The organism is Nitrospiraceae bacterium (assembly GCA_020632595.1).
Classification (GTDB): Bacteria; Nitrospirota; Nitrospiria; order Nitrospirales; family UBA8639; genus Nitrospira_E.
The window spans coordinates 1-57,671 of sequence record JACKFF010000019.1 but is presented as its reverse complement, the minus strand read 5'-3'; the positions used below and the strand labels follow the sequence as shown (position 1 = coordinate 57,671).

The window sequence follows — 57,671 nt, the reverse complement described above, 5'->3', positions numbered from 1 at the left end:
AGCGAAGCATGCCCCGTGTTTCAAACTTGTCCCCATTCTTGCCTTTCAGTACAAAATCCGAATGCCACGCATAGAAGGAATCGGCCAGCTTTTCTGGAAGCTGAAAGCTTAAATTCGAATAATCGATAGGAAGAGCTCCTTGGAAACCGGACCCGTCAGGCGACTGAAGCAATTTGGCCAAAAAGGTAGGCGACTGCACCCGAACGACATTCGAGACAACTCCCATATTTTGGAATGAGAGATCGAAGAAGCCTTTCATCGGTGCACTGGTAAAGGGAATCTGGAAAAATTTCTGGGGCGATATGAAATTCGAATGGTATTCAGATTGCTGAATCCCCATGGTGATTCGCATGGACGCCGGTTGCTCTGCCGACCCGACATCGACCTCGGGAAAGGCGATTTGACGAAGAAACCCTCCGGAAAATTGCATCTCACTTCCCTGACCGGACAACCGTTCTTTCACGATAATTGTCCCGCTGACTGCCTGGTTCGTTCCCTTCAGGCTGTTGGTCAACCAGGCATTGACCGGTGCACCGGGAACAGGAAGATAGTGAAACACGAGATCGCGATATTGCATCGCCTCAATTCGTTTGGCGATACGCCCATCGGTCCCCAGCATACCTTTTGACGGGCGTGCGATCGGTTCACCCCCTTCAAAACCGAAAACCTCCACAGGTTGAGCCCCTCCCAGGCTAAATCCATACGCGAAAGGCGACTGAAACAGGGAAGGCTGAAACGATCCGGGGGAAGTTGGTTGCTGAGGGGGTTGAACCGTCGTCGCATTGATATCCTCAATCGACACTGCGGCAATTGTCGGCTGAGCCCAACGACCGATCAACAGGGGAGCACTGACGGCCGCCAGTCCGACAGCACAGGTCCGCTTCATAAATTCCCGTCTGGAGAGATCAACTTTCGAAAACAGGGGATTGGGTGTTTTTGATTTCATGGCAAACCCTTGATATTGCCTGTGTCGTTAATGGGGGAGATTTAAAAAAACCACTTGTTATGACACCCCCCTTTTCATCATGCCCCCATAGGCAGGGGTTCATCCATAGACCAATGGTCTGCTTCCACCGCACCGTAATTCTTCTCATTCTCATAGCCATTTGAGTTTGGTTAAGGCGACACCCTGTTCGCGTGATCGGAATCCGAAACTCCTGGCCTGAACTCGTTGAGCATCACGTAGCGTCTCGCCGGGTACCCTCTACCTTTTAGTTCGTCTTATTTTTCCGGATGTTGTCCCGGATATACCGATAACGTGAGTCGGTCGTTTTCATTCCTCCTCCGCATGGACCATTTTGAAAGCAGAGGTTGGCCGGCATGAACCAGTGCTCCACAATGCTGGCCTGCTGTTCGACGTTATATTGCCCCCAGGACTTACCCACGGTGTAGGAATACGCAGATGCCACGTCACCCCCGTTATTGATGGCACTAAGCGTTTGGTGTGCGCCGGAATTGAGCATAAAAGGGACAAGGTGTTGACCTTGCCAGACGTGGGTCAGTTCATGAATGAGCAGAAGCTTTCGTTCGTCGTTGGTAGTCAGACTGGAGTAATTGCTGCCAACGTTAATCATGTACATTGGGGGGGTGTTGGTGGTCCAGGGTCTAGCTCCCGCACCAAGTGTATCAGTAATTTTCACCATATCGTAATTAATGGTGTTCTGGAACACTGACTTAGCCAAATTTTTCTCCGCAGTAGAGAGAGATCGAATTTTGGGTGCTTTGGGAGGAGGCGGCAGTTTTGGGAAAAATCCCCGCGATTGAACCCCTTGGTCATCAGAGCTAGCGGGACCAGTCTCAGGTCCAGTTTCCGAAGCAGTTGGGGGCAACGGCTCGTCCGCCAACCCCATGCCCGGAATCCCGAATGTTAGCAACAGCCCAGTGATGAGGTATCTTATCAATGCTTGCATAATGCCCTCCTTGAAACTCTGACGGGGTTTACAAGTCAACACAGTCACCTCTTTAAAACAAATCATGGACGCCAACTGTAGTCCTTAGCTCCTCTCAATAATGCGGGACACCTTTGGGGCCCTCGATTGTCAGCCAATAGACATATTCCAATTGATCCGGCCCCGGGCTGACTTCCCATTTAATAGATGGGTTCCAAGAAGACATTCCAGGAAGATCACGTCTGAGTTTTGCATAATCCGGAGGATTAATCTTTTCACTTCCTGAACTCTTCTTAAACGTATATTCAACCTTCTTGAACACCCATCCATTTTTGAGGGTCACTTCATATTTATCGGTACCATCATCCCAATCGACGGCTGAATCGCAATTGACGTGCTGCGCATAAATCGATCCTGTTTTAAAGACCGGAGGGATTGCGACAGAAAAACAGTTTCCGCCGGTACTCGTATTCAGGTCGTTGCAATAATTTCGATCTCCTCCGGTGGAACAATGGCCCACCTTCACTGCCGGATCATCATGCTTGAGCTGTTTGCTGGATCGGGCGGCATAAAATGGAACTTTCCACGCGATTCCTCCTATCCCTTTTGATGACAGAACTTGAAATTTTGCCTGATGATCCATGACGCCGGAAATATTTCCAGGAATTTTGGCTTTAAGATTGGTATCGCTCCATTCCTCCACGGACAAGGCCACAACCTGCGGAACTGGATGGCTCAGATGCAGATTGATCTTCCCCTTGGAGGTTCCAAAATGTTCCCCTTTGACATAGAGGGTTCCGTTCGGCGTCAGAGCCCCCAGCTTAGGAGTGGTAAAGATTCCAATGACTTTGGGAAGATACTTGAGCGCGTCCGGGCCAAGTTTAAAAGCCTTCACCCCCCGCGTTTGGATGCCGCTCGCAGATCCTACCGCCTGCATGGCTTTTCCATCAGGCAACAGCACCATCACGACGACCTGGTCATCCCCCTCCTTCATCGATACCACTTCAGCTGCTTTCACCGACCGATCATGCGTGGTTATCTCCGCCTGGACAATGATTGCTTCGGCTTCTTCGTTGTCAGCCGATTTCAATCGCAACCCATTTGAATCCGCATCCACATAATAACCACCGGCGGGAAAAACCTTATCCTGTCCTTCAGCGGTTAAAAAATGAAGATCACGGTCAAACTCCACTACCGGCTCAAATTCCAGTTGTTCAACCTCCCGCTCAATGTCTGTTGCCTGTACGCTGTCTGTTTGGGCCAGGCCCTTATCCACACCTGCCAAAACAGTCACCGCAAAGATCATAGCCAATGAAAAAGTTGTGGTTCTCATTGCTTACCTCCTTTGTGTTTTTTGTACCCGGTTCTCTCATACCCGGACCCTTTTGGCTTCCAATAAAGGCATTACCTATAGGACCCCGCCGGCCCCGAGAGATGAACATCAACCCGATACTCCAGCTATCAGAGTCCGCAACCTATGGTTTGTTCTATTGGCCGTGAACTGGGTCAGTTGCCTCAACCTGATACACGCCAAGCCCCACCTCGATATCATCTTCCGCAGGAGTGAGAAAATAAATAACGGCTGTGAACACCGGTGGCGCCGAAATAATCCCAATAATGGCTGATGTAAGCCCAGCCGCGATGGGAAGAATGGAAACAAGGCATGCCATGGAGGGCTGTCGGCACATACCTCACCTCTTCTGATTCTAATTTTCTTTACAAAAATTATCACCTTTAGTTCCTGTGTCGTTCATTCTCCTCAAATGGTTCAATGCCTCACACGCCATTTACCCACCCTGAAATATTTTTCTTGGAGGGTGAATGCAACGCCTATCCTGCCAATTCAACACAAATTAAGAAACCCCCATGTGAGGATTTCCAGGGAACTTGTTTTTAAAGCTTAGATGCGAGCATCAACCTATTGTGGGTGAAAGAGAGAAGGAGGCCATGAATCGGGTCTCCCAAAAGGGGTAGCTCGGCTCTCAGACTGAGAGCATAAGAATTTCCTGGGCATTGAGGTTGTTGCCCTCCTGTAAACCCGACAATATAGATGTGGGATCAGTTATGGCTCAAAAAAGGAATTCTACCCAGGCCTCAAATTCGTTGAGGCTGATTCATCAGGCCGAAAACCCTTCCGTTTGAAGCCCTAGCGATTCGAAAGAGTCATTCATTAAGATGGAGCATTCTCAATAGGGTTTCTCAATCATTCGGTTCTTCTATGAATGAACAGGCAGACAGGCCGGCCCCTTATCGTTTTCCCCCAAGAAACGAGTGTAAACAGATGAACCCTTGAGTCCTGAAATCCGACAGACCGAGCAACAACGGCGCACCAGGCTTTTTTTAACATGCGATCATGATTATCGTATCCCCAACTCTTCGCCATCTTTCCTCAGCATTCTTGTGGATCTCGCTCCTCGTAGTTAGTGGCATCTTTGGAGAAGGATGGGCGCCTAATTCCTATGGAGCCCCTACGCCTCCCCGCACTCTCAATGGACATCAAGGTGAAATATTCGGACTGGCCTTCGATCCCTCCGGTCAAATCATCGCCTCGGGAAGCGGAGATCAAAGTATTAGACTGTGGGACGTAGAAACCGGCCGTCTTCAAACCGTCTTGAAAGGACATACGGCTCCCGTCCGAACGTTAGCCTTCTCCCCGAAAGGGAATTTTCTCGCTTCCGGAGGAAGCGATAAGACCACCCGGATCTGGGATGTGCAGACAGGAAAAGAAACGGTCTCTTTCACTTCGGTTTTTGGAAATATTCGAGCGGTAGCCTTTTCTCCGGATGGAGAAATTTTGGCCAGTACAGGCGATGGAGGCAGCCTTCGTTTATTAAACTGGAAAGCCAAAAAAGAATTGAAAGCCATGAAAAGCGGGTTCGGCATTATCTATGCCGTAGCGTTTTCACCTTCGGGATCTACCTTAGCCACCGGCAGCAGCGATACTCATGTGCACATCTGGGATCCCTCAAGCGGTCAACAGCAAACCGTCTTTTCCGGACATACCAAAGCGGTGCTTTCCGTCGCGTTTTCTCCAGATGGATCCTTGCTGGCCAGTGGATCTGCCGATGGCACAATCAGACTCTGGGAAGTCCAAACTGGGCGGGAACGAGGGGTCCTTCTCGGCCATTCCGGGGACGTGAACGCGGTTGGATTTATGGCCAATGGGATACACGTAATTTCTGCCGGAAGCGATGGAACCGTCCGTTTTTGGGATAGCTCAACCAGTCGGTCCTTGGGCATTCTTTCCAATTTCAAAGGGCCGGTATGGGCCTTGGCTCTGACCCATAACGAAGCACTCATGGCCATTGGAGGCCGCGACCGGACCGTCCATCTTCAAACGGCCACCATCACTCCGGCGCAAACCTCCTCCGGAGCTTCACCAGTGATCCCCAGAGATGCCGATGTCGGCCCCCCCCCTGTCCCTCCTCCGCATGCGGAAGCGGATGTCCTGATTCAGCCTCATGAATTGAACCCCGGCGATGAACTCACCGTCGACCTCCGTGTCTCCAATACCGGCAAAGGTCCGCTGTACCGATTCCTGGCTAAAACCAGTAGCTCTCACCCTGTGCTGGACGGTCGGACTCTTTATTTTGGAAAGATTCCGGCAGGGCAATCGAAATCGGAAATATTGAAGGTGAATATTCCCAAAGACATGACCACTGATGAAATTCCGTTAGACATCCAGTTCGAGGAATATAACGGATTTGTGCCGCCCCCCCTCAAGGCCCTCATCACCCTCTCCGGACCTCCGCGGCCCCGCTTAGCCTATAATTACCAAATTCTTGATAACGGCACCGGGCAGTCGGTGGGGAATGGTGACGGGCGAATTCAAAAAGGTGAAGCGGTTGACCTGTTGTTAACCATCAAAAATGTGGGCGTGGTGCCCGCAATGGACACCTGGGTGGAATTGACCAATCAGGAGGGGCAGCATTTGGACATCCGGCCTCATGTCATTCGATTCGGTCAATTGGAGCCGAATGACACCAAACAGGCCCGCATTAGTTTTACCGTGTGGCCCGATTACCCCAAACAGGCACTCGGATTCGGGTTATTAATTAAAGAAAAAACTCAAAATGTGTTTTTGAATGAAAAAGTGGACCTGGTGGTGGATATCCTGCCCCCTCAACCGATCATCGCCACGAATAAAATCGTGATGGTGACGCAGGACCATGCCTCCTTGCTCAGCGGAGCAGGAGCGGAAAGTTCCGTGCTGGCCACCGTCGAAAAAGCGCAATCCCTCTCAGCTACCGGAGAGCTTGGCGACTGGTACCGGATCCAGCTGTCAGAAAAAGAGACAGGCTGGATTTCCAAGCAACAAGTCACCGTCCAAAGTTCAATAAAAGGCGAAATGCCCATACCCGCCATTCAGGGACTGGAAGCCAATAAGGCGGCTCAATTCATCAACCTGCCCGAACAACTTCAGCAAGCAGAACAGGAACGGGCTCGCATCGAACAGACCTTGAAACAGCGTGAACAGGAAATGGCTCTTCTTCAGACCAAACTGGAGCACATGACCAGTACGCAACAGTCCACCCTTTCCACCACGCAGGAAAAATTGGAACGGGAGCGGACCGAACGGGAACAGATCGAACTGGCGTTACAACATCGTGAGCGGGAAGCGCAGCAGCTCCGGGCCCAACTCGAAGATTCAGCCAATTTAAAATCTTCCGAGCTCTCTACCATGCGCGAACATCTCCAGCAGGAACAGGCACAGCGGGAACAGGCGGAGAAAGCCTTGCGAAAATTCAAACAGGAAATGGCCCAGTTAGAAGCCAAATTAAACAACATGAATCAGCCCCAGGTTTCCCCCAAAACACCTCCGGCCATTGCCGTAGCGACCCCGTATGATCAACAGATTCTGACAGTCGACCGGGTACACCTGGTGGGAGCAGCGGCCAGCGACCGGGGCATTGCCCGAATAGAAGTCCGCGTGAATAACGAACTGTTGGCCAGGCGTCAGGGCCGCGGGGTGGCCGTCGTTTCCTCCACAGACACGCCGCAATCGACACAGGAATTTTCTGAAACCATTCAACTTCGGGAGGGAGAAAATATTATCACCGTCATAGCCTATGACGGGGACCAATTGGAATCCAGTCGAACCCTTCGGGTGACCCGGGAAATAAACAGGGGACAAATCTGGGCTGTCGTTATCGGCATTTCACAATACAAGACCGTCAGATCGTTAAAGTACGCCGACAAAGACGCATCAGCATTTCGGGATTATCTCACCAAGAATGTAGGAGTCTTGCCCGATCATCTGACATTCTTAATCAATGAGGAAGCCACACTGTTCAATCTGAAACGATCGTTAGGAACGGAATTAAAACGAAAAGCCGGCCCGAAGGACACCGTTATTATCTATTATGCCGGGCATGGAGCACCTGAACCTGATGCTTCCAGCCCGGACGGGGATGGCCTGGAAAAGTACCTGATTCCCTATGATGCTGACCCGCAGGATTTGTATACCACCGGCCTGCCGATGCGGGAAGTCGAAACAATTTTCCATCGATTGTCCGCCGAACGGGTCATTTTCATTACAGATTCTTGTTATAGTGGCGCCACTGCCGGGCGGACTTTTTCCACTGCCGCCCGCAGGGCAACACTTTCAGATGGTTTTTTAACCCGATTGTCCAAAGGAAAAGGCCGGGTGGTGCTGACAGCCAGCAGAGCCGGAGAAGTCAGTGAAGAACGCGATGAACTGGGCCATGGCGTCTTTACCTACTATTTACTCGAAGGGCTGAATGGAAAAGCCGATGTGGATGGAGATAGCATCGTGACGGTTGATGAAGCGTATTCCTATCTTTCCACCCACGTCCCCCAGGCCACAGGCCAAAATCAACACCCCGTCAAAAAGGGTGAGGTGGAAGGACAGTTAATTCTCGGACGAATCCAATTTTAAAAGAAAAGCGTATTTTCACACCCTAATGTAGGAGGACCCGCTCATGATGCCATGTTCGCGTTCGACAATTCACCCCTCAGCCGGTCTGGTGCTTTTCCTGATCGCTCTCCTGACGGGTTGTTCCGTGTTTGCACCCCCCAAACCTGAAGGATTGAATACCCGGGTTTATACGGCAAATGAAAGCTCCAATACCGTTACAGTCCTTGATGGAGACACATATCAAGTTATCGGTGATATCGAAACGCTGAATTATGGGGCGCACGATCTGGCTCTCAGCCGTGACGGGAAACAACTCTGGGTGACGAATCTGGCTAATGGACGGGTCTCGGTTATTGATACCGAATCCCGTACAACAATTGCCTCGATTTATACCGGCACTCGCGCCCATGTCGTGGCTCTTACCAACAACAATAAACATGCATGGGTGGCCAATATTTCTGACAACACTATTTCGATCATTGATACCACGATCTTTCGCATTCTCGGGACAATTCCAGTCGGAAAAGGCCCGATGGGCATTGCTTTTTCCCGTGACGGAAAATTTGCGTATGTCAGTACACAGGACAAAATGGTTAATATTATCGACACATCCGCACACCAGGTGATCAAGCAAATCCCGGTCGGACCCAATCCCCATTTTCTCACGCTGGGGCCCGATGGCAATATATGGGGAACCAATACCGGCAGTAATGACATTTATGTCATCGACACGACAACCAATGAAATCGCCAAAACGATTGAGGTCGGCCCGGCTCCGCAACAAATCGCGTTTGCCTTAAAGGGAACTGCCGGCCCCAATGCCTATGTCACGGTCACCGGCATTAATAAGGTGGTCGTGGTTGATGCCACCTCCCCAACCCTTGCCATTCGCGAACAAATTGATGTGGGAGATGGCCCAAACGGAATCTGGGCCAATGCCGTCGGCACCAAAATCTATGTCGGTCACACACAATCAAACAATGTGATGGTCGTCGATACCGGAACAAGCCAGGTCCTCGCAACCCTTCCAGTCGGAAGAAAACCCATTCGGGTCGTCGCATCCCGGTGAACCACATCATGGGGGTAGGGATCATTCCTGCCTGATCATTCAATTGATGATTTTTCAAATGCCGAATAGGAGGCTCACATGAACGATACCAATGCATCCATTTTACTCAACGCACGACCACGTCTGACCCGCCACCTCATTTCCGGAATGTGTGGGATGGTGGTCTGTCTGGGATTTCTTTCCCTCTCTGCAGTTCAGGCAGCCGAGGAACTGGTAGGGAATGCCGTAAATGCTGTTGGAGATTTCACGGTATTTCGAACCGATGGTATTCAGGAACGACTTGAGGGCAAAGGGTCTCTCGCGTTATACGAAGGAGACAGAGTCAAAACCGGCTCAGGAAGCCAGGCATTAATGGAATTCACTAATGGCATCCAAGTGGCCCTTAACGAAGACACCGATCTTCTTATTCTCTCCCGCTGGGAAGACGGCAAGGGATTTACCAGAATCTTACGTCTGGCGAACGGAGAGGTTTGGGTGAAAACCATGGGAGGACCAAAACCCCTGGAAATTGAAACGCCCGTAGCCACTGCAGCCGTGAAGGAAACGGAATTTGACATCAAGGTCTTGCCGGATGGTCAAACGACTCTCACTGTGGTGGAGGGAATTGTGGAATTTGGCACTGCATTCGGAACCTGCCCGATCAAAACTTCCACAATCAGCTATGGAAATCGCGGGAAAAAATGCACGAAGCCGGCACCGGTCGACGTAGCCCCTAATGTCGCGTGGGTCCAGGGTATTCAACAGTAACAATTACCGTTACGGTATCGCCATATATTGGGCCCGTTCCGTCAGACATGAACGGGCCCGATTTTTTTTCGTGTTGGGATCCGGCCTGGGAGCCTGTCGGACTTCGGATGAATCGGCTGCAAAAGTGCCTAAGCGGCCAATATTTCGCCGCCTCCTTGGCCCATAGTCCCACTATGGGCCGGCAAAGTCGTCAAAATTTGCCCTCGCTCAGTCACATTTTCGCTATCGATTCCCAAAGTCCGACAGACTCCTAGTGGATTATCCCCGCCCTTTCTTTCTCTATCATTCCTTTCCACGATTGCCCTTGGAACGTAACCAACCTGGTTCCGGGGATATTAACCTTTCAACACTTTCGATAGGGGCAGGACATTTTCTCCAGAAGTTTTTTCCAAGCGCTCCTCTAAGCGCTTGAGGGCTATTTGTGTATCTTTTAAATCTTTGAGTATCTCTTTTTGTGTGACCGGCCCCTGAAGTTCAGCCAGGCGTTCGGCTTTGGCCTCATCGAGGTTATTGATCACCACGGCAATAAACAGATTAATCACGACAAACGTTCCTAAAACCACAAAACTCACAAAATAGATCCAAGACAGGTAATGAAAATCCATGGCGGTATACATCACATCAGTCCAATCTTCCAGGGTCACGACGCGAAATAGGGTCAACAGCGAGATCCCCAATGATCGCCAATGCGTCGGATCGTGCTCATGAAACAACTGATAGCCCATAATGGCATAGACATAAAAGATCACGCCCATGAGAGTCATGACGTGAATCATGCTGGGAATAGATCTCACGAGGGTTGAAACGATAAGGCGGAGCTCAGGAATGGTCGAGATGAGACGAACCACCCGCAACAATCGGGCCAACCGGGCAATCATGGCAAATTCACCGGTAGCCGGAATCAAAGAAAACACGATGACGGAAAAATCAAAGATGTTCCAGCCATCCCGAAAATACCGATCAATCTGAGGTGCCACGGCAATCATTTTGATAAGGGCTTCCAGAATGAAAATTCCAAGGATGAGGTGGTTTCCCCAGTGCATCAAGGCACCATAATGTTCCACCAGTGCCGGTGAGGTTTCCAGCCCCAGAATAACCCCGTTAATGAGAATACAGGCAATGATCCCATACTCAAACCATGGGGCGCGGACCATCTGATTCGCTTGATCTTTCATCGTCGTCAACTCACAGACTTATGGCGCATCCTCACCCTGGAACCAGGAGGAGCACGCGCGCCGATTCACTCATGTTGGAAAATGGGAGGGATGAACCCAGTGAAGGAAAGCCGTTGCTCAATTCCTCGGGGAGCTTCAACTCCCCGACATTTGCAAATAGCCCCGTAGTAAATCTCTTCGCGCAACGATCCCGATCAATTTCCCCTTCGAATCCACAACAGGCACCCGAATCAGATGATTATTTTGCAGGACATCGATCAGCGTCAGGACATTGGTATCTTGCGTAACCGATAGCGGATTGGCAGTCATGATATCACCTGCTGTCACGTCTTCCAGGTTTTTCCCTTTGCGCAAGGCCTTAAGTAAATCAAACTCGGAAACGATTCCCACCAATTTCGAAGTTTCATCGATGATGGGAACGGAACCAAATCCTTCCATCATATACGAGGCCAGTAATTTGGCTTCCGAATCCTTCATGCCCGATTGCACTTCTTTCTCCATGACACTGCCCACCGTTAACTGCCCGAATTTACTAGCCCGCAAAGCTGCCAGATCATCGCTCATATGGTTTTTCCCTTTTTTAGGTAAACGTTCCGTTCATGCCCACGTTATTGTTTGTTCAAATGATTCCAGTACTCCGGCTCACAATTCAGTAGAACGTGGGATTCATCTCCACATTTCCGGGCTATTGTACCTGATGAGTTACAACGGGAAAAGATGGTATTTCCCACATGCCACTTCCAACACGCCTTCAGGGTTCCAGTTCTTCAACTTAAGGTCGGCAGCCAAATCCGCATCCCATGCCTCCTGCGGAACCAGGCCCACAATTTCACTTTCCTGAATTTCCACACCCAACCGATGAGACTCCCGCTCCACCGCCTGAAATGCCGCTCGCAGGGAGGTTTGCCGGAAATCCGTCAGATTCATGGACACCTGCACAAGCCCTTTTGATGACAAGGGTACACCCATGGCCTTGAGCGCAGGGAAACCTCCACCTGATGACCGGATCGTGCCGGCAATACGACGAGCCACTTGAATGTCCTGACTTTTGAGGACCACGTTAAAGGCAATCAGGAAGAAACGGGCTCCGATTGCGACCGCCCCTGCCGTAGGATGCAATACGTTTGGGCCAAAATCAGGCTTCCAATCTGCCTCTTGATCCATCCGTTCCTGTAACCCCGAAAGCCCCCCTCGCCGTATAATGTCCAGCCGGGCCCGCAAAGACACCAAAGCCGCCTGTTCATAGAGAAAGACGGGAATGCCCAGTTCCTGTCCGACTCGCCTGCCCAAATCTTTGGCATAGTCCGCACACTCCTCCATCGTCACGCCTCGGAAGGGAATCCAGGGCACCACATCAACCGCCCCGATGCGTGGATGCTGCCCCTGATGCCTGCGGAGGTCGATGCTTTGCTGTGCTTCTCGAATAAACTGAAAAAGCGCAGTAGCCATGGCCTCAGGCTCCCCTGCAAGGGTAAAAACCGATCGATGATGATCGGGATCTACATGAAGATCGAGTAAGGCCACATCGGGCACCGACTGAATACGCTGGGTCAACACAGCGAGTACAGCCTTATCCACGCCCTCACTCACATTCGGCACACATTCCACCAACCGATCCATGGCCCCTTCCTTACATCTACCTGCACGGCTAAAACGCCTGCGATTCATACCTCATGCAGGCAACAATTCAGAACAGGCATTTGTTGACACCGAAAAAATTACCATATTATAGTCGAGAGAGCGGTAAGCCTCATCCTTGGACAATGCCTCCAAGCACAACCAACCCTATTAAAGGGCGGGATTTGTTATACTCCGTCACAATCCGTCTATATTGAGGACTCTTTAAGAGGCGACCCATCATTTTTCTGAGAAAGAAGGTGACATCATGAACGCCACCCACGTTGAACCAGCAACCGCCTTAGCCGAGCTCAAAGAAACCAAACCCGATAAAGTGACACTTGTCGTCCTGAGTGGAGACATGGACCGCGTCATGGCGGCCCTGATTATTGCGACGGGCGCCGCAGCCATGGGCATGAAGGTGACGATGTTTTTTACCTTTTGGGGGCTGAATGCCATCCGGAAGGAAAATGTGAGTAGCTCCCCGAAGGATTGGCTCCGTCGAGCCTTTGGATGGCTGAACAAAGGAGGAGCCAGTCGCCTGCCCCTTTCACGATTTCATTTTGGAGGTCTCGGAACCACCATGATGAAAAAGGTGATGAAAGATAATCGCATGCCCGGCATACCCGAACTTATGGAGACCGCCAAAGACCTGGATGTGAAGATGATTGCCTGCACTACGACCCTGGGACTCATGGGCATTTCAAAAGACACGCTCATTGATGGCATCGACCAACTCGCCGGAGTCAGCACTTATTTGGCGGAAGCCCGGCACGGGTCCGTAAACTTATTTATCTAACGACCACCACAAAAGGATGCACTATGATACCAGCCGACGTTAAACTGGACACATTGGGGTATTTTTGCCCGATGCCCATCATTCTGACCTCAAAAAAAATCAAAGAACTCGCCTCAGGGCAAGTCCTTGAAGTGATTTCGGATGACGAAGGGATTAAAAAAGATATGCCGGCCTGGTGCGAGACAACCGGACACGCCATGGTGGGCATGGAAGAAGAAGGTGCCGCCGACAAAAAAGTCTACAAAGCCTACGTCAAAAAGGCCTGAGATGCTGCTCTTGTAGAAAATCTCTTTCCCAGAGCCTCATAACTGATCCATCACCGGGGCGCTGAACGCTGGGGAAAATCCGTCAATCTTCGAAATTTCACAATAAATACCCTATCCAGATCCAGACGGCCCTACTTAACGGAGTGCTCCCCTTTCATCGTCCAGTCCTTTTTGGCGGGGAGGGAATATGAATGAATCCCCAATGACACGCCTCAGTTGAGTGTTATCATGTTCAGAGTATGGGACTGTTGAATATCGTAAAAATTTTGCCGTTTCATTCGCTTCTGAGTTACGGAGGCTTATTAGAGAAAAATAGTGAAGTGTTCAAAAAGGCCGGTGCAGACCTGAAGCTTCACGAAGGAAAGGCCGCAGCCGCTAGGACGAGCGGAGCGTACGGAGGAGTGCGTGAGCACGGCCTAGGGGCGAGAACGCCGCTGGCGGTATTTTTTTTCAACGCTCCCAGTATTGAAAGTCGAGCCGTTGCTACAGAAATTTGGCTCCATTACCCACTGACCATCTTGGTTCTTTTTATGAGCACAGCTTCTTCAGTATGGGCATTCATGTTTTTGACGAAGACAAAGGATTGGAGGAATCCCAGCGGGTGGGCTCTTCAACTAACCTTTAATACTACCCTGAACCTTGCTTCACCACTCATCATGCGCCCATAAGCCTCAGCCGCGCGTTCAAGAGGATACTCCTCTATCATCGGTTTTATATCCGTCATCACACTGAAGGCCAACGTATCCTGCGAATCCGACGACGTACCGGACGGCCAGCCTTGAACTGAATGTCGACCCATAATAAACTGCACGATGGGGACTTCCACCGGTTCTTCAGAGGCGCCAACCATAATCAATTTTCCGTCGATGGTTAATCCCCCGATAGTCGCACTCATGGCCTTTCCACTCGTGACGGTTGCGAGGATTATCTTCGCTCCGCCAAGGCGCTTAAGCGCTTCCGCTACATTTTGGTCCCTGCTGTCGATATAGTGCCGCGCGCCTAACTTCTTGGCCAGAGCCTCTTTGTCTTTTCCTCTGGCAATGGCGACCGTCTCGAATCCCATTTTGTTGGCATACTGTACCCCTAAATGTCCAAGGCCGCCGATGCCCAGAATAGCAACCACATCACCGGCGCCCGCGCCGCTTTTTCGAAGGGCATTGAAGGTCGTGATGCCGGCACAAAGTAGAGGGGCCGCTTCAACGTCGGAGAGATCCTCTGGTATGCGCGCCAAGGCTTCGACGGGAGCAATCATGTATTCGGCATAGCCTCCATCATAGCTAATCCCCGGAACCAACCCGCGTTGGCAAAGGACAAAATCGCCTCGGCGGCAAGGCTCACAACGGCCACAGTGTCCTCCATGCCACCCCACGCCAATCCGTTGGCCCTGCTTCCATCCCTCCACACCCGAACCCATCTCCTCGATGATACCGGCAATTTCATGTCCAGGAATACGCGGATACTCCAGACCGGGCCATAGACCTTCCTTCGTGAACACATCGCTATGACAGATCCCGCAGGCCTGAACCTTCACGAGAACCTGTCCTGAGCCAGGACTAGGCACTTCACGCTCCACGAGTTGCAAAGAGCCCTTTGCCTGACGGACTTCCACGGCTTTCATCTTTTTCATGTGTATACTCCTTATTTATTCATTATATAAATTCTCACGCCTTGGAGACGATCGAACCAGAAGCCTCAGGCGGGTACCGAACATTGCCATGCCATCTATCGTGACAGATTAGGAAATTCAAGGAAAGGGGATAGAGGCGGAACCGGGCAGTTGTGTATTCCCATTCATCGTATTACCGACACTGCCACAGGGGCTTCCGGTATAACTTTTTGTAAACCATACTGATGGTGAGCCAACAGTATTCACACGCGCCAGCTTAAACCAAGGGGTCTACAGAGGTTAATCTTCAATTCATCACTGATACCATCAAGGTTCAGCACAGGTTCCGGGCGACTGCATCTTCATCCTAATCCAACTTTCCTGTGCAATGAGATGGGGGATTGCGGAGAAGCATGAAAGAAAAGAGGTTCATGAAAGGAGAAATCTATGGCACGCTTTGTCATTGCCGGGAGTAAAGGGACGGATGATCCAACAATGGCCACTCTTCCGTTTATCGCCTCAGAGGCGGCTCACGAACAAGGGCATGAGGTCGTTCTATGGCTTCAGGCTGAGGCGGTTGTCTTAGCCAAAAAAGGCATGGTAGATGGCATACAGGGAGTCGGATTACCGGCGTTGAAGGTGTTAGCCAATACCATTCTGTCTCAGGGTATTCCTCTGTGGGAGTGTTGAATAATAATAGTTTCCAAGGCCATATTGACCCACAGGCACGTTGCATATTAGAGGCCTCGGGGCGGTTCAAAAAAGTTCGTCCAGCAAGGCCGCAGTCATTTTTGCGCGCAGAGCGTACTTCCAGTACGTGAGCACGGAAAAATGGCGAGAACGCCGCTGGCGGCTTTTTTCAACAGTCCCTTTGTGGGTCTGTTCAGCCTGTGCGGTAGCCCGACAAATACACGAACCCGATCTGGAAGTGGGAGCGGTAATGAAGGGCATGGAGGATTATGTCAAAGCCATTACCGAATGTGATCGCAATCTTTCATTTTAAATTCCCTCCCGGAAGGAGCCAGAAGGCGGCTGGGGACGTTCGGATTACTTTGGACGAATCATCTGTTCCGGACGAATCAAGGTGTTGAATTCTTCTTCAGTCACAAATCCGCTGGCGAGAGCTTCTTCTCGCAGGGTGCGTCCATTTTTTAAGGCCTCTTGAGCAATTTTAGCTGCCTTATCGTAACCAAGGTGAGGAACCAAAGCCGTGACCAGCATCAGGGATTGTTCCATCAGCTCGGAAATACGGGCAATATTCGGCTCAATGCCCACAATGCATTTATCGGTAAGGCTCCTTACGGCATCGCCGATGAGGCGAATGGACTGAAGCACATTGTATACAATGACGGGTTTGAACGCATTGAGTTCAAGGTGCCCTTGTGCGCCGGAAATCGTGATAGTCGTGTGATTCCCGATAACCTGCGCACAGACCATGGTCATGGCTTCACATTGGGTGGGATTCACCTTTCCCGGCATGATGGAGGAACCCGGCTCATTTTCCGGCAGGGAGAGCTCTCCAAGACCGGAGCGCGGGCCTGAACTTAACAGGCGAATATCATTGGCAATTTTATTCAGACTGACGGCGAGAACATTGAGCACGCCGGAGATTTCCACCATGGCGTCATGCGTGGCCAACGCTTCGAACTTATTGGAAGCCGAAAGAAATGGCAGCCCCGTATACCTCGCAACTTCTTCAGCAAACTTTTCACCAAAACCCGGCTTTGCGTTCAATCCCGTACCCACAGCGGTACCGCCTTGCGCAAGGGGATACAGCCGTTTAAGACCATCCTGAATCCGATCAATGCCCATCTGCACCTGGGTCGCATATCCTGAGAATTCCTGACCCAACGTGAGAGGAGTGGCGTCCTGCAAATGGGTTCGTCCGATTTTAATAATGCCTTCCCAGGCTTGCGACTTATCCAACAAGACTTGGTGGAGATGTGCCAAGGATGGAATCAGGACATGGTGCAGTTGCTCAACCGTCGCAATATGCATCGCCGTCGGGAAAACATCATTGGAAGACTGACTGCAATTGCAGTGATCATTCGGATGAACCGGCGTTTTTGATCCGAGCGTCCCGCCCAGACGTTCGATGGCCACATTGGCAATCACCTCATTGGCGTTCATGTTGGACTGCGTACCGGAACCGGTTTGCCAGACCACGAGGGGAAAGTGATCGTCCAACTTGCCATCGATAACATCCTCCGCCACATCAGCAATAGCCTTGCCGGTTGTTTCATCAATCGTGTTTAGCACCATGTTGGATAGAGCTGCACAACGTTTGACAATACCTAAGGCCCGGATGAGGGCTCGAGGTAAGCGTTCCTGGCCTATTTGGAAATTCGCCAAGGAACGTTGGGTCTGAGCCCCCCAATATTTATTCGCCGGCACAGGAATCGATCCAAAAGAGTCGGTTTCAATGCGAACGTCGCCTGGCTTTTTTTTCATTGCTGCCCTGTTAGCTTGTAAGCTGTTGGACAATAAATCCGTCTATCAGGCCATACAGACTGGCATCCGTTTGGGAATGACGGTGGGCCGATTCTTGGTTATTTCTGGAAATTAGTCAAGACACAAGTCAAGGTCGTGATGCAGTTGATTTAGCAGTTGGTTTAAATGTGATTACCCCAAAGGAATTAATCCCATGCGTTTAATAACCCTTCAGTCCGTTGCGTATTTCAATTGGAGGAAATGATGCACCACCATTTTATCCTCCCTAAGGTCCATCCAAGAGAGCGGACAACAGTGGTCTTCGAAAACAGATCAGAATTTCGGAGGGTGTTCGTTCGTGCGCACATGCTCACAACGAATGCCATAGCCGATCAAACGGGCAGGGATATTTCTTATGGGACGGAACCGTAACAACCATCGCAGAATCGCCGGAAATTTCGGTGAATCGCCCGATTTCTCCAGGGCCTTGGAGATTAGACGATTCTGAGCTTGCACCTGCAGAGCCTGGATGATTCTGGTCGGTAGCAGACGACGTTGCTGTACCTCGCGCAACAGTGTTTCTTGAATCGGATTTCCGTTCCGTAGGTTCGAAGCGAGAGCATTCGCCGCGGCGACAGCATCCTGAATGGCCAAATTGATCCCGACACCTCCGATGGGTGACATCGCGTGCGCGGCATCTCCGATCAGTAGCAGACCCGGCCGGTACCAGCGCTCCAGGCGATCGACACGCACAACCAATGTTTTCACCTCATCCCAGGTGGCCAAAGCTCGGACAGAGTTCTTGAGAAAAGGTGCCAGCCTGGCAACCGAATCGCGCAGGGTCTCGAACGGTTGGGCCCGCAGTGTTTCTTCACGACCCTTTTGCACCACATAAGCAGCTTGCCAATAATCGGTCCGATTGAGCAGCACCATCATATGGCCGGCGTCCACGATGGCGAAGGTATCTTCCGGGTCGCTATGCTTTCGTGGCACACGAAACCACAGTACATCCATTGGCGCTCCATAGTCCCGCCTTGGCATGTCAGCGGCTTCGCGCAAAGTCGAATGACGGCCGTCACAGGCGACGATAAGACCTGCCTGGACCGCCACCTCGCCTTCAGGCGAACGCACACGGACACCAGACACGCGTCCCTCTTCTTCAATCAGCCCAATGGCCTCGTGACGCATGCGCAAATCGAAATGCGGATAACGTTGGCCTTCATCGGCCAATAAATCAAGAAAATCCCATTGCGGCACCAATGACAAATAGGCAAAGGGCTTCAGTCCACGAAAATCGACCACCTGCTGCAACCGTCCCCCGATGCTCACACTCAAATGATCGACTTTGCGCTGAGACAGTCGATCAAATTTTTTCAGCAAACCGACTTCATAAAGGACCTGAAGTGTCGATGGATGCACGGTATCCCCGCGAAAGTCGCGCAGAAAATCGGCATGCTTTTCCAGAATGACGACGGAAACCCCTGACCGGGCCAGCAAATATCCGAGCATCATCCCGGCCGGACCACCACCCACAATACAGCAACGGGTGTCAGCAATCGACGGCATCATCATTTCCCCTACTCAGTGGTTGGGTTGGTTGCCTGGTGGATTTCGTGGCCTTCAACAAAATCAAGATCCAATGTCGCCCACTCACCAATAGCAGCAAGACTTTCATGGACTTGTCATTTGGGGGTCGCTCCTCCGTTCCAGAGAGGGGCGATCCCACTTTGCCAAACTGGCTGGGGCTTCATACGTCGTTTTCAGGAATTCAAGAAGGGTATCATCGGGCGATGACGCCTCTCGGACAATATCGTAGAGAAGAATACATTCTTGCAGATCGGGACTGTAGGATGCCCCGTCCGACTGCACGTATGACGCCGCAAAATCAGGCAGCTCCGGAAAGGCATATGAATAGAAAGCCGCATAAGGAATCGGCCCTCCACCGGGCCAGAACCCGCAACTCCTGACTTCCTCCGAGTAGGCTTCCCGCGTGCACCAATCCGGCAAATTAATGAAATTGTTCCATAAGCAAAAAATTGGAAAGATTCTTGGCTAGTTCTGACATTTAGTCAAGGTATAAATTTTGTAAACCCACTCTTTAGAAATACAAAAAAAAAGCAGGAAAGAGTATTTCGCCCAAACATTGTTCACGATAGGGTTGGAACGGTACACGTACCATTCTGCCCCCTGAACAATGCCCAGAACAAATCCATCCCTCACCTTTTCTATAAAGGACAGCCAACGTAGAATGAACATTCCTTCTTAAAAGTAATTGTGTGTAAATTTCCTACAAACTTTCGTTACCTACCCAATAATGCTCTCATGCTCTCTGTCAGTGAGATTGAACCCGCGACTACGAACCAGATGCACTCAACATGATTCCACACAAGCATAAGAGAACGACATCGACATATTTTCTCCGGGCAATGCTGTTTACGGTAAGCGCCTTCTGTGTTTCTTGCGATCTTTTGGGGGGCGCCTTCGACCATGAACCCAAGGATTTGGAGAAAGAGATCAGCGCCGAGGCACGCACACTGATCAACCGGGCATTGGACGGTATCCAGGGTCATGCGCTTCGCGACTATCACGTTCATATGTTAGGTATGAATGAGGACATCAATGGAACCTTTGTCAATGAGGAATGGCAATCCCCTTGGCATGGGCTGATTCATTTTTCCCAGTTTGAAATCTATAAGAGTGCCGCGTTGATTACGGACGAACAGCAAGCCGACACCCAGTACCTTGCCCGCTTGAAAGACCTCATTCAGTTCATGCCTGAACGGGGAAAATTCGGCATCATGGCGTTTGATTTTTTTCATGACGAGCAGGGACGTCCCGATCGAAAACTATCCACGTTTTATGTGCCCAACGAATATGTGATGACCATTGCCAAGAAGAATCCCGATATCTTCTTTCCTATCATCTCCATTCATCCTTATCGGGAGGATGCCACAACCGCGCTTCGTCACTATGCACAACAAGGGGTTCGGTTTGTGAAATGGCTGCCCAATGCCATGGGTATTCATCCGGCGTCAGAAGCCATGCAGGACAAACTCGTCCCGTATTATCGCATCATGCAAGAGTACGACATGGCCCTGATTTCCCATACCGGTGTGGAGATTGCCACGGAAGCGGCAGAATTTCAGCACTTTGGAAATCCCTTGTTATTGAAAAAGCCCCTGGACATGGGAGTGAAAGTCGTGATGGCGCATGTCGCCAGTTTGGGGGAATGCGAAAAAGAGGAGGAGGCCCGCTGTCCTCCTGGCACACCCTATATCGATCTGGCCATTCAGATGCTTGAAGACCCCAAGTATGCAGGCTTAGTGTTTGCTGATATTTCGGCCGTGACCCAATACAATCGGCATCACAACCTCGATAAGATCTTATCCAAGCCCTCCATTCACTCCAGACTCATCAATGGAAGCGATTATCCGCTGCCCGCAATCAATATCGTGATTCAGACCCGATCACTCGTGTCCTCAGGTCATATCAACGCTGAAGAACGCGCCGCTCTGAATGAAATCTATGACTACAATCCATTGCTGTTTGACTTCGTCCTGAAACGAACCTTGCGCCATTCTAAGACCGGCAAAAAGTTTCCACCCTCAGTTTTTGTCGAACACCCGGATTTGCCCACTGGGTAGAAACGGGACCACCGCCATGGCACGATAAGTCAACGCAACCCTGTATAGCCGGAAATGAAACTTGGTGGTTGTCTTCAGCTGACATCTTCCGTTTTCGGCAACGGGGAACGAGCTCTTCCAGGGTATTCAAGGACTCCCCGTCATCGTGCCAGACTTTATTTCAAAAAATTGAATCAAATGGTGATATTTCTCAGGCCAAAAGACAGAGTTTGGAGGGCCCGGGTGGACGGTAAGAGGGTATACGGCAACCTCCCATTCGAAATGCAGCTTTACCTTCCTGAGAGGAAGACCTTTCCGGAAATTTGTGTTAGTCTTTCCCTCAAGACGGTACTGCCGTGTTCCCATCTCAACAAAAAAAACCATTCGGCTTTAGTTTTCGCCATACGACGCCCGATATAATAGAAAAACGGCAATAGCTCGGATCCCCCTGTGCCCCTCTGCCGTTATCCTTGCAACAAAGAGGAGTCTTTCCACGATGCTTTGGTGGCATTGGTCGATAATGGGTTTGATCCTAATCGGGTTGGAAATCCTCACCCTGGGAGGTCTCGGCAACTTTTATTTTCTGTTTTTCGGGGTAGCGGCGTTGATGGTGAGTGCCCTCACCTGGGTAAGCTTGACCGAAGCCGCCTGGCTGCAATGGTTGTGTTTCGTGTTCTTCGGCATCATCTCGCTCTTTGCCATGAAGAAACCCCTTCAAGAAACGGGCTTCATCAGGGACAAGGATGAGGTTCCGGTGGATTCCATGGTTGGAGAGTTTGCCACTCTTCTGGAAAATCTTGATGCCCAACGAATAGGAAAGGTGGAACTCCATGGAACCAGCTGGACCGCCCGCAATGCCGGAACGTCAACCCTAGGCAAAGGTTCGCAAGCCAAAGTTATCAGAGTTGAAGGGTTGACACTCTGGATTCAGGCAGATCCGATTTCACAGGAGGAATCTCATGTCGGGTGAATTACTGGTTATGCTTGTACTCGCCTTACTGGCTTTTATTATCCTGTCAAAAACGGCCATCGTGGTTCCTCAACAAAGCGCCTATGTCGTTGAACGGTTAGGAAAATATTCGTCAACCTTAAACGCCGGACTTCACATCCTTATCCCATTTTTAGATGTGATTCGCTACAAACACACCTTAAAAGAAATGGCCCTGGACGTCCCCGAACAAATTTGCATTACCAGGGATAATGTGCAGGTCGGAGTGGACGGGGTCTTGTATATCAAAGTCCTGGATGCCGAACGGGCTTCCTATGGGATTACCGATTACCGGTTCGCCATTTCTCAGCTTGCCCAAACGACGCTTCGCAGTGAGATCGGAAAAATTGACCTGGATAAGACCTTCGAAGAACGGACCACGATCAACATTTCGGTCGTGAACGAGTTGGACAAAGCTTCCTCTCCCTGGGGTGCCAAAGTCCTTCGATACGAGATTCGTAATATCAACCCGCCCAAAGACGTGCTCAGCGCAATGGAAAAACAAATGCGGGCTGAACGGGAAAAACGCGCGGTGGTACTCGCGTCCGAAGGTCAACGGGATGCGGCCATTAACGAAGCTGAGGGAGACAAGCAGCAGGTCATCAAAGCATCTGAAGCGAAACGACAGCAACAAATCAACGAAGCCGAAGGAGAGGCCTCAGCCATTCTCGCGATTGCGACCGCCACATCCGAGGGTATTCGAAAAGTTGCCGAAGCGATTCAACTCCCCGGCGGATTTGAGGCGGTTCAGCTTCGTGTGGCCGAGCAATATATCGGGGAATTTGGGGAATTAGCGAAAGCCAGTAACACCCTTGTGCTCCCAGCTTCCGTGTCGGACGTGGGCTCGATGATTGCGCTGGCCATGAATGTCATCAATCAAAAACCAGCGACTGCCCCAAAGCTTTCCTAACTTACCACAGACGGCAGTAGTCGGCTTCCCCTCATGAGGGCAATATGTTAACACAGTAAGGCGATTTGCGTTCCTGCCCGGTTCATAAAACACCATTCCGTCTCACGACTCAAGCCGCCCAATTCCTTTGCCCCCTCCCAGTTGACTGCACAGCATGCTTACGCCATGATTCTCCTCTTGTATGCCGGACATGCCGATTTTCTCAACCCCCAACGATGCAAGGAGTCAAGGCATGAAGAAGTCTTGTTTGCTGAGTCTCGTATTTCTGTCCGTATTCCCGACACTCGCCCATGCAGGCTCCTATGCTCCCCTGGCCGATTTTTCCGCAGTGAGCCAGAACCCGCAATGCCGCCTCACCGCCATGCAGGAATCATTTCTCAATAGCTGGACGCCTCCAGCCCAATTTTTTCTGGTCCCTCCATATCCGAACGCCGTTTTGGCCAGTGCCATGCCCAGCGGGAATTCACAAATTCATGGACACACCTACCAGACCATTCCTTCAGCCGTGCTCCTCACTCCCGATCCGCCTGAAAAAATTCTGGAGTTTTACAAGAGAAGTTTAGGGGCAACCTGGTTTCAAGCAGAAGATATCGATACGATCTATCTCTATCGCCTGCCGCGCCCTGTGGCATCGGGTGAGGCACTCACCCGGCAACTGATGAGCAAGCCGGGCTCCATTCCCAATATTGCCATCGATACGCAACTCACTCCCTGCGATCAAGCGATCGGACGAGGGGCACGGACTCGCATTACCGTGGTTTCTCCACCCCGGTAACCGCATTGGGTTGCAGCTTCCTGTGCGCCTGGGTTCCCGTCACTCCAAGATCAACTCCCGGAATGCCAGCGGGGTCCCATATACGGGATCGGTCCGATGGCGCACCACCATCACCTGGGGACCACCTCCATCAAGAATGATTCGTTCCCCCACCTTTGAGTTCTTTCCCTGGTCAATCAAATAGTCGGCAACCCTGAGGAGGGTGTCTTTCACCTCCCGACTCGATAAGCCCATCGGTTGAAAGGTCTCGATTTCATCCAGCCCAAATTTCGTGAGGCCCCTGGTATGGAACCATATGCGCGCCCGCTGAAGGTCTTCACGATGTTCCACCTGAATGTGATCGGTGATTCGAAAGGCCTCCAAATCCCGATCGCGCCAATCCGAAGGATTGAGATATGAGCCGGTCGCCACGTCATAGGTCGTTCCGTCCGTGAGCAGAGTGACTCCCCTCGCCATTCTCGCCACATGCAACAGGGCATCCCGACGATCGGTCGCCGTATTGGTCGGAGGGAACAGGACGGCTATTTGAGTCTGTTCCCACTGTAAGCGACCCTGCCACTGTTCGACGATTGCCGTTGAAGGCTCAATGTTGACTTCGGCAGTCCAATTGGTGTGCGCGGCCTCAAAATGATGGTGTCCGTTCGAGGTGAGAAAACGTATGCGCAATGGCCCGCCATACGCTTCATCGAACCAGGCCGCGATATAGCCTGGCGGAGGTGGATTTCCATGGGTCCACCCAACAAGAAAAGCCGGCACGACTTGAGAAGCCGACTTCTTTTTTTTAATTTTTTTCATGAGTGCGACAACAGATACGTCTGACAGGAATAACAGGGCATGGGGAATAACGCAAGTGGAAACCGAACGCTAAGGCCCCGGCACACTCCCAAGGATTATCGCTTCGCTTCCTCAGGTGGCCAATCCAATTCCTCCTGCCGCCCACAGAAAAAACACGTGATGCGATAGCGAGCCCGACGACGTGGATTCGGCAGCGAATGAAAATCCACCGGTGCCTGATCATAGGGACAAACCGGTTCTAAATGCAGAAGATGCTCCTCCGTAATTTCCATCAGGGACCCCTCGTCCCACGGCGGATCGACTTGTTCATCACCCGTTATCGTGTCGTGCCAATCACATTGTTCACAGTGCAATTTAAACGATTTCACCCGCTCGGTGGACCGGGAACACTCTTCCACCGCCACGGAACCGGAACAAGCCGGTGTGGGACATGTTATGGGTTTTTTGTGGAGGGCGTGAATAAATGCCTCGGGTGCCTTAACCATTTTGATGGTTCCTCTCCTTCTTCACCTACGTGACGTCATCGATTCTCTCTTCAATAGGCCAGCCGCATCCTGATTGACCAACCATAGCAAGTGACCTGTCGGAGGATTCACGACTTGGGCGGGAAAGCGGGCAGGATCTGCCGGCCCTTCCAACACGACCTGTAAGGCCGTCGCTTTATCCACTCCACTGACCAAAAAAACCACGTGCTTCGCTGCATTTAGAACCGGTGGGGTCAACGTCACCCGGTGGGTCTGTAATTTCTCGACCCACGGCGCCGACACCAGCTGTTTGGACTCTGCCACAGCCGAGGTTCCAGGAAACAATGACGCCGTATGCCCATCCGGGCCCATACCCAATACGATCAGATCGAACTGTGGAACCTCTCCTGATGACAGATTGAATTGTTCCTGCAAGACAGTTTGATAGCGAGCCGCAGCTTCCTCGGCGGGTACTTCGCCTTGAATCCGAAATACCTGATCAGAGGGGATGGGCACGTGAGATAAAAGCGCCTCCTTGGCCATGCGGAAATTACTGTCTTGGTGATCCGGAGGGACTGTGCGCTCATCTCCCCAAAAAACCCGAAGGTGGTCCCAAGAGATCTGAGTCCGGTAGGGGGCACCCGTCAGGAGCCGGTATAATCCTCGAGGGGTGGACCCACCCGCCAAAGCCACACGACAGTCGCGACCGGCTCTCCGACAGTCCAGCACCACCGCCACAATTTCCTTGGCGGCAACCTTAAACAATTCGTCGATTGTTGGTGTAATGATAATCGTCCGGGACAATCCAGACTCCTACGTTCAAAGGGCGTACAGAAATTCTAAAGAAAGAAAACCCTTTTGGAATGGCATATTTAGCAGAAGGATCTCCTCAACCCTGGCAGATTGAGCAGGCACGAGAGTCCTTAGCAATCCGTATAATCATAATCTTCCAGCTTGCCTTCTTTGTCAAAATCTAAATTAATGTGACATTGATTCGGGGAAAAATTAAAGTAGGGAAATCGGGACTCACCACCGGAAATGCGTGAATACACCCAGGTTTCTCCTCCAAAGAATCGAGCGGATTTCCCGCTCGGCTTTCCCCAGTTTTCTTCGAACCAGGCCTTGTCTTTTCCTTCAAATTTGGCGGGATCAAGGGAGGCATCCAAATACGGATTCCCTCCACAACCGGCACAAAGCAATACCATCAGACATATCAGCAAATATTTGTAGACCACACCCGTCTCCTTCCCCGACAATGGCTGAAATCCGGACACGCTCTCTATGTGTTTGAAAATTCTAGCCTTCGATCCTCTACCAGTCAAACAACCTGATCCATCGAGGTAAAAGAATCCTCCGTTTTCTCATCTGTCAGGCAGGCTTTTCACTTAAATTTTTCTTCCCGCCAATGGATAGGAAAATTTGTACAAGACAGAGGGGTGGATTACAATGGGATACGAGACCACTCAGGCAACACCAGCTCAAAACCTAAAAAGGGGATTCGATATGAAGCTGTATCTCGATACCGGAAGTGTCAAAGAGATCCGTGAAGCGGCCAGTTATGGCCTGGTAGACGGCATCACCACCAACCCTTCGCTTGTCTCAAAAGAAGGGCGTGATTTCAAGGAACTCCTCCTGGAAATTTGCGGAATTGTGGATGGGCCCATCAGCGCTGAAGTGGTCAGTGTTGAGGCTGCGGCCATGGTCAAGGAAGGAAAAGAATTAGCGAAGATTCACAAAAATATTGTGGTAAAATGTCCACTCATTCCGGAAGGGCTCAAGGCCACCAAGCAACTGTCCAGCGAAGGAATCCGGGTCAACGTCACATTATGCTTCTCGCCAACTCAAGCCTTATTGGCCGCCAAAGCCGGGGCATGGTGCGTGTCGCCGTTCATAGGCCGATTGGACGACATCAGTTCCAATGGCATGGAGCTCATTCGACAAATCCTGACGATCTATGAAAACTATAATTTCGCCACACAGGTTCTCGTCGCCAGCGTTCGCCACCCCCAACATGTCGTCGAAGCGGCTCTGACCGGCGGGCATATTTGCACGATGCCCTTTGGCGTATTTCAACAGCTCGTCAAACATCCGTTAACAGATAATGGTTTAAAAAAGTTTCTCTCGGATTGGGAAGCCAGGCCCTCCAGCAAGACCTGATCGGACCATCTTCTCAGAGGAGCCCGTAACGGTCAGGATGGTGTAAGCAGCTTGCGAACCGTGCTAAAAATCCCATGAAACATGGGACGGGTGAGTGTACCCGTAAAGGTATTTTGCTGACTGGGATGGTAAGACCCGACCAGGGTCACACCCCAGGATAAGGCATATTGAGCCCCATGGCTGAACTTCGGTCCGGGAGAAGGCATCTGACAACCCATGATTCGGCAGGTTCGCAAGTATTCATCAAAGGCAATCTTCCCAAGCGCCACAACAACTTTGACCCGCCGCAATAATCGTATTTCTTCCTGCAAATAGGGACGGCAGGCAGCGAATTCGTCTTTTGTGGGTTTATTGGCCGGAGGGGCACAGCGTACCACCGCTGCGACATAACAATCCTTCAGCGTGAGCCCATCCTCCCGGTGGGTCGAATCCGGCTGGTTGGCAAACCCGAACGCATGCAACGCTTCATACAACCAGTCTCCGCTTCGATCACCGGTAAACACCCGTCCCGTGCGGTTTCCTCCATGGGCCGCAGGGGCCAAGCCCACCACGAAGACCTGAGCCTTGGGATCGCCGAACCCTGCAATGGGCCGTCCCCAATATACCCAATCCCGAAACCGTTTGACCTTTTCCTTGGCCACGGCTTGACGATAGGTCGTCAAACGTTGACAGGTCGTACAGTCAGTAATGGTCTTCTGGAGAAGCGTCAACGGTTTCATCCTATGGTGATCGTATCATAGACAGACATCAATCAGCCCCAACCCGGGAAATCCCGATTAAGGCTCTCTGCACCTAATCACACGTCCTCCTATCCCCTTATCCTATGTTCCTTTCTTTATCCCGACACGCCAGTCGTCTTGACATAGTCATTGATGAAAGGCAGGCTATAGGACAAAAGAAGGGGCATTCCATCCCGGGTATCCCTTTTTCATCAGGTTGACGACGGTATGAACGGTCCATGCCGGGGTGCTGTCTACGCCTGGACTCCTTAGATAGTGGAATAGCGTTGATGCTGACTCGGCCGGATCCGACCCCCATGAGATCCTCTGGAACCCCTTCCCCTGCTCACTCCTTCATCGAACTTCGTCGTCAACAGGTTCATCAACTGTTTTCCTTGGTCCCGATGGCCATTCTGGCCTCCATCATTAATTGTGGGCTGGTCGCATCTATTCTCATGGATGTCATTCCGACCAAGATCGTGTCGGAATGGATCGTCGGCATTGTGGGGATTAATGTTCTCTGGTCAGGTTTGGTCCTGGCCTATCGCCGCGCATCGAAACCCCTGTTACACCCAAGTACATGGTTGGCCTGGTTTGTTGCGGGAAATTGTGCCTCCGGACTGATTTGGGGCATGGCCGGCATTGCACTCTACCCCCCTTCTTCACCAAGCCATCAAATGTTTTTAGCCTTGGTGCTGGGAGGAATGGCGGCGGGCTCGACCGCCGTCCATGCAGCCTATTTTCCGGCTTTTTTGGCCTACAGTCTTCCCACAACCCTGCCTCTCACCTATCAATTTTTCGCGCAGGGTGACCCTCCCCATCAAGCCGTGGGGATCATGGGTTTCACCTTTCTCGCTGTGATAACGGTCACCGCCTACCGAAATTTTTTCATGATAAAAAACACGCTCACCCTGGAAAAAGAGAACTTTCGATTGATTCATCAATTGGAACAGGCCCACTCTCAAGCCGAAGCGCTCAATCGTTCATTAAGTCAGGAAATCCAGACCCGCATAGACATCGAAAAAGAACTCCTTCATCACAAAGACCACCTTGAAACTCTTGTGGGGGTCCGGACTGCCGATTTGCAAAAATCGGAAGCCCGGTATCGAATGGTGGTGGAAAGAATATCCGATGTCATTTGGGTCATGAACCTGGAGGGATCGAGGTTCTCCTACATCAGCCCTTCTCTGGAACGGTTGTTGGGGTATTCGGGTCATGCCCTTGACACGCTTTCGCCGGAGACTATTCTGACGTCTGCTTCCATGGTCACTCTGAGAGAGGCCATTCAACAAGAACGCGCTCATTACCAATCCCGTACTTACAAACCAAATCAGTCGTTTTTGCTAGTCTTGGAACACCAACATCACAATGGATCCTCAATCTGGGCGGAAGTGCGGGGAAGCCTCCTGCTCGACAAAAACAATCTCCCCATAGGCATTACGGGAGTCACAAGAGATGTGACAGAACGCAAAAAAATTGAAGAGGAAAAACAGCGTCTGGAATCTCAATTGCTTCGTTCCCAAAAATTGGAATCGGTGGGAAATCTCGCCGGCGGCATCGCTCATGATTTCAACAATTTCCTGACAACGATACTGGGAAATATTACTCTAACCAAACAAATCCTGCCATTTTCCCAGGAACACCAGTCCTACTTAGAACGAGCTGAACGTGCGGCTCTCCACGCCAAACACCTCACGCACCAATTGCTCACATTCTCGAAGGGCGGCGATCCCATTAAGCAACCGGTGGCCTTATCCGAGTTGATCAAGGAATCTTCCGAACTGGCTCTTTCCGGTTCATCGCTTATTTGCCAAACATGGGCGGATCCAAACCTATGGGTCGTTGAAGCCGACCCGGGGCAAATCAATCAGGTGATGCAAAATCTCCTTATGAATGCCATCCATGCGATGCCCCACGGAGGAACAATCACCATTCGCGCCGAAAACATCCAATTGTCCGATCCGGACGTCAGAAGCCCTCTGCCTCTTTCAGCCGGCCCCTATGTGAAAGTCACCATCACCGACGAAGGAATCGGAATCGCCGAAGATCATTTGCCCAAAATCTTTGAGCCATACTTTACGACAAAGTCGTCGGGACACGGATTGGGCTTGGCTTCCACCTATGCCATTGTCAAAAAACATGCCGGTCATGTGACCGTGGACTCCCAGGTCGGAGGAGGCACCACCTTCACACTCTACTTTCCTGCATCTCCCAAGGCCACCTCATCGCCCAAATCCTTGAACCTGGGCATTCGTCGGGGACAGGGAAAAATTTTAGTCATGGATGATGAAGAATCTATACGAGTCATGGCACGAGAAATGTTATCGCATTGTGGATACGAAGTGATGATCGCAAAGGATGGAGAAGAAGCGGTGGCCCTCTATCAACAGGCCATGGAGACTCATAGGCCATTTCTCTTAGTGATCTTAGACTTAACAGTCCCGGGAAAACTTGGCGGTATGGGAACCTTGACACGATTGCAACAACTTGACCCACAGGTCAAGGCGCTCGTCTCCAGCGGATATTCAAATGATCCCATCATGGCCAATTATGCCTCTCATGGATTCGTCGGGGTGATTACCAAACCCTATTCGCTGATCGAACTGAGCAACATGGTTCACCAAAGACTCTGGCGTCAATCTCCCCTGGCAACCGGACAAACCCCTGACCAGCCAGGGCGGATATCCTCTATCTCCTCTTCTTCCCACTAAATGGTATTCGGGGCTATTCCTTCAGGTACCGGGTGAACGACCCCACGACCTTTATCATTTTCGGAAAGACTCCTTGTTTTGACTCAGGGTGACAAAATCTCACCGTATATTTTTCAAACTCGTTTCTATTGATAATATGCTACATTGCAGACAACACAGCCCCAAAAGCCATCACGCTCTTCATTATGAATTCCTGATTAATCACTACCATGTCAGAATCACACCTCAAAAAACCACGGGTCATCGTCCAACATGCCAATCCGCACACAAAACGAATGTTGGAATCCCTCATTGATGCGGGCCTGGAGGCGTGTAATCCTGCTCTCGCCATCGCAAATACTCTCCATCTCACCAGGAACCGCCTTCAGGTTCATGATTTCCACTACGACCTGACCCACCATAGTCGCATCGTCTGCGTCGGAGCCGGAAAAGCTTCTGCGCCGATGGCGATGGCCCTGGAACAGATGCTCGGAGATCGGCTTGAAGGCGGAATGGTCATTATCCCGGACGGACACGATACCCCATGCCATAGGATTCGCATGTGTCATGCCGCACATCCGATTCCGGACAGACGAGGGGTAAAGGCCACGAAACAACTCCTGGCACTGACTCAATCGCTCGCTCAAGATGACTTGTTGATTGTTCTCCTTTCGGGTGGAGCTTCAAGCCTGCTCTGCGCCCCATCAATCGGTCTCACCTTAGCTGCCAAACGACGGACCACCGAGTTACTCCTGCAATCCGGAGCTACCATTCATGAGATAAATGTTGTCCGGAAACATATATCCGCCATCAAAGGTGGACAATTAGCCCAATCCACCCCGGCGACGATCCTGACCTTAATCATGTCCGATGTGTTAGGAGATGACCTTTCCACCATCGGATCCGGCCCGACAGTCACAGATCCCTCCACGTTCCAGGATGCCATCGATATTCTTCAACAATATTCGATTTGGCGCAAAGTGCCTGAAGCCTTACAACGCCACTTACAACAAGGTCTCACCAAGTCCCTTCGGGCACCCAAGAAACCAACCAGAAGGCAGTCGTTACGAAATCGGCATATTGTGCTTGCCAACAACCGCCAGGCTCTCGAGGGCGTGGCCAAAACTGCCAAGCGGTTAGGACTCAAACCCTTCATTCTTCCCTATCCCTTGCAAGGGGAGGCAAAGGAGATCGGCAGCATCCTGGGAGGTTTCGCCAGAGACCTCGTCGAATTCGGCAACCCGGTTCATCCACCAGCCTGTCTCATCGCCGGAGGAGAACCGACGGTCACCGTGAACGGAAAAGGCCGAGGTGGGCGGGCACAGGAATGCGTCCTGGCGGCAGCCGGGGAATTGGCTGGACTCACAAATGTATTTGTGGCAGGGTTTGGCACTGATGGGACAGATGGCCCAACCGACGCGGCCGGTGCGGTCGTCGATGGGAAGACGGTTCAGCGGGCCAAGAAGAAAGGGCTCTCAATTGAGCAGGCATTACATGAACATGACAGCTATACCATCTTCCAACAGATCCGCGGCCACATCATGACCGGCCCAACCGGCACGAACGTGAACGACATTTATCTGATCGTCGCCATTTCATAAATTATTTTTCATTTCTGCGCCTTTGTAGGTGCCAGAGGAGGTCAAGAACATTGAACGACGCGCAACGCATGGTCCAGGAATTCCACAAGCAATTCGAGATCCACGTGTCTCCTACTCCCTCTATTCCGGATGAACCAACCCGAATCCTTCGGAAACGTCTCATCCAGGAAGAATTCGATGAACTGCAGGAAGCCATGCAGGAAAAAGACTTACCGTCTATTGCGAAGGAACTTGCGGATTTATTGTATGTCGTCTATGGCACCGCCGTATCTCTTGGCATTGACATGGAACCGGTCTTCCAGGAAGTCCACCGGTCGAACATGAGTAAAGTTGGCGGGCACAAACGGGAAGACGGCAAATGGGTCAAACCCCCAACCTACTCCCCGGCCCGGCTTGAGGATCTGTTAGCCGCACAAATGGCTTCCGGTGAATCTCTTTAGCATTGCGGGCCTTACCAACATGACAGCGTGCAATCCGGCCGGATATACCTGGACTTCTTACAGCAATCCGATTCCAGCGAGGATCCTCCTGTTACCTGGATTGTTCATTTCCTTGTTTTCAAGAATGTAATGTCTATCTCTTTGGGGGCGGTTTATTTTGCTGAACATCCAGCTTGCTGGTAAAGGAGAAATGAACGATGGAAAGAATTCTCAAGTGCCTGGTGCTTGGATTGCTCGTCTTGCCCTTGTTCCTGAGCGGATGCGGCTATAATGACCTCCAAGGACTGGACGAAGAAACCAATGCCGCCTGGAGCGAAGTCTTGAACCAATACCAGCGCCGGGCCGATTTAATTCCCAATCTTGTGGCGACAGTCAAAGGGTATGCGGCTCACGAAAAGGAAACCTTAGAAGGGGTCACACAGGCCCGCTCTCAAGTCGCCGGCCTGACACTGACACCTGAAGCCTTAAAAGACCCGAGTGTGTTTCAGAAATTTCAGGAAGCCCAGCAAGGGCTTTCTTCCGCCCTTTCCCGCCTGATGGTTGTCGTGGAAAAATATCCTGATCTCAAAGCCAACGAAAATTTCCGTGATCTCCAAAGCCAACTGGAAGGCACGGAAAATCGTATCACGGTCGCCCGTAAGCGCTATATCGACAAGGTCGCGGAGTTCAATAAGGGCGTTCGATTTTTTCCGACGAATCTGACCGCCAAATACCTCCTGGGACTTGAGGTGAAACCAAGCTTTACCGTCGCTGATGAAAAAGCGGTGTCGACACCTCCCGAGGTGAAGTTTTAACCTGACATCGGGACACCGGACGGCATGAACATGATGAGGCCGAGACCAGGGCAGAGCCTTTTCCGGGTAGCCTGGCTGGGGCTCCTGAGTATCTTCCTTCTGGCACCATCCGGGTGGAGCCTGGATATTCCTCCTCTCACCGGTCGGGTGGTAGACCAGGCCCATCTTCTTTCACCTTCGGCCATTTCCGATCTGAACACGGCCCTGGCTGCCCATGAATCCAAAACCTCGAACCAGGTGGCCGTTTTCACGCTTGCCTCGTTAGAGGGGCATCCCCTGGAAGAGTTTTCTCATCAGGTGGCAACGGCCTGGGCACTTGGCCAAAAGGGGACAGACAACGGCGTCCTGTTCCTGATTGCCATGCAAGAAAAACGGGTTCGTATCGAAGTAGGGTATGGGCTGGAAGGCACGTTGACCGATGCCAAAAGTTCCCGAATCATACGACATGAGGTGGTTCCACGTTTTCGGGCGGGGAATTTCTCCGAGGGCATCATTGCCGGCACTCACGCCATTCTCGGCACCATCGAAGGGACGTACACAAACCTTCCATCCTCCGCTGATCATGCTGCTGAGCCTGTCGGGCGTTGGGAAATTTTTGGCTTAGCGGTCTTCTTAGGAACCTTGACGGGTTTGCTGTTCGGCTCACGGCGACGTGTGAATGGGAGTGTCATAGGCATGCTCCTTTCGTTTTTAGTGGCCTTTCCTGCGGCTCTCTGGCTGGGTATGCTCGCCGGTGTTGTAACCTCTCTTCTTGTTGGTTTGTTCAATAGCGTCGATGGTCCATCGACTCGTAACGCATTGGGATATGGCTCCAGGGTTGGATGGCCCGGACAGTCTTGGCCAATGGGAGGATCGGGAGGGTTTGGGGGCGGAAGTGGTGGATTTGGTGGAGGCGGAGGCAGCTTTGGTGGCGGGGGTGCCTCGGGAAGCTGGTAATTCACGATGACGTTTTCAGACCAGGATCAGGAACGCATCCAACACAGCGTCAGAGAAGCTGAACGCCATACTCGTGGAGAAATCGTGCCGATGATCGTGGAACGCTCGGCACGATACCGGGAGACGCAATATCGCGCCGGAGCAGGCTGTGCCTTATTCGCGCTCAGTGGCCTCATAACCATTGAATGGGAATGGATGTCCTGGGGGTGGCATGCCACCAATGCCGGTTGGCTCCTGCTGACAGTCATGGCGGCCTATGGGCTCGGATTCTGGTTGGGAACATTCGACCCGGTGATTCGGATCCTCACCTCAAACGAACGAATGGCCTATAAAGCGAACCTCCGCGCCCATCAGGCATTTCTGGAGCATGGTCTGCATCGCACAGAACTCGGAACAGGCGTGCTGATTCTTATATCGTTACTCGAACACCGGATTGAGATTCTGACAGACCGCGCTATCCTGGATCGGGTTCCCCCGGAGACCTGGAAGAATATGCTGGCCCTCATTCAAGAAGGCTTTCACAAAGGGAATCCCGTGGAGTCGTTGTGTCAGGCCATTACCTTATGTGGTGAGGTCTTAGGCGAATATTTTCCGGCAGGTCCCACCGATCCCAATCCCAACGAACTCCCGAACGACCTGATTCCAGGTTAACCGTGTGATCGGGGACAGCGGACCAGCAGATTATCAATCAACCGAATGTTTCCCAGTCTGACGGCTCCTAAGATGACAACCGTTCCACGCACCTGAGTCAGTGGTTCCAGATTCCTGGAATTGCAAATTGCCAGATACTCCGGATGCACATCGGGGTCGCTGCGTAAAAATTTTTCCATCCGGGATTGGATGGTCCGAACTTTCCGGACTCCCCTCTTAATGGCATCGCCCCCTTCGCGTAAGGCCTTCGATAAGAGCCCGGCTTGCAATCGTTGGTCGGCTGAAAGGTACCGATTGCGTGAACTGACGGCTAACCCGTCGGATTCCCGCACCGTTGGACAGAGGACCATTCGAATATCCCAGTTGAGATCATGTATGAGCTGGTTCACCACCAGGGATTGTTGATAATCCTTTTGTCCGAAATAGGCGCGGTGGGGACGAACCAGACAGAATAATTTCGTCACGACCGTCGTCACGCCCTGAAAATGGGTCGGCCGGGCTTCACCCTCCCAGCGTTGCGTGAGACAATTCACCGTAACCGTTGTTTGAAAATTTTCCGGATAGAATTCTTCTGGAGGAGGAGCAAAGAGCAGATCGACACCCGCCTCCCGGCACAAACGCCGGTCGGCGGGGAAACTCCGGGGATAGCGGTCTAAATCTTCAGCCTCCCCAAACTGGAGCGGATTGACAAAGACGCTGACCACAACGGTCTCACAGTGTTTTCGGGCGCGCTGTATTAAGGAGAGATGGCCATCATGCAAGGCGCCCATCGTGGGGACAAATCCGATTGGGCCGTCCAGCGACTCCTGTTTTCTTCTCCAGCTATGCAGATTTCGAACAGAATGGATGACGCGCATAGATCAAGTGGAAGGCCCGGAGCAGGCCTGTCGGGAGCCATACTTCGCCCCGGGGATGACATCCAACTTGTTGACCTGACTGGTATCTGTCAGAGACTCTAACAACTCTTTTGCCGAACGATGAAACACCGGATGAGTCCAATCAGGATCTACTTCCACAAGCGGTTCCAGCACAAATCGTCGCTGATGGAGGCGGGGATGGGGAACGGTGAGTCCTGGTTGTTCGATCACCTGTTGGCCAAAAAATACAATGTCAAAATCCATCGTGCGTGGACCGCGACGGTTGTCTTCGTCACGGCCCAACGCTCGTTCGGTTTCATGAAGTATGTCCAGCAGTCGTTGAGGACTGAGCGTGGTTTCCAGCCTCACCACACCATTATAAAACCAGATGGGTCCCAAAATTCCCTGAGGATCGATCGGTTCCGATTCGTAATACGAGGACACTCCGGTGACACGGGAAAGAGGGAGCAGATGCATCAGGGCCACCGCCCGGTCGCACAATTCCTGGCGATCTCCTGCGTTGGAGCCAAAAGCGATAAATACGATTTCCTGAGCCATTTCGTTTGTTCGCAGATTCGCCAAAATAAATGGTTACCACCCGATCTTTTTCATTCGTTCCACGGCTTCTGCTAATTTTTCTTTTGTGGTCGTGACCGTCATCCGGATATAGCCTTCTCCCGGATCGCCAAATCCATTGCCCGGCGTCGTCACAATTCCGGCTTTCTCAATAAGATGCGCCGTGAAAGACGCCGAGGTAAAGCCTTTCGGCACACCGATCCAGACGTAAAACGCCGCCGGAGGAGAATCCAGTTCCAAGCCCATGCTTTTCAAGCCGGGCACCAGGACGTCCCGCCGTTCTTGATAAATCGTTCGCAAGCCTTCCGTCACCGAATCATCCAGTTGCAAGGCGGTGATGCCTGCTTCTTGAATCGCTTGAAACACCCCGGAATCAATATTGGTTTTGACCTTCCCCAAACCCGAGATGACTTCCTTTCTCCCTACGGCGAACCCGATGCGCCAACCAGTCATATTGTACGTTTTGGACAGCGAGTGGAATTCCACCCCCACGTCTTTTGCGCCCGCCGCTTCCAAAAAGCTCGCCGGCCGTTTGCCGTCATAATAAATTTCGGAATAGGCCGCGTCATGGCAGACAATAATCTGATGCTCTTGCGCAAAATCCGCCACGTGTTTAAAAAATTCCTTGCTCGCCACCACCGACGTCGGATTATTCGGGGAGTTGAGAAACATCATTTTGGCTTTTTGGGCAATATCCTTGGGAATGGCAGACAGGTCCGGCAAAAACCCATTCTCTTTCGTCAATGGCATGGTGTAGGAAACTCCCCCGGCAAAACTGGTTGCGACGGGGTATACCGGATATCCGGGACTCGGAACCAACACGATATCTCCCGGATCGATAAAGGCCAATGGAATATGGCCGATGCCTTCTTTCGACCCGATCAGTGTCACGACTTCTGTTTTGGGGTCCAGGGTCACGCCAAACCGACGTTGATACCAATCGGCGACCGCAGTCCGGAATGACAACATGCCATCATACGAAGGGTACTGATGGTGCTTGGGATTCCCCGCCTCGCGTCGTAATGATTCAATGATCGGTTCAGGCGTCGGCAAATCAGGATCACCAATACCTAAATTGATGATATCCATGCCACGCTCGATGGCCTTACGCTTCATGTCATCGATGGCGGCGAATAAGTAGGGGGGGAGCGTGCGGATTCTTTCTGCATACTGAATAGGAAACCCTGCCATGAATTCGTACTCCTTTTCAGAAACTGGTGAATATGAGCCTGTTACGGTACCAAATATGGAACCGGTTACGGTACCGTCCCGGAAAAAATCATGTCGAAACGAGAAATGGGAACATGAATTCAGAGGCAGGTGTCACCCTATCCGAACCAAATGTTCCATGAGGCGATCAGCCAATTGATGAAGCCCGGGTAGATGCGGTCGGGACCGGTCTTGAATAGACTCCGGCGACACCCCCCCTCGTTGAACATCTTGCGGGCATTCACGGCACAAGGCCGCAATTCCCGCTTCTTCCAATTCCAGATGAAACAGGAGGCCATACGTTCGATCCGACATCCGGAATGCCTGAACAGGAAAATCAGCAGAAGTCATCAAATGCGTGCCTCCCGGAGGAAGGGTGATCCCTTCTCCATGCCATTGGAACACGAGAAAGTCCTGAGGCATGCCACGCAGTATGGGATCGGTCTGTCCCATGTCGGTCAGGGATACGGAACTCATGCCAATTTCAAACTTCGGCCCCGGTGCCACCGAACCACCCAACGCTTTGGCCAGCAACTGCGCGCCGAAACAAATACCCAGGACAGGAATATCACGCGCGAGAGCCCTCTTTACAAATTGGAGTTCATCCTCAATCCACGGATCACGATCATTGACGGACATCGGTCCCCCCATGATGAGAAGAAAATCCCCTGGATCCGCAGGCAAACCCTCTGCAGGAACGACCACATTTCGGACCGCATACCCACGAGTTTCCAGGGCCCGACGAAAGACGCCAGGACCTTCAAACACGACATGCTGGAGGCAGAGGGCAACCTTCATGAGGCAAGTATTGGGGTTGATTCAGGACAGGAAGCCAATCACCGAGGGACAGGACACACCCTTCGTCACCCGGCTTAGATAGAGCAATAGATCAGGGGGTAGAGAGAGACGTGACAGGGCAGAAATGGATTAAAAGGTCTAAGAATGTCCATTCAACGCAAAACCATTTGTAAACAAAGACTGTTGACCATTCTTCTTATTCACACATTCCACCAAATGCCAGAACCGCAGCGGATTCACTTTCTTTTTATTAACCACCATCAGACACGTGCCTTCCAGGACCGTGTGCAATGCAAGATCGGTTCGGAATCCAATATGCTTACACAGAGGAGAAATCCATTTTTCTACCGCCGCAATCACTTTATTCCCATTGCTAAAGTGATTCAGCATAATGATCCGGCCACCGGGCTTACACACGCGAATCATTTCGTCCACCACACTTCGATAATCAGGAACTGCCGTGACGACATAGGCCGCCATCACAATATCATAGTGATTATCCGGAAGATCCATTTTCCCCGCATCCATTCTCTTAAGGGTCACATGATTCAAACGGTGCTCCTGAACCCGACGCCGGGCATGCTCCAACATACCATCTGAGAGGTCAATACCAAGGACTTCGCAACAGGAGGGATAGAGAGGGAGCGCTTCTCCGGTTCCTACGCCAACCTCAAGAACCCGATGCCCTGGCTCAATGGGAAGCCCTCGGACCGCCGATTCGCGCGATTGCTGAAATACTTTTCCAAAGGTATGGTCATAAACAGATGCGTACGCACTGTACACACGCTCAACTTTCTCAAGATTCATTGTTTCTCCATGATGGTGTCCTTCGCAATCCACACCCCTTCAAGGGAAATTGACGTTCGACATTTATTCCGTGTGATAAGGGATTGCTTACCTGAGGCGAGAACCCCAAATAACTGGTGCCGTAGGGGGACGGCCCACCTATGTATATAAAAATTCAAACAGGGCGCTAATCTACCGGAGCGGCATGAGGGAGTCAACTAGAAATCCTTTTTTCAGCCTCTCCCCCCTTCGAAGTGTGAAAGTGTCCGGATAGGCCCCCTCTTTAACCGGACGCCATCCAGGGATTGCAATGGCTTAAGGTGTCCTCTACAATTCCGGCATTCATCCTGAGTCATGCCTCGAAAGTACCAAGGAGAATGCGCATGGTTTCAATGCTGTCTTTGTACATTCGTCTCCCTCTCACTCTTTGTGCCCTGACCGCGATCGGGGTGGGGACTCACCCATCGCTCTCCTCCGCAATTGAATTGTCCATTACATTGGATCAAGCCCATAAGGCCATGGCAGCTGGTCGCAAAACGATGGAACAAGCCGATTCGGTCGAGGATGTGGCAGCAGTGATGAAAGCCTCGGAGCGTGCGGTTCGGGTCGGCGCTGACCCGGAAGTGGAACCCTGTGGGGCGCATGCCATTTTAAGAACACGCCTCTATTGGTTGGAATACTTTGGACGCCGCGAAGCGGCGGAATCCAAACGCCAGAAACAAGACATTCGTATGCCGGAAGCCAAAATCCAGGAAATTCTGGAAATGCCCTACCTTGAAGTTGAGGTTCGCCTTTGCGGGGAGGATGAATTCTTTGCGGAAGGAGCAGAAATTGCTCTCCAGCAGGGTTCAGCGACCATTCGCCCTGTGGATATCGGGCCGGCTGAGCGCGGTCGAAAAAATCCAGGGGATACCGTCAGCTACCGGTCGAGGTTTACAGCACGCTTCGCCTATGCGGACTTCGATCCAATGGCGCCTGGAACCCTCGCAGTATTTTTTCCTGATGGAAAACTGATCAACATACCAGCCGACTTCTCCAAAATTCAGTAACCCCATTTTCACGGGAACCGGATTAACCAATTCTCAACTGCTACCTCTTACCCTTTCAATGGCAGGCGGCAAGGGGCCTGCTTTTCTTTATTTATCCATTCGGCTCTTATGACTCTTTATTGAGACAACGGTTGGGCTGAGTCTTCCCTGGGCTCCGTTATTCCCTCGACCTCTCTAAGTGTATAGAGGTGATGATAGAGCCCCCGCTTGGCCAGTAGCTCTTCGTGCTGGCCTTCTTCCACAATTGTGCCTTTATGCAGAACCAGAATACGATGCGCCCGCTGAATGGAAGAAAACCGATGCGCAATCATGAGGGTGGTGCGTCCCTTCATCAGTTCCGTTAACGCCGCCTGGACCAGCGATTCCGACTGGCTATCCAATGCTGAGGTGGCTTCATCCAGGATCAAAATTCTCGGGTCTTTAAGCAGCGCCCTGGCAATGGCGATGCGCTGCCGCTGTCCACCCGACAAATTGATCCCTTTTTCCCCGAGAATTGTGTCATAGCCATCCGGGAGCGACTGAATAAATTCATGGGCATTGGCTCGGCGACTAGCCTCAATCATGTCAGATTCAGAGGCATCGGCTCGACCATACCGGATATTGTCTGCAATCGTTCCACCAAAAAGCAGGGTTTCCTGCGGCACAAGCGCCAGCTGCTGATACAAACTCTCCACTTGAATGGATTTGAGATCATGCCCATCGATAAGCACCCGGCCTGCAGTTGGATCATAAAATCGATGCAGTAAATTCACAATTGTTGTTTTTCCGGCTCCGGTGGGTCCTACCAACGCCACACATTCCCCGGCCTGAATCGAAAATGACACCGCATCCAATACGGGGGATCGGCCCTCATAGCCAAATTGCACGCAATCGAACTCGACTTTTCCATGAATGGGCGTTAAGGCCTTTGCCATCGGACTATCATGAATTTCCAGTGGCGTATCCAAGAGTTCAAATACCCTCGTCATCGCGCCTTGCACTTCCTTAACCTGAGAGAACATTCGGGCCGCTGACCCAAACGGGCCAATTAAAATCCCCGCAAATAAAACAAAGGCAAATAATTCCCCAGGAGAAAGCTGGCCTTCGATGACTTGCTTGCCCCCATACCATAAGACGCCAATCGCCATGACAAAGGTACAGAAGGTGATGACAGGAACAAATACGGCCAACACCGCTGTCCGTTTCATAGTGGTGGCTAATAGAGTCTCTACGGCTGAACGAAACCGCGCGTCCTCTCGTTTACCCTGAACAAACGATTTGACCACACGAATGCCTGACACCACTTCTTCAATCAGCGTGGTAACATGGGCCGTTTGATCTTGAATTTGCATGGATAAGGCTTTCAACCGCCTCCCAAACATCCTGGCGACGACGGCCAGCAATGGCAAAAGTATGAGAATCAGGACACACAACCGCCAATTCATCACCAACAAAAATCCCACGCCCCCAATGATGGTCACGAGATGCTTCAGGGCATCCATCGGGGTCTCAGTTAATAAATTTTGAATCACCCCGACATCGTTCATCAATCTGGAAATCAACTCTCCTGTGCGCCGTTTGGCGAAGAAATTCAGTGACAACCGATGGAGATGAGAAAAAACGTGGGTACGGAAATCCGCCATCACATGCTGGGAAGCCAGCGAGGTCAAATAACTATGGGCCATGGATAAGAGGCCCTGCCCGATCACCAATCCGACAAAGACCCATACCATGCTTGTCAATTTCGGCAAATCGCGTTGGACCGTAATAAGATCCCACAAGGAGCCGCCCAACCGGATGAGTAACAGGTTGCAGGCTGCAACACCCATCACCAGGCCCCCCGCACCGGCCATGGTCATCAGATACGGACGAAGGAAGGGAATGAATCGGGACAGATAGTTCATAAAGACCTTACACGAACAGGTGATAGTATCCGTTGAGAGTAAGAACGGGATGCCCTAAAACCCAAACCGGCAGGCGCAACAAGGCGAGAGAAAAGACGAATGAAGCGGCTAGTCGAGTTGAATAACCGATTCGATCTGATTTTTATTTAAAGCCACAAACGCAGAATGTTCAGTGTCATTGATCAGCACATCTGTTAAGTTAATAAACAAGACAGACTCATCATTTAAAACATCTGAAATTCGATTTCGCATAGGCGGGATCAAGATATCTCCCACATAAGATGACAGAGAGGAACGTACCCGAATACGAGTTTTTTTCCCCTGGGTCATATGCAAACCCTTGACCATCCCGGCCTATGGAAATTAATTACGACGTTTGGCAAATTTCATTCGGCGAAGGAGCTTTTTGTGTTTATGCTTGCGCATTTTCTTCCTACGCTTTTTGACAACACTCGACATAAAGTTACATTCCTGGGTGAAATCGTTTCTGCTACCGTTGTTCGAAAAAATTTTTCCGCGTATTTGCCAAACTGGCCCCCTCCTACCGGCTGACTAACTATCATAGGGCCAAGAAAGGTGTCAAGGAAAGCAGCTGCATCTTAGCTGGTCCTTCCCATAATAATCATTAACTTTCTATAAATTCTCTTGACCCCCTCCGGCATTCTTCTTCATTATAGAATTTCATGATTCTACTTAAATTTTTGAATAAACATGTTTTTACGATTTTGATAACCTTTTCGGTCATTTTGTCACTTGCCGGAACAGGATGTTCGAAAAAAGCCCCAAAATATCCCGAGGACCACGCCAGATTCCAACGAGTGGTGCAGGCCATCAAAGCACTGGAAACGGCCTATGTCAATCAAGATGCCTCGGGCTTCCAGGAATTACTCCTTCCATTGGAGAATCTTGACCTCCTTGAGGCCCATGTTCGGGAGGACTTTGCCACGTTTTCAAGTATTCGGTTAGACCTGACCATCGACCGCATGGTGATTGATGGAGACCGAATTTCGGCCTTTGTATCCTGGCAAGGCAACTGGGAACGCACTCCCCAGGGACCCTCCGCTCAAGCGAGCGGTCATGGAATTCTGTTATGGAGTGGCAATCAAGTTATTCTGCTCCGCAGGATCGAAGGAGACCTGCCGTTTGGTATGACACACCGTCTCAATTTTCCCTCATAATCATCAATCCTTTTGTCCTGTTCCAGTCATTACCATGTCTTCCATCACATCGCACCATTCCTCTCATGTGATTCCCACGGATTTTCTGATTTTGGGCGCAGGGGTGGCGGGTCTTCGAGCCGCAATTGAATTGAGTCGACATGGACAAGTCATCATGGTCGCCAAAGGTGGCCCCCAGGACAATAATTCCTTTTACGCCCAAGGTGGCGTGGCGGTGGCGATGAGTGAAGAAGATGACGTGGTTCTCCATTTGGCGGATACCCTCAAAGCCGGCCATCAACTCTGTTCGCGGCCAGCCACAAAAATACTCGTTGAAGAAGGCCCCTCTCGCATTCATGAATTGATCGAATGGGGAGCAAAATTCGACACCGTGGATGGCAAGCTGGCGTTCACCCGAGAGGGAGCCCATAGTCGCCACCGAGTCTTACGAGCCGGAGGGGATGCCACCGGCAGCGAAATGGTTCGTGCGCTCAGCGTAAAAGCCCAAACTCTGAAAAATCTGACATGGATGGGCAATCATGTTGCGGTTGAGCTGTGTATCCAAGAGGGACGATGCTGGGGCGCATTAATTCTGGATGAATTGAGTGGGCATCTTAAGATCGTCTCTGCTCCGGCCACGATTTTGGTTACAGGAGGAGCCGGACAGGTCTATGCTCGAACCACCAATCCAGCCAATGCGACAGGAGATGGCATCGCCATGGCATTTCGAGCCGGCGCCATGCTGGAGGATATGGAATTCGTCCAGTTTCATCCGACCGCACTGTATCTCCCTTCGAGCCCTCCCTTTTTGCTATCGGAAACGCTACGAGGAGAAGGAGGAATTTTGCGAAATAATCGCTGCGAACGCTTCATGAAAAACTATCATCGGAGCCAGGAACTCGCGCCCCGAGACATTGTATCCCGAGCGATCTGGACAGAAATGCAACGAACCAAAGCCCGCCATGTCTATTTAGATGTGACGCATTTGGGGGCAACCTTTCTGAAAGAACGGTTTCCCACCATTTACTCAACCTGCCTACGATACGATATCGACATCACGGAGGAATGGATCCCCGTCTCCCCCAGCGCTCATTATTTTATGGGGGGAGTCAAAACCGATCTGCATGGGGCCTCTACCCTTCCAGGTTTGTTTGCGGCTGGAGAAGTGGCCTGCTCCGGCGTGCACGGTGCGAATCGACTGGCGAGTAATTCTTTGCTGGAAGGTCTGGTCTTTGGCTATCGCGCAGCTCAAACCGCTTCAATGTGTCCGACGACCGGCTCTGCTCCAGACTTTTTGGATTCCCTACTTCTCCGAAAACCCACCGGCCGGAAGATGTCCACTCAAGATGTGGAAAAAATTAGAAACTCCCTGCGGCGTTTAATGTGGTCCAAAGTCGGATTGGTGCGGACAGGAAACTCATTAAAGAAAGCGGTCGATCAGATCCAGCAATGGTCGCAAAAGCTGTCGGCTGCTCCGTGGAACCGGCCGGGATTAGAAACACGGAATATGGTTCTGGTTGGGCAATGTATTGCCGAATCTGCACTGTGGAGAGCCAATAGTGTCGGCGCCCATTTCCGCGAAGACTTTCCGTTCTATAAAGGTTTGGCATGGAAAAACCATAGCCACTGTCAACAGGAAAATCCTTCCAAGGCCACAGAAATAACCCGGAAGAAACCAAGAAAGACCACACAGCGTTGAATGTTATGATGCGTGTGGGCCCGTGACAACCGGCCCCAACCATCGTTCCAAATTTTCCTGGAAAGCCCGCCATAAGGCCATCGTGATTTCCCCACTCCTGCCTTGTCCAATAGAATTTCTTCCAATTTGAGAGACCGCCATAATTTCCAAACCCGTATTCGTTATAAAGCACTCATCCGCTTGAAGCACGTCCGCGGCCGCATACGCCCCTTCTTCCACTTCAATCCCTAACTCCCTTGCTAAGATTATCACCACTTCCCGAGTGATCCCCTCTAGGATCCCGCAAGCCACCGAAGGAGTATGCAACCGGTGGTTGGACACAAAAAAGATATTGCTCGTCGTACATTCCGTCACATGGCCATCCATATTCAACATCAAAGCGTCAAACGCTCCAGCCTGCCCAGCTTCCTGCTTGGCCAGAATGTTGTTGAGAAAACTCAGCGACTTAATTTGCGGCGATTGGGCAGACTTTGGATTCCGTCGAACAGAGACGAGCTGCAACCGGACTCCCTGCTCCCGCATCTGGGCAGGATAGGACACTACAGGCTTTGCCATCACGACGATAGTGGGGCTGGGACAGAGACCGGGGTCAATCCCGAGTTCTCCTTCCCCTCGAGAGATCGTCACGCGCAGACCGGCATCCTGAAGCCCATTCCGAATGAGCATTTCGGTCATGATGCTTGCCCAGGCATGATCCTGAATTGGAAGAACCAGGCGGATCAGTTCACAGGATCGTCGAAGTCGCGCCAGGTGCCGTTCTAATAAAAAAATTCGTCCCTGGTAGACGCGCAAAGTTTCATAGACTCCATCCCCGTACAGAAACCCATGGTCAAAGACCGAAATCCGAGCCTGTTCTTTTTTCACAAACTCCCCGTTGAGAAATATCCACATCTCTTTTCCCTGTTTTGTCATCAGCCGTTCGCTTTTAGAACTTGAAAAAAGGCTTCGGCTTTTTGAAGCGTTTCCTGATACTCCCGGTCCGGTTCGGAATCAGCCACAATCCCCGCTCCCACATGAAGCCATCCGTGTCCTTCCGTGAGCAACAACGTGCGAATGGCAATATTCAAATCAAGATTTCCATTCCATCCAATAAACCCAATCGACCCGGTGTATATTCCCCGACGAACAGGCTCAAGCTGCTCGATAAGTTCCATGCAGTGGACTTTCGGCACTCCGGTAATCGTCCCTCCAGGAAACGTGGCTCGAATAAGGTCGAAAGCATGGCAAGTGCCCCGCAAACGGCCGGAAATCTGGGAAACCATATGCATGACATGAGAATATCGCTCTACCGTCATGAATTCATTGACCCGAACGGATCCATAATCGCATACCCGCCCCAGGTCATTTCGAGCCAAATCAACCAACATGAGATGCTCCGCCCGTTCCTTGGGACAAGACAACAGCTCTTCCGCCAGGAGGCGATCATCGTGAGATTCTTTGCCACGAGGCCTGGTGCCCGCGATTGGACGCATATCGGCATATCCCTCTGCAAGACGGACTAATCGCTCCGGGGAATTACACACAATGACGTCGGACTCCAACACGAGGAATGCCGAATGGGGAGAGGGATTAACCTTGCGCAATTGCCGGTATAAGTCGGCTCCGGCTTCGGCTTGGCTTGCAAAACCCTGAGTCAAGCCCTCTATCCGAAACCGATGAGAGAGATTGGCCTGATAAATATCCCCCGCAGCAATAAACTGCTGGCAGGCACGCACGCGATCCATATACTCCAAAGACGATTGCTCCCCCTCAATGCGAAACAAGGACTGCGGGGAGTGCATCTTTGTTGGAAGATTCTCAGGGATCATCACCCTGGCTTGCAGATCAGACAGGCGCGCCAGTCCTTCGCGATGCAAATGATCCCAGCTTTCGGTCGCCAGGCGTTCCGGCGAAGGTGAAAATATCAGCCAGGCCCCTGGCGCGTGATGATCCACAATGACAAACATCTCGACAAACAGAAAGTACAGATCAGGAAAATGCAGATCATCCCGTAGACGTTCTGGTAAGACTTCAAACATGCGAACAAGGTCGTAGCTGAAACAACCGATCGCTCCTCCCTGGAAAGGCGGGAGGTGGGGCCACGAAGGAACCGGCTGACCTATAAAGGTACGCTGCAACAATGCGAATGGATCACCAATGTGCGTTTCCTTTTTATCTGCCGAAACAATTTCATACGTATGCCCCTTCCCCCGAACGACACGATAGGGATTGCATCCCATGTAGGAATAACGATGCGGCGCTCCCTCCCGAACGGCATCATGCTCCATGAAAAATGAATGCGGAGCATAACCGGTCACCCGGCCAAAGAGATCAAAGGGATCATCAAAAGGAGGGGAACAATGCTGAATAAGCGGAAAATACGGATTCGAATGAACCGAGGAAGAAACACCTCCTTCGGCATGCTTGGAAATGGGGGACAAGGGTTAAGGACTACCTGATGGAGGAGATTCCAACGCCCGCATGGCGTCTTCGGGAGACAACAACCCCTTTTGCACCAGGGTATCGAGCAGATCTTTGACGGCTTTTTCAGAAGACCGCCGAATTCCGCGAACCCGAACACCAGGAGGATAAAATCGAAGAAAATCAGGATTTGTCACCCGTATGGTGACCGCCTCGCTCTCTCCATACGGTGACAGTTCCGGCCCGGTACTGGGAATCCTGAAAAACGGTTTCCCATCCTGGGTCACCCCATCGGAACCTTCAATTCTGACACGGTTGATGATCTCTTTTCCGGAAATTTCCAGGACGGAATCCACCACCAGGACCAGGGAGTCTGCAATCAGCGGCTGGCCCGTTTGGTTTTTGACCTTCACCGTGTATTCGACTTCACTCACTGAGGTTAAGATATCGTTTCCAGAGAAAGGGTCAAGCTGCTTGTATTGCACAACAGGCACCACTCCGCCCGTTAAATCCGGCAAATCATCAACTCCGGATGAAGTGGCCAACACGAAATTCCAACTTGTGGCAACCGCCATGATCAGGAGTAACACAAAATGTTTCATCATGAATGTTAGCCAAAAATTGAAACCGAACCTAAACCCGCGAGGAGGCTTCCTGGTTTTCCTTATCCCCTGACTCTACCTTACCATAACAATATTGAGAAATGGGACCTTTGTTGCTTGACATGATTCAGGATTTTTTGTTTGAATGTGACCCCTTCCAACGACTCGCCTTGCCGATTGAAAAAATGGCACCTTCTCAGGATCCAATGTTTGCGGGGCTGGGACAGGCAATGCGAGTGGGGACGGACCTTCTTGCCGCCCTTATCGTCGGTGGATTCCTTGGTTGGTTACTTGATTCGTATGTGTTGAATACCACGCCGTGGGGTGTGGCGATAGGACTGGTACTGGGATTAATCGCTGGAGTTCGCAACGCCTACCGTTCAGCTCAGCGTTGGAAACAATGAGTCGCTAGACACAAGGTTTAGTTTTGGAAGATCCGTTACATCCCTTCGAGCTTCATAACTTTCTCCCGCTTTCCATTTTCGGCCTTGACGTTTCCGTCAACAAGGCCGTCTTGATGATGTGGGTCGTAGTGGGACTTGTGACTTTCATATTATTGAAAGCCGGTGGTGCCAGGGCACTCGTACCTTCTAAGCTCCAAAGTCTTGCGGAGTTGCTGGTCGACTTTATTCGCGGGATTATCCACGACACGATGGGGGCCTCCGGGATGCGGTATTTCCCGCTCATCAGCGCCCTCTTTTTGTTTATCTTATTTTCAAATCTGGTCGGTCTGATACCTGGATCCTATACAATTACCAGCCAAATTATTGTGACCGGAGTATTCGCTGTAGGGGTCTATCTACTAAGCCTTATCGTCGGATTTCAACTCCATGGGGCAAAATTCCTGGGTATACTCGTTCCACCCGGCACACCAGGGTGGCTCCTTCCCTTAATGATTCCCATTGAATTAATTAGTCAAATTGCCAGACCAATCTCACTGGCTGTCCGATTATTCGCCAATATGACTGCAGGCCATGTGATTCTTGGGGTATTGTTCGGTCTCACTATTGCCGGCGGCCTCCTGATAGGATGGCTGCCTTTTTCCTTTACTATCGCGCTCTATGGCTTAGAAGTCGGGATTGCCTTTATTCAGGCCTATATTTTTACCGTTTTAACCTGCGTCTATATTGGCGACGCGATGCATTTACACTAACTGTCATTCGAACGAACAGATCAGAGGACGTTTTTACAATTAGTCCCTTTTAAACTGGGAGGACAACACTACAATGGATTCTGCAGCAGCAGCACTTTTGGGAATGGGCCTGGCAGCGGCGGGCTTTGCGGGTGCCGGTATCGGCATCGGGTATATTTTTGGAAAAATGATTGAGGCGGTTGCCCGCCAACCAGAAGCCGAAGCTCGAGTCGGCAAGTACATGTGGATCGGGTTTGCCTTGGTCGAAGCGATCGCGCTGTACGGACTGGTCATCGCCTTTATCATCATGGGCAAAGGATAAAGGGCTCCTGACCTATGCCACAATTTGACTCACACTTCTTTTCGTCGCTGATATTTTGGGAACTCCTGTCATTTGGGATCCTCTTATGGGTGCTCTATAAGTACGCCCTCCCCCCGATCCTGGAAACACTGGAAACCCGGGAACGAAAGATCAGGGAAAGCCTCGACCAGGCCGAACAAAACCGGCTTGCAGCAGAACGAAAGCTCAAAGAATACGAGGCCAAACTGCAGGTGGCTGCCAAAGAAGTGGAAATGATCCTGGCAGAAGCCAAGCAACAAGCTCAACGACTGCTTGATGAAAACGCGCAACGGATTCGGGCCGAATCCGAGAGAATTAAAGAGGAAACGACCCAAGACATTGAACGGGAACGACGTAAGGCCATTCAAGACATCAAGACCCAATCCGCTGAGCTTGCCCTCATGGTTGCGGAAAAGGTGATCGGTCGAAGTCTATCGGACGATGATCATCGGCGATATGCTGAAGAAGCGCTCGCAGCCGTCGCTGCCCAATCAAAAAACTAAGGCTTTCCCCATTCTCTGCGAATAGCCTCAAGCACAGAACTATTCTTTCAAGAATCGCCTACATCAAAACGCCGGTTACTATAAAAAAGAGGGAAGAAACACTTCCCTCTTTTTTATGGTGTTCCCAAGGACACTTGCAAACAAGGGAGTGTTGAATAATAAAGATGTTCAAGGGCAAATTTGCCCAGGATTAGATCACTCATCAAAGGCTCCGGGTCGGTTCAAAAAGTCCGTCCAGCAAGGCCGCAGCCGCTTTTGCGCGCGGAGCGTACGCGTAGTACGTGAGCAGGGAAAAATGGCGAGAACGCCGCTGGCGGCTTTTTTCAACAGACCCAACAAGGGTTTTTGAGTGAGACACTCCCAATAACTTACTCCAAAAATCATGACCTATGCTTCAATCGTTCGCTGAGGAAAGATTTCCACCTCCGGCCCGATACCCTTCTAAGTCCAGCGTCACCGTTTGAAATCCCAGCTTCTTAAATTCCTCCACTAACCGGGATCTGACCGGTTCTTGTGTCAAAATCGACATTTGGGACGGGGCAATCTCGATTCTCGCCAAATCGCCGTGAAGGCGGACCCGCACTTGCGTCACTCCTTGAGCCACCAAAAATGCCTCGGCACGCTCTACCCGTGAAAGATAGGCTTTTGTAATTGGAAGTCCACGGGTAATTCGTGAAGACAAACAGGCTGCGGCAGGCTTACTCCAATTTGCCAACCCCAAACCTTTCGCCAATTCCCGAATATCCGCCTTATTGAATCCCGCTTCAACCAGAGGGCTCCGCACGCCGAGTTGTCGGGCCGCGTTTATACCGGGACGATCTTCCCCTAAGTCATCCACATTAGTCCCGTCTACGATTGTCTGAAATCCCACGGCATCCCGAAGGGTAGAAAGTAACCGGTATAAGTCTGTCTTGCAATGAAAGCACCGGGTTGCATCATTTTTGACAAACGCATCAATTTGCAATTGATCCGTTTCCACAAATTGCAAGGGCACCCCGATCGCGGCACTTAATCGCTTGACTTCTTCCACCTCCAGCGATGGAAAGGTTGGCGAAATCGCCGTGACCGCTTTAGTCCGGGGCCCAAGTGTGTCAAAGCCCACTTTTAACACAAGGGTGCTATCGACCCCTCCCGAAAACGCGATTACGACCGATCCCATTTGCTGAAAAAGCGATTGCAAGGCCTCATACTTCCCCTGCAGAGTTGGCTTAAGGCTGAGCATAGAGAGGGAGACTCCTTTTCTTGTTCGTCGTCGTCTGATGTAAAACTTCGGAAGCTGATCGACCCAATTGACCGCAAGCTCCCAACACATCGTCTCCCCGGCTTTTTCGGAGAAACACATCCAGACCTTTGCTTCTGACAATTGCTTGAAAGGCATCAATAACTTCTAATGACGGACGCCGAAACGGATTACCCGGGAATTCATTAAAAGGAATCAAATTCACCTTACATCGGATTCCCTGTAAAAGGCGCACCAAACGCCTGGCATCATCCAGTGAATCATTGACCCCCGCTAACAACACATACTCAAACGTCAGGGGGCGTTCGCTGAATTGGGTATAATCGCGACAGGCATCGAGCAATTGGGATAAATCATAGCGACCATTCACTGCAGGCATCAGACGTGCCCGCTGCTCATTGGTCGTGCCGTTTAAGGATATGGCCAGATTCACGCCTAATCGCCGCACATCGGGAAATCGCGGAATCCATCCTGCTGTTGACACCGTAATCCGTCGCGGAGAAAAACCCAAACCCCACTCAATATTGGTCAGACGCTGAATCGCTTCGGCGACCGGCTCAAAATTCACTAATGGCTCTCCCATTCCCATGAACACCAGAGAAGACAGATGCTCCCCTTCCGGCAGATAAGCCTGGACATTCAACACCTGCCCGACAATTTCATGCGCGCGCAAACTTCGCTTCAGGCCCATCTCTGCCGTTAAACAAAATCCACAATCCAGCGTGCAGCCGACCTGAGATGACAGACACAAAGTCCGTCGACGACCATCCGGGATCAATATCGTTTCCACAGCCAGGCCATCCTCCAAATTCCATACAAACTTTGCCGTGCCATCGCTGGCAATCGTTGGCGGTGAAAACCCCATGCGGTGAATGGTCGACACCTCCTGCAACCTGGCCCGGTCGGCTTTTGACAGGTTCGTCATCGAATCAATATCCACTGCACGATGTTGATAGAGCCATCTCAGGATTTGGTCGGCCCGGAATCGTGGCCAACCGAGTTCCTGAACGAAAGCATTCAGTTCATTCGCATTAAGGGCCAGCAGGTTAAAATGGACGGTATTTTTGGTCATCAGATCTGAATCTCACAATTAAATATCTCGACAATCATAACATCCCTAGGCCCCCAAGCCACCTCAAGAATAGTCGAGAGTTTACGGAAATGCCAAATTAATACTAGGTATTTCTACACCACAACCTGTTGTCATGTCATCCCTGGCATGCTTCAAACACCGAGTTGTTCAATACTATACTTCCGAACTTTAAATTCTTACCAATAAACGATATCTCTATCTTATTGACGATTGTTATAGAAATTTTCTTCCATGCCCTCATCAACAATTAAAAAAAACAAACCCCTCCACCACGATATAATACCTAGTTAATAAGGCACATTTAAAATCTAAAGATAAAGAACATACCAAATATTGAATTTATAAAATCTTAAGGCCCAAAATTTAGGCTTTCATTTTTAACATGTAATTTTATAATGACATCTTTACAAACACACCATTTATTTATAAACAACCAATCGCAATTTGCATATTTGTTTGAAGTCACCCTTTAAAATTAAAAATTTAAAGCTTGCTTGTTGACATTGCTTTAAAACACGAATAGAATGAGGCTCAACATATGGTGGAGTTTGCAAAATGGAGGACCAAAATGACCAGCTTAAAGATATCAGCGATGGGCTGGAACAGCGCATCAGTGTGTATGAGCGCAAACTCAAGGATCTCCAAAAAAAACGGGAGCAGGTAGGTGAGGAAATTGCGACGGTTGAGAAATATCTGGAGTTGGCAAAAACCCTCTATCGCGTCGAAGCCGACAAAGCGAAACTGGCGAGTCTCTCCAGCCAGATCTTCTCGGAAAAAGAGGGGGATCTGTCCTCAACCAACATTGACGTCGCGTCTAAGTCGAGGGAAATTCTGCTAGGCCGAAGCAAATACGTGGGCATGAGCGTCCCTGATGCAGTGTACATGGTTCTTCAAGAGGTTGGTCGTCCATTGCACGCTAAAGAACTTTTTCAACGACTCAAAGAAGGCGGGATGCCTATCCGGGGAAAAACCCCAGTCACCTCTGTCGCAACATCATTAAAAAGGGATCCTCGTTTTCGTAAAGTGGGCCCGAATACATTCGAAGTCAATCACGAAAAATCTTTAACCAAAGCCGTCTGACCAATATTGACGGGCATATCTGAAAGGGGGTGAGTGAATTGGCAGCAACGAAAAAGAAAGCCGCTCCAAAGAAAAAGGCCGCGGCCGCGAAACCCAAAGCTAAAGCAAAAACCAAGAAGAAGTAGCTGTAGATCCCACCTGCAGTGCCACCGGGAGTGGGGCCACCCGCTCCCGGTGTGTTTTTCTCCTCACCTCCCTTAAAACACTCACACAACAAATTCATATGATCGCATCCTGACGCTTGGGATTTCCGCAGACTTCAGGTATGCTCAAAATCGATCTATTTCCCATCATCTATGGCACTATCCCCTACCGAATATCACTCCTTAACCCGCATCGCCATTCAAGCCGCCAGGCAGGGCGGAGCGATCCTGCTCGACTATGCCAAAAAAGGATTTCAGATCCACCAAAAGGACCAAGCCATCAACCTGGTCACCGAAGCTGACCTGCGCTCAGAAGAAGCTGTCATTCAGACCATCCGACATGCGTTTCCCGAACACCAGATCCTCAGCGAAGAACAGGGCCTGCAGGACATCCCCACCCATCCCGTCAAATGGATCGTCGATCCCTTGGACGGAACCACCAATTTCACCCATGGCTTTCCCATGTACAATGTCTCTATCGGGGTGGAATATGAAGGCACGTGCGTCCTGGGAGTGGTCTATGATCCCACACGGGACGAACTGTTTCTGGGGCAACAAGGGAAGGGGGCCACACTCAACGGCACACCCATTCATGTCTCAGCGACACCTCATTTACATGAAGCGTTACTCGTCACCGGCTTTGCCTATGACGTGCACACCGCCAAAGATAATAATCTCAAGGAATTTTGCGCATTCACCCTCCGTGCGCGCGGGATGCGCCGCACCGGCACCGCCGCAATTGATCTCTGCTACATCGCCTGCGGCCGATTCGATGGCTTTTGGGAACTACAACTCAATCCGTGGGACACTGCGGCAGGCAAAGTCATCCTGGAGGAAGCCGGGGGAAAGATAACAAATTATGCAGGCGAACCCTACTCCATCTATGGCAGCACCCTTATCGCCACCAACGGCCATATCCATCAGGAAATGGCTGAGGTCCTCAAGAAATGTCGTCAAGAATAAGTCCGTCATCTCCCCCTGATCAAAACCGGATCACGATTTCCTCAAAGGCTCTTTCCTCCAGCCTTCTCGCTACCTATTGATCTTTGCATACCTCTTCACAAACGTCCTGTTAGGTCGGTTCGGCCAGTAGCTGCTGAATAGTTTTTTCGATTTCTTCATAGCTGCCTTCACCGATCTTGGTGTATTGAATATTTCCCCGCTTATCGATCAGATACAGCGTCGGCCAATAGCGATTGCGGTACTGTCGCCAGTTCCGGAATTCATTATCGATGGGCACGGCATAGGGAATGTGGTGTTCCTCAATGTAATCTTTGACCTTTTGCACATCGTATTCATATTTGAATTCCGGCGAATGGACTGCAATTACAACCAGCCCTTGCTTGGCGTACTTGTCGTGCCATTCCTTGACATACGGTTCGATATTCCGGCAGTTCCAGCATCCAAATGTCCAAAACTCCACCATCACCACCTTGCCACGGAGATCTTCCATCTTGAGTGGCACTGAGTTAATCCACGCTGGACTAATGATGTCAGGTGCTGGAGAAGTATTCGCAAAACTCAGGGAGGAAAAATTCAAGAAGACACTCATCATTCCGAAAAGAGCCATACCCACCAAAATTTTCATTGGTTTCTTGAACATTTCCACAGCTCCTTTATGAATTTTTTGCCTTCCTTTGGTAAGCCACTCACTCACCTGCCGCTCTGCTTGGTCTTTCCAGTCATCCGTCTGTTACACAGCCCATTTCATAAAACTTAGCCTCTGCGAGATAAGGAAAACTTGAAGTTTTTCCCGCGTTTTGTTTTTATAGTTGCCTTCAGCCAAATAGAAGAAAAGAAGCATGATCAGTTGGCGGAATCAATTCAACAAAAAGTAGAAGATTGATTTGTACAATCTTGAACTCCTTCAGCCAGACTATGTCCTTATGAATTCTGGGCTATGAATAATTTGAGCAAGTTTGGAAGCCCCTGTCATCCTCAGTGAAACGAAGAATCGGGCTAACCTGTGCCATATTCAACATGGGCACAGATCCTTCGCCGTTGGCCCAGAATGACAGACTTGTTGTCAAAGGTAAAACTCTGTTTTTACAAACGATTGCACTCATGGAAAATTTGACCCACAATTGGCGGCTTCGTTTTATCCTTCAATAAGTTTCATCGTTTATTTTTTCACTGAGCCAGACCCATATCCATCCTGTCTTTATTTCCTATGCCTGCCCCGCCATCCGCCAACGTGCAGATGCGGTCATCATGAACCAGGCGGGCTGGCGTTTTCCATGAGTCGGACATTGTAACCGGTGAACAGCTCCCTGAGGTGCTCGTCGATGCCCGCAGGAAAAACAGCATGATTGTAGTGTATCCAACATTCTAGAATTGCTGTTCACATTCAGCAGAATATACATTTAACAATGGAACCCCAAATTAATTAGCAATACTTTTGAAATGATATGTTCGAGTTGTTCGCATAATAAACAAGCGCCATACCGGGGTTTGGAGTTCTCACATGTCTGAAAACACCAGGACTCTGATTGGATATACGACTTATTTGATCGGTACGGTTGGATGCTTGCTGTGCGGAGTGCTAGTTAGCGGCTTAATGACACTTAAGGGATGGTCAGTTGGCTTCTTTTGGCTCACCATCATTGGATTGATTACATGCACCGTCATGGTCATTTTTTCAAGCTATTTTCTGGTACCCCCTTTTGACCGAATTGCCGAAATTGACAACCGACCGCCGGTGCTGTTCCTCCGTCCTTTTAATGAAGACAAATCAAGAACCTATGACGTTATTTCAGCAGGCGAAAGTACCGTCCCCATTCAAGGTACCAGCGAGGATTTCCTCCTTGCACTCAATGCCATCGGACCTTTTGTATCGATAGGAGAACCCAATTGGGAATCACGAATAGGAATCTTTCCTCAGGGAGCTTATCGAATTTTTGTGCGGCAGCAGGGCTGGCAGAAGAAAGTGGAGGAATTGCTCAGTCAATCTCGATTAGTTGTATTAACCGTTGGTGAATCTGCCGGCATAGAGTGGGAGATCGAGACGGTAAAAAACAATGTTCACCATACCTCTCTGCTTCTTTATTTACCACCACGTCCCACTGATGCTCTAACAAAAAAAGGAAGAGCTAAAAAAGAGAAGGCATTCTACGAGGAATTTAAGGCAATAATAGAAAAACATTTTCCAATCCATTTGCCAAATTTTCAGGATGCCATTTACATCATTGGTTTCACAGAAGATGGAACCCCGATTTTCGGCCAGAGCACCTCCAAGAAAAAATGGTGGTTTACAGAGTTCGATCGAACGTCAACAGGGGTTTCTGAGCAACTAAAACACGTGCTGAGTGTGATCTTGCCTGATCATGATCTTTCTTCATATACCATTATTGGACAGCCTGCCATGTATGCACGCTATATAGTTGCCACAGTACTTTTTTTCTTTGGCTTGGGACTAGGTTGGATATGGCAAGATTCAGATTTTTCTGTCTCAGGAGAATTTCGAATGATCTTTAATGTGATTACCACAATTATTATTCAATTCACATTAGTCATCGGATGGGTTTTGATCGCGAAATATTTCCGCCAAGCATGGATTTGGATAATACCTGTGTGTATCGGTACCGGTTCAGTATTTACCATCGTTTTTACCTTGTACCAGAATAGAATACTTGTTGATCTTAATTTTATTTATTCCGTGCTAAATATGACGGGTGCCATCAACACCTTAACCAGTGTCGTATCATCCCTGCTCATCCTGATGTTGGGGATCTGGTTAAATGGAAGAAAGCCGTCCCCTTCTGAATAGTCCATTTCTATGACCTTCCCCGCACACGGAACACAGAATCCCTTTATTGATCAAGCAGCTTCAGTCGCAACGCAAGCCTCATGTCATTATCATTCTGTCAAATCTTGGGCGACGACATGCAAATACCTAAGAGGAGTGGAAGGATTTTCCGATAGACGAAATTACCCCATATCCCGGAAACTGTGATCGGGGTTGCGTTCGCCGGCGAAGTTTTTCGACCAGGAGCTGCGAAACAGGACGACGGCTCTGTCCCGGCTGTCTTTGACGACGAGGGCATCAGAGGGCGGCTTAAAGGTCTTAACATCGCCCACCAGCCAGGCGCTGGATTCATAGGGCAAT

General features: G+C 50.7%; 57 protein-coding genes (1 of these 57 running past the window's edge). 28 read left to right on the top strand and 29 right to left on the bottom strand.

The features are described from left to right. The 4 genes from H6750_20120 to H6750_20105 all read right to left on the bottom strand — a co-directional run. Window positions 1-946, bottom strand: partial view of a twin-arginine translocation signal domain-containing protein gene (locus tag H6750_20120; protein MCB9776620.1) — the 5' portion only. The gene continues 146 nt to the left of window position 1, outside the view; the window shows 946 of its 1,092 coding nt (coding positions 1-946); it begins with the start codon at window positions 944-946; the stop codon falls past the left edge of the window. 265 nt (window positions 947-1,211) lie between these two features. Continuing rightward, window positions 1,212-1,910 carry a hypothetical protein gene (locus H6750_20115; protein MCB9776619.1) on the bottom strand — a complete coding sequence of 233 codons (699 nt, stop codon included), beginning with the start codon at window positions 1,908-1,910 and terminating at the stop codon, window positions 1,212-1,214. Window positions 1,911-2,004: 94 nt separating this feature from the next. After that, a complete protein-coding gene (locus H6750_20110; protein MCB9776618.1) occupies window positions 2,005-3,222 on the bottom strand; it encodes a hypothetical protein in 1,218 nt (405 codons plus the stop codon). Between the two features lie 154 nt (window positions 3,223-3,376). Then, window positions 3,377-3,577 carry a hypothetical protein gene (locus H6750_20105; GenBank protein ID MCB9776617.1) on the bottom strand — a complete coding sequence of 67 codons (201 nt, stop codon included), beginning with the start codon at window positions 3,575-3,577 and terminating at the stop codon, window positions 3,377-3,379. A gap of 665 nt (window positions 3,578-4,242) precedes the next feature. Between H6750_20105 and H6750_20100 the strand changes: the two genes are divergently transcribed. From H6750_20100 to H6750_20090, 3 genes are all read left to right on the top strand, one after another. Beyond that, the gene (locus H6750_20100) at window positions 4,243-7,788 is read left to right on the top strand and encodes a caspase family protein (GenBank protein ID MCB9776616.1); all 3,546 of its coding nucleotides are present in this window, start codon (window positions 4,243-4,245) and stop codon (window positions 7,786-7,788) included. Between the two features lie 43 nt (window positions 7,789-7,831). Then, entirely contained in the window at window positions 7,832-8,836 is a 1,005-nt protein-coding gene (locus H6750_20095) for a hypothetical protein (GenBank protein MCB9776615.1), read from the top strand. A 78-nt stretch (window positions 8,837-8,914) separates the two neighbouring features. Further along, window positions 8,915-9,583 (top strand): FecR domain-containing protein, encoded by a 669-nt coding sequence (locus H6750_20090; protein MCB9776614.1) that lies wholly within the window; start codon window positions 8,915-8,917, stop codon window positions 9,581-9,583. 335 nt (window positions 9,584-9,918) lie between these two features. Here H6750_20090 and H6750_20085 read toward each other — a convergent pair whose 3' ends face one another. The 3 genes from H6750_20085 to ftcD all read right to left on the bottom strand — a co-directional run bounded on the left by H6750_20085 (window position 9,919) and on the right by ftcD (window position 12,378). After that, on the bottom strand, window positions 9,919-10,758 hold the full coding sequence (locus tag H6750_20085) for an ion transporter (protein ID MCB9776613.1): 840 nt from the start codon (window positions 10,756-10,758) through the stop codon (window positions 9,919-9,921). A 135-nt stretch (window positions 10,759-10,893) separates the two neighbouring features. Further along, entirely contained in the window at window positions 10,894-11,322 is a 429-nt protein-coding gene (locus tag H6750_20080) for a CBS domain-containing protein (protein ID MCB9776612.1), read from the bottom strand. A gap of 138 nt (window positions 11,323-11,460) precedes the next feature. Then, window positions 11,461-12,378, bottom strand: coding sequence for a glutamate formimidoyltransferase (gene ftcD, locus H6750_20075; protein MCB9776611.1), 918 nt, complete (start codon window positions 12,376-12,378; stop codon window positions 11,461-11,463). Window positions 12,379-12,643: 265 nt separating this feature from the next. Here ftcD and H6750_20070 point away from each other — a divergent pair, with 265 nt between their 5' ends. Then, window positions 12,644-13,174 (top strand): DsrE/DsrF/DrsH-like family protein, encoded by a 531-nt coding sequence (locus H6750_20070; GenBank protein ID MCB9776610.1) that lies wholly within the window; start codon window positions 12,644-12,646, stop codon window positions 13,172-13,174. Window positions 13,175-13,197: 23 nt separating this feature from the next. Further along, the gene (locus H6750_20065; protein ID MCB9776609.1) at window positions 13,198-13,440 is read left to right on the top strand and encodes a sulfurtransferase TusA family protein; all 243 of its coding nucleotides are present in this window, start codon (window positions 13,198-13,200) and stop codon (window positions 13,438-13,440) included. 610 nt (window positions 13,441-14,050) lie between these two features. On the opposite strand, the gene H6750_20060 is transcribed toward H6750_20065, so the two are convergent. Next, complete coding sequence (locus H6750_20060; protein ID MCB9776608.1) at window positions 14,051-15,067, bottom strand: alcohol dehydrogenase catalytic domain-containing protein; 1,017 nt, start codon at window positions 15,065-15,067, stop codon at window positions 14,051-14,053. Window positions 15,068-15,493: 426 nt separating this feature from the next. On the opposite strand from H6750_20060, the gene H6750_20055 reads away from it, so the two are divergent. Together H6750_20055 and H6750_20050 are read left to right on the top strand one after the other, a co-directional pair. Beyond that, window positions 15,494-15,736: a hypothetical protein gene (locus H6750_20055; GenBank protein ID MCB9776607.1), complete on the top strand. Its 243-nt coding sequence runs from the start codon at window positions 15,494-15,496 to the stop codon at window positions 15,734-15,736. Between the two features lie 40 nt (window positions 15,737-15,776). After that, window positions 15,777-16,049 carry a DsrE family protein gene (locus H6750_20050; protein MCB9776606.1) on the top strand — a complete coding sequence of 91 codons (273 nt, stop codon included), beginning with the start codon at window positions 15,777-15,779 and terminating at the stop codon, window positions 16,047-16,049. Window positions 16,050-16,093: 44 nt separating this feature from the next. Here the strand turns inward: H6750_20050 and fumC are convergent, their stop codons facing one another. Beyond that, window positions 16,094-17,497: a class II fumarate hydratase gene (fumC, locus tag H6750_20045; protein ID MCB9776605.1), complete on the bottom strand. Its 1,404-nt coding sequence runs from the start codon at window positions 17,495-17,497 to the stop codon at window positions 16,094-16,096. A gap of 312 nt (window positions 17,498-17,809) precedes the next feature. Next, complete coding sequence (locus H6750_20040) at window positions 17,810-19,042, bottom strand: FAD-dependent oxidoreductase (protein ID MCB9776604.1); 1,233 nt, start codon at window positions 19,040-19,042, stop codon at window positions 17,810-17,812. An 809-nt stretch (window positions 19,043-19,851) separates the two neighbouring features. On the opposite strand from H6750_20040, the gene H6750_20035 reads away from it, so the two are divergent. From H6750_20035 to H6750_20020, 4 genes are all read left to right on the top strand, one after another. Further along, entirely contained in the window at window positions 19,852-21,120 is a 1,269-nt protein-coding gene (locus H6750_20035; GenBank protein MCB9776603.1) for a hypothetical protein, read from the top strand. A 475-nt stretch (window positions 21,121-21,595) separates the two neighbouring features. Next, window positions 21,596-22,069, top strand: coding sequence for an NfeD family protein (locus H6750_20030; GenBank protein ID MCB9776602.1), 474 nt, complete (start codon window positions 21,596-21,598; stop codon window positions 22,067-22,069). After that, window positions 22,059-22,997 carry a paraslipin gene (locus tag H6750_20025; GenBank protein MCB9776601.1) on the top strand — a complete coding sequence of 313 codons (939 nt, stop codon included), beginning with the start codon at window positions 22,059-22,061 and terminating at the stop codon, window positions 22,995-22,997. Before H6750_20030 ends, H6750_20025 begins: the two co-directional genes overlap by 11 nt. Window positions 22,998-23,229: 232 nt before the next feature. Then, window positions 23,230-23,772, top strand: coding sequence for a hypothetical protein (locus H6750_20020; protein MCB9776600.1), 543 nt, complete (start codon window positions 23,230-23,232; stop codon window positions 23,770-23,772). A 39-nt stretch (window positions 23,773-23,811) separates the two neighbouring features. On the opposite strand, the gene H6750_20015 is transcribed toward H6750_20020, so the two are convergent. From H6750_20015 to H6750_20000, 4 genes are all read right to left on the bottom strand, one after another. Beyond that, complete coding sequence (locus H6750_20015; protein MCB9776599.1) at window positions 23,812-24,567, bottom strand: hypothetical protein; 756 nt, start codon at window positions 24,565-24,567, stop codon at window positions 23,812-23,814. Window positions 24,568-24,662: 95 nt separating this feature from the next. Further along, window positions 24,663-25,052: a hypothetical protein gene (locus H6750_20010; protein MCB9776598.1), complete on the bottom strand. Its 390-nt coding sequence runs from the start codon at window positions 25,050-25,052 to the stop codon at window positions 24,663-24,665. A gap of 21 nt (window positions 25,053-25,073) precedes the next feature. Next, window positions 25,074-25,835 carry a 6-phosphogluconolactonase gene (gene pgl / locus H6750_20005; protein MCB9776597.1) on the bottom strand — a complete coding sequence of 254 codons (762 nt, stop codon included), beginning with the start codon at window positions 25,833-25,835 and terminating at the stop codon, window positions 25,074-25,076. 119 nt (window positions 25,836-25,954) lie between these two features. Continuing rightward, the gene (locus H6750_20000; protein ID MCB9776596.1) at window positions 25,955-26,266 is read right to left on the bottom strand and encodes a hypothetical protein; all 312 of its coding nucleotides are present in this window, start codon (window positions 26,264-26,266) and stop codon (window positions 25,955-25,957) included. A gap of 268 nt (window positions 26,267-26,534) precedes the next feature. On the opposite strand from H6750_20000, the gene fsa reads away from it, so the two are divergent. Further along, entirely contained in the window at window positions 26,535-27,188 is a 654-nt protein-coding gene (gene fsa / locus H6750_19995) for a fructose-6-phosphate aldolase (GenBank protein MCB9776595.1), read from the top strand. Window positions 27,189-27,220: 32 nt separating this feature from the next. Here fsa and H6750_19990 read toward each other — a convergent pair whose 3' ends face one another. Continuing rightward, window positions 27,221-27,907 (bottom strand): uracil-DNA glycosylase, encoded by a 687-nt coding sequence (locus tag H6750_19990; GenBank protein ID MCB9776594.1) that lies wholly within the window; start codon window positions 27,905-27,907, stop codon window positions 27,221-27,223. A 290-nt stretch (window positions 27,908-28,197) separates the two neighbouring features. Here H6750_19990 and H6750_19985 point away from each other — a divergent pair, with 290 nt between their 5' ends. The 6 genes from H6750_19985 (at window position 28,198) to H6750_19960 (ending at window position 35,019) form a co-directional block, all read left to right on the top strand. Next, entirely contained in the window at window positions 28,198-30,618 is a 2,421-nt protein-coding gene (locus tag H6750_19985) for a PAS domain S-box protein (protein MCB9776593.1), read from the top strand. Window positions 30,619-30,827: 209 nt separating this feature from the next. Next, a complete protein-coding gene (locus H6750_19980) occupies window positions 30,828-32,198 on the top strand; it encodes a glycerate kinase (protein ID MCB9776592.1) in 1,371 nt (456 codons plus the stop codon). Window positions 32,199-32,266: 68 nt separating this feature from the next. Further along, complete coding sequence (locus H6750_19975) at window positions 32,267-32,638, top strand: hypothetical protein (protein ID MCB9776591.1); 372 nt, start codon at window positions 32,267-32,269, stop codon at window positions 32,636-32,638. Window positions 32,639-32,835: 197 nt separating this feature from the next. After that, window positions 32,836-33,432, top strand: coding sequence for a LemA family protein (locus tag H6750_19970; GenBank protein ID MCB9776590.1), 597 nt, complete (start codon window positions 32,836-32,838; stop codon window positions 33,430-33,432). A gap of 30 nt (window positions 33,433-33,462) precedes the next feature. Next, complete coding sequence (locus H6750_19965; GenBank protein ID MCB9776589.1) at window positions 33,463-34,368, top strand: TPM domain-containing protein; 906 nt, start codon at window positions 33,463-33,465, stop codon at window positions 34,366-34,368. 6 nt (window positions 34,369-34,374) lie between these two features. Then, complete coding sequence (locus H6750_19960; protein ID MCB9776588.1) at window positions 34,375-35,019, top strand: TPM domain-containing protein; 645 nt, start codon at window positions 34,375-34,377, stop codon at window positions 35,017-35,019. Here the strand turns inward: H6750_19960 and H6750_19955 are convergent. The 5 genes from H6750_19955 to H6750_19935 form a co-directional block, all read right to left on the bottom strand. Then, entirely contained in the window at window positions 35,016-35,876 is an 861-nt protein-coding gene (locus H6750_19955) for a pantoate--beta-alanine ligase (protein ID MCB9776587.1), read from the bottom strand. The genes H6750_19960 and H6750_19955 overlap by 4 nt on opposite strands. A 3-nt stretch (window positions 35,877-35,879) precedes the next feature. Then, entirely contained in the window at window positions 35,880-36,458 is a 579-nt protein-coding gene (gene folK / locus H6750_19950) for a 2-amino-4-hydroxy-6-hydroxymethyldihydropteridine diphosphokinase (protein ID MCB9776586.1), read from the bottom strand. Between the two features lie 9 nt (window positions 36,459-36,467). Next, a complete protein-coding gene (locus tag H6750_19945; protein MCB9776585.1) occupies window positions 36,468-37,643 on the bottom strand; it encodes an LL-diaminopimelate aminotransferase in 1,176 nt (391 codons plus the stop codon). Between the two features lie 132 nt (window positions 37,644-37,775). After that, a complete protein-coding gene (locus H6750_19940) occupies window positions 37,776-38,459 on the bottom strand; it encodes a type 1 glutamine amidotransferase (GenBank protein ID MCB9776584.1) in 684 nt (227 codons plus the stop codon). Window positions 38,460-38,597: 138 nt separating this feature from the next. Next, window positions 38,598-39,266, bottom strand: a complete 669-nt coding sequence (locus H6750_19935; GenBank protein ID MCB9776583.1) for a methyltransferase domain-containing protein — start codon at window positions 39,264-39,266, stop codon at window positions 38,598-38,600. Window positions 39,267-39,628: 362 nt separating this feature from the next. On the opposite strand from H6750_19935, the gene H6750_19930 reads away from it, so the two are divergent. After that, window positions 39,629-40,294, top strand: a complete 666-nt coding sequence (locus H6750_19930) for a hypothetical protein (protein ID MCB9776582.1) — start codon at window positions 39,629-39,631, stop codon at window positions 40,292-40,294. Window positions 40,295-40,410: 116 nt separating this feature from the next. Here H6750_19930 and H6750_19925 read toward each other — a convergent pair whose 3' ends face one another. Together H6750_19925 and H6750_19920 are read right to left on the bottom strand one after the other, a co-directional pair. Next, a complete protein-coding gene (locus tag H6750_19925) occupies window positions 40,411-42,177 on the bottom strand; it encodes an ABC transporter ATP-binding protein (protein MCB9776581.1) in 1,767 nt (588 codons plus the stop codon). A 363-nt stretch (window positions 42,178-42,540) separates the two neighbouring features. Then, window positions 42,541-42,636 (bottom strand): AURKAIP1/COX24 domain-containing protein, encoded by a 96-nt coding sequence (locus tag H6750_19920; protein MCB9776580.1) that lies wholly within the window; start codon window positions 42,634-42,636, stop codon window positions 42,541-42,543. 224 nt (window positions 42,637-42,860) lie between these two features. Here H6750_19920 and H6750_19915 point away from each other — a divergent pair, with 224 nt between their 5' ends. Continuing rightward, complete coding sequence (locus H6750_19915; GenBank protein MCB9776579.1) at window positions 42,861-43,355, top strand: hypothetical protein; 495 nt, start codon at window positions 42,861-42,863, stop codon at window positions 43,353-43,355. A 34-nt stretch (window positions 43,356-43,389) separates the two neighbouring features. Then, window positions 43,390-45,033 (top strand): L-aspartate oxidase, encoded by a 1,644-nt coding sequence (gene nadB, locus H6750_19910; protein MCB9776578.1) that lies wholly within the window; start codon window positions 43,390-43,392, stop codon window positions 45,031-45,033. 3 nt (window positions 45,034-45,036) lie between these two features. On the opposite strand, the gene H6750_19905 is transcribed toward nadB, so the two are convergent. Genes H6750_19905 through H6750_19895 form a run of 3 tightly spaced genes read right to left on the bottom strand, consistent with a single transcriptional unit; the run spans window position 45,037 to window position 48,038 of the window. After that, window positions 45,037-45,945 (bottom strand): aminotransferase class IV, encoded by a 909-nt coding sequence (locus H6750_19905; protein ID MCB9776577.1) that lies wholly within the window; start codon window positions 45,943-45,945, stop codon window positions 45,037-45,039. Continuing rightward, a complete protein-coding gene (locus tag H6750_19900) occupies window positions 45,945-47,453 on the bottom strand; it encodes an anthranilate synthase component I family protein (GenBank protein MCB9776576.1) in 1,509 nt (502 codons plus the stop codon). Before H6750_19900 ends, H6750_19905 begins: the two co-directional genes overlap by 1 nt. Before the next feature lie 3 nt (window positions 47,454-47,456). Then, window positions 47,457-48,038 carry a hypothetical protein gene (locus H6750_19895; GenBank protein MCB9776575.1) on the bottom strand — a complete coding sequence of 194 codons (582 nt, stop codon included), beginning with the start codon at window positions 48,036-48,038 and terminating at the stop codon, window positions 47,457-47,459. Between the two features lie 110 nt (window positions 48,039-48,148). On the opposite strand from H6750_19895, the gene H6750_19890 reads away from it, so the two are divergent. From H6750_19890 to atpF, 4 genes are all read left to right on the top strand, one after another. Then, window positions 48,149-48,439, top strand: coding sequence for an AtpZ/AtpI family protein (locus H6750_19890; protein MCB9776574.1), 291 nt, complete (start codon window positions 48,149-48,151; stop codon window positions 48,437-48,439). A 23-nt stretch (window positions 48,440-48,462) separates the two neighbouring features. After that, window positions 48,463-49,188: a F0F1 ATP synthase subunit A gene (locus H6750_19885; GenBank protein ID MCB9776573.1), complete on the top strand. Its 726-nt coding sequence runs from the start codon at window positions 48,463-48,465 to the stop codon at window positions 49,186-49,188. A gap of 73 nt (window positions 49,189-49,261) precedes the next feature. Beyond that, a complete protein-coding gene (gene atpE / locus H6750_19880) occupies window positions 49,262-49,489 on the top strand; it encodes an ATP synthase F0 subunit C (GenBank protein ID MCB9776572.1) in 228 nt (75 codons plus the stop codon). A gap of 14 nt (window positions 49,490-49,503) precedes the next feature. After that, window positions 49,504-50,010 (top strand): F0F1 ATP synthase subunit B, encoded by a 507-nt coding sequence (gene atpF / locus H6750_19875; GenBank protein ID MCB9776571.1) that lies wholly within the window; start codon window positions 49,504-49,506, stop codon window positions 50,008-50,010. 394 nt (window positions 50,011-50,404) lie between these two features. On the opposite strand, the gene larE is transcribed toward atpF, so the two are convergent. Both larE and rlmN read right to left on the bottom strand, forming a co-directional pair. Further along, complete coding sequence (gene larE / locus H6750_19870) at window positions 50,405-51,232, bottom strand: ATP-dependent sacrificial sulfur transferase LarE (GenBank protein ID MCB9776570.1); 828 nt, start codon at window positions 51,230-51,232, stop codon at window positions 50,405-50,407. Further along, the gene (gene rlmN / locus H6750_19865) at window positions 51,219-52,322 is read right to left on the bottom strand and encodes a 23S rRNA (adenine(2503)-C(2))-methyltransferase RlmN (GenBank protein MCB9776569.1); all 1,104 of its coding nucleotides are present in this window, start codon (window positions 52,320-52,322) and stop codon (window positions 51,219-51,221) included. The genes larE and rlmN overlap by 14 nt, the downstream gene beginning before the upstream one ends. A gap of 576 nt (window positions 52,323-52,898) precedes the next feature. On the opposite strand from rlmN, the gene H6750_19860 reads away from it, so the two are divergent. Together H6750_19860 and H6750_19855 are read left to right on the top strand one after the other, a co-directional pair. Continuing rightward, window positions 52,899-53,423, top strand: coding sequence for a winged helix-turn-helix domain-containing protein (locus tag H6750_19860; protein MCB9776568.1), 525 nt, complete (start codon window positions 52,899-52,901; stop codon window positions 53,421-53,423). A gap of 296 nt (window positions 53,424-53,719) precedes the next feature. Continuing rightward, window positions 53,720-54,529, top strand: coding sequence for an inositol monophosphatase (locus H6750_19855; GenBank protein MCB9776567.1), 810 nt, complete (start codon window positions 53,720-53,722; stop codon window positions 54,527-54,529). Window positions 54,530-54,638: 109 nt separating this feature from the next. Here H6750_19855 and H6750_19850 read toward each other — a convergent pair whose 3' ends face one another. Then, window positions 54,639-55,169 carry a redoxin domain-containing protein gene (locus H6750_19850; protein ID MCB9776566.1) on the bottom strand — a complete coding sequence of 177 codons (531 nt, stop codon included), beginning with the start codon at window positions 55,167-55,169 and terminating at the stop codon, window positions 54,639-54,641. A gap of 861 nt (window positions 55,170-56,030) precedes the next feature. Between H6750_19850 and H6750_19845 the strand changes: the two genes are divergently transcribed. Further along, window positions 56,031-57,332, top strand: a complete 1,302-nt coding sequence (locus H6750_19845; protein ID MCB9776565.1) for a hypothetical protein — start codon at window positions 56,031-56,033, stop codon at window positions 57,330-57,332. 161 nt (window positions 57,333-57,493) lie between these two features. Here H6750_19845 and H6750_19840 read toward each other — a convergent pair. Next, window positions 57,494-57,671, bottom strand: a 178-nt coding sequence (locus H6750_19840; protein ID MCB9776564.1) for a peptide chain release factor 3, incomplete at its 5' end; no start/stop codon positions are given.

Bases quoted from the DNA above. Each gene is read 5' to 3' on its own strand.
- H6750_20115 (MCB9776619.1), bottom strand. From the start codon at position 1,910: ATGCAAGCATTGATAAGATACCTCATCACTGGGCTGTTGCTAACATTC.
- H6750_20110 (MCB9776618.1), bottom strand. From the start codon at position 3,222: ATGAGAACCACAACTTTTTCATTGGCTATGATCTTTGCGGTGACTGTT.
- H6750_20105 (MCB9776617.1), bottom strand. From the start codon at position 3,577: ATGTGCCGACAGCCCTCCATGGCATGCCTTGTTTCCATTCTTCCCATC.
- H6750_20100 (MCB9776616.1), top strand. From the start codon at position 4,243: ATGATTATCGTATCCCCAACTCTTCGCCATCTTTCCTCAGCATTCTTG.
- H6750_20095 (MCB9776615.1), top strand. From the start codon at position 7,832: ATGATGCCATGTTCGCGTTCGACAATTCACCCCTCAGCCGGTCTGGTG.
- H6750_20090 (MCB9776614.1), top strand. From the start codon at position 8,915: ATGAACGATACCAATGCATCCATTTTACTCAACGCACGACCACGTCTG.
- H6750_20085 (MCB9776613.1), bottom strand. From the start codon at position 10,758: ATGAAAGATCAAGCGAATCAGATGGTCCGCGCCCCATGGTTTGAGTAT.
- H6750_20080 (MCB9776612.1), bottom strand. From the start codon at position 11,322: ATGAGCGATGATCTGGCAGCTTTGCGGGCTAGTAAATTCGGGCAGTTA.
- ftcD (MCB9776611.1), bottom strand. From the start codon at position 12,378: ATGGATCGGTTGGTGGAATGTGTGCCGAATGTGAGTGAGGGCGTGGAT.
- H6750_20070 (MCB9776610.1), top strand. From the start codon at position 12,644: ATGAACGCCACCCACGTTGAACCAGCAACCGCCTTAGCCGAGCTCAAA.
- H6750_20065 (MCB9776609.1), top strand. From the start codon at position 13,198: ATGATACCAGCCGACGTTAAACTGGACACATTGGGGTATTTTTGCCCG.
- H6750_20060 (MCB9776608.1), bottom strand. From the start codon at position 15,067: ATGAAAAAGATGAAAGCCGTGGAAGTCCGTCAGGCAAAGGGCTCTTTG.
- H6750_20055 (MCB9776607.1), top strand. From the start codon at position 15,494: ATGGCACGCTTTGTCATTGCCGGGAGTAAAGGGACGGATGATCCAACA.
- fumC (MCB9776605.1), bottom strand. From the start codon at position 17,497: ATGAAAAAAAAGCCAGGCGACGTTCGCATTGAAACCGACTCTTTTGGA.
- H6750_20040 (MCB9776604.1), bottom strand. From the start codon at position 19,042: ATGCCGTCGATTGCTGACACCCGTTGCTGTATTGTGGGTGGTGGTCCG.
- H6750_20035 (MCB9776603.1), top strand. From the start codon at position 19,852: ATGATTCCACACAAGCATAAGAGAACGACATCGACATATTTTCTCCGG.
- H6750_20030 (MCB9776602.1), top strand. From the start codon at position 21,596: ATGCTTTGGTGGCATTGGTCGATAATGGGTTTGATCCTAATCGGGTTG.
- H6750_20025 (MCB9776601.1), top strand. From the start codon at position 22,059: ATGTCGGGTGAATTACTGGTTATGCTTGTACTCGCCTTACTGGCTTTT.
- H6750_20020 (MCB9776600.1), top strand. From the start codon at position 23,230: ATGAAGAAGTCTTGTTTGCTGAGTCTCGTATTTCTGTCCGTATTCCCG.
- H6750_20015 (MCB9776599.1), bottom strand. From the start codon at position 24,567: ATGAAAAAAATTAAAAAAAAGAAGTCGGCTTCTCAAGTCGTGCCGGCT.
- H6750_20010 (MCB9776598.1), bottom strand. From the start codon at position 25,052: ATGGTTAAGGCACCCGAGGCATTTATTCACGCCCTCCACAAAAAACCC.
- fsa (MCB9776595.1), top strand. From the start codon at position 26,535: ATGAAGCTGTATCTCGATACCGGAAGTGTCAAAGAGATCCGTGAAGCG.
- H6750_19990 (MCB9776594.1), bottom strand. From the start codon at position 27,907: ATGAAACCGTTGACGCTTCTCCAGAAGACCATTACTGACTGTACGACC.
- H6750_19985 (MCB9776593.1), top strand. From the start codon at position 28,198: ATGCTGACTCGGCCGGATCCGACCCCCATGAGATCCTCTGGAACCCCT.
- H6750_19980 (MCB9776592.1), top strand. From the start codon at position 30,828: ATGTCAGAATCACACCTCAAAAAACCACGGGTCATCGTCCAACATGCC.
- H6750_19975 (MCB9776591.1), top strand. From the start codon at position 32,267: ATGGTCCAGGAATTCCACAAGCAATTCGAGATCCACGTGTCTCCTACT.
- H6750_19970 (MCB9776590.1), top strand. From the start codon at position 32,836: ATGGAAAGAATTCTCAAGTGCCTGGTGCTTGGATTGCTCGTCTTGCCC.
- H6750_19965 (MCB9776589.1), top strand. From the start codon at position 33,463: ATGATGAGGCCGAGACCAGGGCAGAGCCTTTTCCGGGTAGCCTGGCTG.
- H6750_19960 (MCB9776588.1), top strand. From the start codon at position 34,375: ATGACGTTTTCAGACCAGGATCAGGAACGCATCCAACACAGCGTCAGA.
- H6750_19955 (MCB9776587.1), bottom strand. From the start codon at position 35,876: ATGCGCGTCATCCATTCTGTTCGAAATCTGCATAGCTGGAGAAGAAAA.
- H6750_19945 (MCB9776585.1), bottom strand. From the start codon at position 37,643: ATGGCAGGGTTTCCTATTCAGTATGCAGAAAGAATCCGCACGCTCCCC.
- H6750_19940 (MCB9776584.1), bottom strand. From the start codon at position 38,459: ATGAAGGTTGCCCTCTGCCTCCAGCATGTCGTGTTTGAAGGTCCTGGC.
- H6750_19935 (MCB9776583.1), bottom strand. From the start codon at position 39,266: ATGAATCTTGAGAAAGTTGAGCGTGTGTACAGTGCGTACGCATCTGTT.
- H6750_19930 (MCB9776582.1), top strand. From the start codon at position 39,629: ATGGTTTCAATGCTGTCTTTGTACATTCGTCTCCCTCTCACTCTTTGT.
- H6750_19925 (MCB9776581.1), bottom strand. From the start codon at position 42,177: ATGAACTATCTGTCCCGATTCATTCCCTTCCTTCGTCCGTATCTGATG.
- H6750_19920 (MCB9776580.1), bottom strand. From the start codon at position 42,636: ATGTCGAGTGTTGTCAAAAAGCGTAGGAAGAAAATGCGCAAGCATAAA.
- H6750_19915 (MCB9776579.1), top strand. From the start codon at position 42,861: ATGATTCTACTTAAATTTTTGAATAAACATGTTTTTACGATTTTGATA.
- nadB (MCB9776578.1), top strand. From the start codon at position 43,390: ATGTCTTCCATCACATCGCACCATTCCTCTCATGTGATTCCCACGGAT.
- H6750_19905 (MCB9776577.1), bottom strand. From the start codon at position 45,945: ATGACAAAACAGGGAAAAGAGATGTGGATATTTCTCAACGGGGAGTTT.
- H6750_19895 (MCB9776575.1), bottom strand. From the start codon at position 48,038: ATGATGAAACATTTTGTGTTACTCCTGATCATGGCGGTTGCCACAAGT.
- atpE (MCB9776572.1), top strand. From the start codon at position 49,262: ATGGATTCTGCAGCAGCAGCACTTTTGGGAATGGGCCTGGCAGCGGCG.
- atpF (MCB9776571.1), top strand. From the start codon at position 49,504: ATGCCACAATTTGACTCACACTTCTTTTCGTCGCTGATATTTTGGGAA.
- larE (MCB9776570.1), bottom strand. From the start codon at position 51,232: ATGCTCAGCCTTAAGCCAACTCTGCAGGGGAAGTATGAGGCCTTGCAA.
- rlmN (MCB9776569.1), bottom strand. From the start codon at position 52,322: ATGACCAAAAATACCGTCCATTTTAACCTGCTGGCCCTTAATGCGAAT.
- H6750_19860 (MCB9776568.1), top strand. From the start codon at position 52,899: ATGGAGGACCAAAATGACCAGCTTAAAGATATCAGCGATGGGCTGGAA.
- H6750_19855 (MCB9776567.1), top strand. From the start codon at position 53,720: ATGGCACTATCCCCTACCGAATATCACTCCTTAACCCGCATCGCCATT.
- H6750_19850 (MCB9776566.1), bottom strand. From the start codon at position 55,169: ATGTTCAAGAAACCAATGAAAATTTTGGTGGGTATGGCTCTTTTCGGA.
- H6750_19845 (MCB9776565.1), top strand. From the start codon at position 56,031: ATGTCTGAAAACACCAGGACTCTGATTGGATATACGACTTATTTGATC.